Here is a 57671-nt window from a genome sequence, read left to right as displayed (position 1 = left end):
TTTCCGTTGCCGCCGCCGCAAGCAGTCAAAGCCATCATGGCGAGCATGACGCAAAGCGCGAGAATCCATGTCTTATTCTTGTTCATGTTGTAACTCCCTTCTTATTTACCAAACTTGTGATAGTTACCGTAAGAGCTGACCGTTCACAGCGTTGTCCTACGGTTCATGTATGTATTGTAAAGAACAGGAAAGGTGCTGGACTACCAACTTAGTGACCTCTCAGGCTAAGATTGTGACATTACCTCTGACAGGATGGCTCAACTCCAATTTGCCTAACACTAACAGCACGTTCTGTGGTGTTACACTGCTGCTCGAGCGTTATTAGAACGTGTTAAAATCCCGCAAACGCAATAAAGGCTGGGTATAACCAGTGTTCGCCTTCATCACTTGAGAACTATATCTTCTAATTTACAAAAAAGGGGTTGAGCCATGCGGCCTCATAAGACCCCACAGCACAACCCGATTTGTTCATTTCTCTATTAGCGCTGAGGTAAATGCTTCAGCTTATCCGGATTGACCACGATGTAGATTTCTGCGATCCGATCGTTCTCCATGCGAAAAGTAATTACACTTGACGGTTGTTCTCCGATGTAACTCACGATCCCCGGATTTCCGTTAACCATCTGTATTCGGAAAGACATATCAGCAGGCGCCTTGGAGGCAATCCCCATCAAGAACGCGATCACACGATCGGCTCCCAGGATCGGGCGTACTGCTGCCGTAACTTTGCCACCCCCATCGGAATGCATCGACACGTCTGCTTTCAGTAAGTTCATGAGTTGACCGGTGTTGCCGGATGCAACAGCGTGAATAAATTGCTCAATCAACGCTTTCAACGATTCCGATTTCAGCGGCACCGTATCGGCCATCCCACTTAGACCGCTGACAGAACGCTTCGCCCGATGAAAGATTTGTCGGCAGTTGCTGCTGCTTTTGTCGACGATTTCAGCGATTTCATCGTATTCATATTGCAGCACCTCACGCAGGATAAATACCGCCCTCTCTACCCAGGAAAGCTGCTGAAGCAGAAGCAGATATGCGGTGGAGAGGGATTCTTTTTGCAGATAGGCTCCGGAAGGTGAATCGGAATCCAACGCCTCCGTAATCAGAGGTTCAGGCAGCCAAGGTCCCACATAGACCTCTCGTTGCTTGCCGGGTGAACGAAGACGGTCCACACAGCGGTTCGTCACCATTTTGCACAGATAGGCTTTCTCGTTCAGAACGGTTTCCGGCCTTCTTTCGCTCCACGACAGAAAGGCTTCCTGAACGATATCCTCCGCATCCGACACGCTTCCCAACATGCGATACGCCAAAGAGAACAACAGCGGCTTATATAATTGGTATAATTGCTCCGACCGGTCAGAATGAACACGCTCCAAAAATGACACCCTCCCTTTGAAGTTAACCGTCTATCGCGCTGCCAGAACCGCCGGTTCCCGCGTAACAAGGTTCTGCATCATTTCACGAGCCGCTCTTCTGCCGCTGGCAGCAGCCGCATCCGCCAACATTTCTCCATGGCTGACCCAATCTCCTGCTACATACAGCCCTTGGATTTCCGGGACCGACGGGCCGATGGACGGCACCGACCGGCCGAGGTGTACATAATCATGCACAACGGCAATATTGGGCAAATACTGCCGGGCGACGACTTCTTGTTCCCATCCGGGGTGCAGACGCGTCATCGTTTGTTCCAGCAGACTAAGATCCGCCTTCGGGTCGCTTTCTCCAGGACCGTTGTATTTCATTAAATGGATCACGAGCGTCCCGTTGTCGCTAAGCTTCGCCGCTCTGGAATGGTTGGTGAAAAACACCGGCTGATCAATGCCTAAAGCGAAATTCCGGTCGGGCACGGGCAGTCTCCGAAGCCCGAGGTCGAGACAAGCTGCCATAGCCGGCCGTGCTTCGTCCTTCCATCTGCGCAATACGGTATGCTCCGCTCCCCGTGTGAGCCGGAACGTATCGGACGGGGAAAGCGTGCTGATGACATGCGAGATGCTTAATGTAGAGTCGTCAGCAAATCGAAGCCGGCGTACGCAGCCTTCTTCTTGCTGTATTTCCACCACATTTTTGTTAGCGAGAAGGTCCACTCCCAATCGGATGGCTTTCTCACGAAGCTGCTCCACGATCGTCTGCCATCCCCCATCAAGGTACAGCACACCGCTTTTCAACGCTCGCTGCACCTGAAGCAGTACGGGACCTGCCGACTGATAGTCAGGGTCGTGAACATAGGTGGAGGTGCGGCAAAGCGAGTAAAAAACATGCCTCACCATGGGGTCGCGTATTTCCTTCTCCGCCCAATCACGCAGGCTCATGAGGGGCAATTGGTCCGCGTGCGTTTTGTAGATTTTGAGCATCAGTCCCATAAGCTCCATCTTCCCTGACCATGTTAAAAGTGGAGAGCTCAGCATGCCTGCAGCATCGCCCGGCATCGGCATCACTTTATCGCCCCAGATGGCCAAACCTTTTACTGACGGTTTTTTACCGGACAGTTTCAACCCGTAGGAGTGCAAAATCTGATAAGCTTCACCGCCCCGGTACAGCGCGTGCCCGCCCAAGTTAAACAAGGCGCCGTTCTTGTTGACGGTGATTGCACGCCCTCCCATCCGGTCAGACCTTTCCAGGACGGCAACGGACCTCCCTCCTTCAGCCAAATCTATCGCCACGATCAATCCTGCAAGCCCTCCGCCAATGACGGCAGCATCGTAATTTTTCATACTCCTCATCCTCCGTTTATGTTTGTTTACATATGAGTCGAAATGGGAGCCGGTTTTGTGACAAAACGATCCGATCTGAATGAGGAGAAGTCCATTTGGGTCATTCTAACGCTCAGGAGGTGATGGTAGAATGACGCCGCGAAACAATGAACCTGGCAACGACGGAGTGGCAAGCAACCCGGCGCGTCTTGACCAATTCGGAGACAAGCTTGGCTCGGAGAATGAAGAAGAGTTCCGCTCCGCAGCTGCGGAAGTATGCGATGTGAGCGAGGTAACAGAGGACGCTGAAGAGGAACCGCAAAATTTTTAGCGATAAAAATAGGCCGGCTCAGAAGTCATATCAATGACTTTGAACCGGCCCTGTTTTGCAGCAGCGATGAAGCATACATAGCCAAACAACGATGAAAAACATCATACTTGATTACATTTTAAACGCGACCGCGCTAATCCACACTGCGGCGGCGATCCAGATCAGCACGAACAAGACGCCCATAAACCAATTCTTCCGCCTGCCGCCGTCCGACTCTAGTTCAACCTTTTGCCTGCAGTCCGTAATGATTTCTCCAGGAATCATCTTAAGAGCAAGCACAATGCCTAAGGGAACCAGAATAAGGTCATCCAAATAGCCGAGCACAGGGATGAAGTCGGGGATCAGATCGATCGGGCTAAACGCATATGCAACAACACAAACCGCAAACCATTTGGCGTACCATGGAGTCCTCGGATCCCGACACGCCAAATAGAGTACACGTATATTGCTCTTTAATTGTTTTGCCCATTGTTTCCAGTCGCCCAGCCGTTTGCTCTTCGCCATGCTTTCTATTATACGTGATTAACCTTCCAAAAACCTTTCGCAATCCAATGCGGCCATACAACCGGTCCCCGCCGCGCTGATCGCCTGGCGATAGCGGTGATCCTGCACGTCCCCGCACGCGAACACACCTGGAATATTGGTTTCCGTCGTTCCCGGCTTAACCAGCAAATAGCCTGTTTCGTCCGTATCCAGCTGCCCATCCAAAAACCGGGTGTTAGGCGTATGCCCGATAGCCACGAAAATGCCGTCCGTTTCGATCACTTCTTCCAGTCCGGTTTCGTTGTTGTTCACCTTAAGACCGGTTACACCGTTGTCACCGCTTATCACTTCAAGCGGAGTTCGATTCAGGTTCCAGCTTATCTTCGGATTGTTGCGAGCCCGGTCCTGCATGATCTTCGAGGCACGCAGCTCATTCCGGCGGTTAACCAGAACCACTTCAGAAGCAAACTTCGTGAGAAAATGAGCTTCCTCCATCGCCGAATCTCCGCCACCCACTACGACGATTTTTTTGTTGCGGAAGAAAAATCCGTCGCATGTGGCACACGTACTTACTCCGCGTCCGACACTGTCTTTTTCCCCCGGAATACCCAAGTACTTGGCCGATGCGCCGGTGGAGATGATGAGCGTTTCCGCCTGAAGCTCCCCCATGCCCTCTACCGACAAGGTGAAAGGACGTTTCGACATATCCACTTTATTCACCCAGCCTGAGCGGAACTCCGCACCGAAACGCTCGGCTTGCTTGCGCATGTTCGCCATTAATTCCGGGCCCATTATACCTTCAGGGAATCCGGGAAAGTTCTCGACTTCCGTAGTGGTCGTCAATTGTCCGCCCGGTTCGGGGCCTTCGATCACCAACGGATTCAAGTTCGCTCTAGCCAGATAAATCGCCGCGGTCAGTCCCGCAGGGCCTGTGCCTATAATAATCGTTTTATGCATGTTTACTCTCTTCCCCTTTTTTATCTAGGAATAAAAAAATCATACCATCCATGCAGCCGCGCTGCATGAAGATATGATGAAGTTGAAATCAAGGTTTCATGAACGAATCCTAGCCCTTATCTGCTTGCACCGCCGCCTCCGGAAGAACCGCCGCCTCCGCGTCCCCCGCCTCTTCCGCTTCCGTAACCGCCGCCTCCGGATCCTCTCCGTCCGAGCATGTTAAGAATGGAGTAGGTGACTGCGCCTCCCGTAAACTTGAAATCCAGAAAGATCAAAAAAACGACTCCGATTCCAAGCACAACTTTCATATAGCCCGGCATGCCGTCAAAGAAACCGCTGCTCTCCTGATCGGGAAGCGCCGGCATATTTTCAATGCCTGATGTATCAACGCCATACTCAGCCGCGATTTCCTGCAGCACAGCTGCTTGCGTCTGGCTGAAGGCGAGATCCAGTTGACCCGCATCCCGGTTAGGGACGAAGTAGCGGTCGAGAATCTCCCCTGCTTTGCCGTCCGGTATGCGTCCTTCCAAGCCAAATCCGATTTCCAACCGCACATGCTTATCCGCGGCGGAATACAGGAGCAGCACGCCATCGTTCCGTTTTTTGCCGCCGAGTCCCATTTCACGGAACCGGTCTACGGCATACTGCTCAAGCGACCGGTTGTCCAACTCATTTATCGTCACAATTCCGATTTGCGCGGTGCCGGTCTGCTTATGCAGCCAAACTGCCCTGCTGTACAACTCATTCTTGGTTTGCGCGGAGATAATGCCAGCCTCATCTTGGACATAAACACCGTAAGTGGAATCCGGCTGCGCCGCCCATGCATTTCCGCTCGTGAACCCGAGTCCGCATATCAGCAGCCATACAGCGGCGCAGATCTTGAAACAAAAGCGCGCCATTATTAAAAGTTGACTTCAGGGGCGGTTTCCGAACCTGGCGCGGCTTTGAACAGCTCCTTCTTCTCAAAGCCGAACATCGAGGCATAGATCGATGCCGGAAACCTCCTGATCTTCGTATTGTAAGAAGTCACAGCGTTGTTATAATCCCGGCGCTCCACCGATATTCTGTTTTCCGTGCCGGCAAGCTCATCCATCAGACGGGTGAATTGCGTATCCGCTTTGAGGTTCGGGTAATTCTCCACGACTACAAGCAATCTGGACAGCGCGCTCTCCATCTGGTTGTTCGCATCCGCCTTCTCGGCTGCCGTTCCTGCTCCGGCCAGACCTTTGCGCGCAGCGGCAATTGCCTCGAAAACTTCTTTCTCATGAGCCGCATACCCTTTCACAGTATTGACCAAGTTCGGAATCAAAGCATCCCGCCTCTCAAGGACAACGTCAATCTGCGCGAATTGATTGTCCACCGCCGTTTCGGCGGAAACAAGCCGGTTGTACGATCCCACCGCCGAGAAGATCAAAATCAGTACGAGCGCACCCACTACAAGTCCGATAATTGTTGAACGTTTCATATATTTCCTCCATTTATGTTTGTCTTACGCCATCTATCTTTTTTCATTATACGCAATGTTCGGCATTGAATCACCAACTGCGTGATGTGACTGGCTGCCGGTGCATGGTATACTTTTGACATCTGATTTTGCTAAAGGGGTATATTCTGAAATGAGTACAGCAATCAAATGGATCGCAATTGTCGCTATAGGAGGAGCATTCGGTGTCTGGTTCGGGATGAGCGGAATCGAGATACTCTCGGTGCCGGGTATTCTCATACTGGCGGGTGCAATTTTCATCCTTACGTTCACCATTGCTATTGTCCACAATTTGTATGTGTTTCGTGCCGATAAAAATATGCGCGCGGTTGAAGCTCATCTAAACAAAGCCAAACATCCTACTATGCCTTCATGCGTGAAATGATCAACCGGAGGTTTGAAGAAGCCGCCGCCATCATGCCCAAGATCAAGAACCGGGAGATACGGGCGAATGCCGACGCCTATTATTACATCGAAACTAACCGTCTAGCCGAAGCCAAGGAAGTTGTCCCTCAAATTAAAAATCCGGATGCCCGCCATCTGTATAGCGCCATGATTGCTCTGATTGAGAATGACTGGGCTGCTTTCGAGGAGATGAAAAGTAAAATAAGACATAAGGGCGTGAAATACGCTCTTGATGCCGATGCCGCCTATAAAAAAGGGGACTACGAGCAGGCTCGGTCTTTTGGCGATCTGGCCATCTCCCATTCTGCCGGCTTACAGAGATACATTTTTATTAAAGGGCTCGAGCACCAAAAGAACAATCCACATCGTCAATCTTACTTTTAAACCGCAAATCAACCTTGCAAAAAACAGCCGGCTTAGCTGCTTTCTGCAAGGTTTTTTTAAATTCATTGACCGGGCGAACAACAACGCCATCATGCCGGAAACGGCAAACATCGCCGCAGACGTTAGATAAGCCATCCGGACGCCGAACAAATCCGTAATCAGCCCCATAACCAACACGGATACACCAAAAGTGACCGCGATGATCGTGCCCTGTGCGGCGAACACTTTGGGCAGCTCCGATACCGACACATTTTTTTTGAAAAATCGTTCTTTGGGCGATATCTCTCAATTGGTAGGCTGGCCCCATCAGTACGCAAAGTATCAGTGCAACAGCCGGCAGTGAAGTAAGCGCATAGCCGAAGATCATCAAGCTGAAAAGTAAGGAGCCTGCAATCATTGATACAATTAACCGCGGTTCAACCCACTTCGACAATGCCATGACAAGCAAGCCGCCCGTGATCGTACCCACAAAATAGCTGGCATTGATGAAACCGAACCAATCGGCGCCTCTATGCAGTACTTCATTTACATACACCAAAATAATGGCTCCCGCCCATACGCCATTGGCGATACCCTCGATCACATCCATCATCGTGACGATCCGAAGCGTCGGCGTCCTCCAGATCGTGGACCATCCGGTTTTCATAGACTCCCAGCTGGAAACCTTCTTATCATCATCTTTTTCCACAGCCGTGTCATCCCTCACCCACCAGAGCGATACGATAGAGATCAGCATGATCACAAGAGACAGCCAAAAAGTATTCTGCCACCCGAAAAAAGCCACGACAATGCCGCCGACCGCCCATCCGGCCATTTGCACCGTCTGATCCGTCGTAGACATCAAGCCGTTAGCCTTTACCAATAAGTCGGGATTAACGAGTCTCGGAAGCATCGCATTATGAGCCGGCCCCCACCAACCTCTGAAAAATCCGAACCCGAACATGAACACAAACAACAAAACAAGTCCGTGTCCGGACATAAAGATCCCGAATAAAGCCGCCATCAGAAACAGGAACAATGCCTCTCCGGCCTGGCTTGCCATCAAAACCGTCCGCAACGCTAGACGGTCCATAACTAAAGGCGCTAACATGCCGCTTATGAATAACGCCGTGACACGAATAATCGGGATCAGACCGGTAATGAAAGCGGATTGTGTATACTCTTGGACGAAGACGATAACGGCAACGATAAAAAACACATCCGCCAAGCTGGCCAGCGACTGGCCGATTACAAAGTTCCAAAAAGAAGCTTTAAATCGCATATGACCTCACCCTTTTTATCTGCTAAGCCTTAGTTAATTCTCCGCACAGCACCCCGAATCCTCTCATACAATGCCATAGGCGTCACATTCTCACACGGAGGGAAGGAAAACCCGTGATTCTCATCGCCGGTGCGCAAGCGTCGATCGACATCTCCCGCTGGCCTCAGCTAGCCCGGGAAGTATATATACAAAAGAGCAGCAGCCCCGTCATATACAGGTATAATTCCATCGAACAGCTGCAGTTTGAAATGAGGTTAAGAAGCAACATTTTACAAGCCGCTCACGGCTTAAACCGAAGCGGTGCCAGGTTCGCCACCTTTAAAGATACTTATTGTAACGAACGTGTCTGGCATCGCACGCCTGAAGGGGCATTGCAGCTTCGTCCAGGGGTAACTCCCGCTGCCGGTATACGCGATATATTCGTGCACGGAAGAATGTACGGTTTTGAATGTGCGACCGGAATTCTTATTGTGTTATACAAAGGAATTCTGGATTCGATTAAAGAGAGTGAGTTTAACCGGTTGTTCGCTAACTTACGGCTGTATGATTGGCAATTTGACCCCGACCTGAAACTGATCCAGATTCAGGGATAGAAAATTCCTTCATCGGGGATGTGCTGTATTTCCGAAATCCTGATGTAAATCCTGCGACTCCGCAATGGCAAGGCGAAAATGTCATAAAATGCGGCGAAGACCTGTTCTTCGGGCACGGCATGGGCATATTGCCTTCACATATGATCATTGAGATGCTGAATCGGCTGCGGAGACCGTGGGCGATGCAATCCGCGTATTTGACCGATCAAGTGGATTATCCGGATTATATCTATTTATCCCAATTCGCACCCGGGGGCACGCGATTGCACGAATCTGAAGGAACACATACGAATTCTCCTTATATTCAAGCGCAAATCGGCGGACGGCGCTTCATCAAGTATAACTGAGTCAACCCTATATGATCGCCTTAATGGAGCGGAGAAACCCCAAAGCTCCTTTTTTTATTTGAAAGTTTCAATTACTATTGTTAAAGGGTATATATCCCAATGTGCTTTATGCAAAACGGCTAAATTCAAGGAGCTGAATCAGGCTTATGCCGAGTGTACAAATCCCTCCATCGATCTTCGAGCAGCTTTATCTAGGCTCGTCCAACGGTATGGCGCTGCTTACTGCCGATGGTCAGTGGCTGGAAACGAATGATGCGATGTGCCGGATTTTCGGTTTATCCAAGGAAGAATTGATTACATATAAATTTCAGGATCTCGTGAGTCCCGAGAATCCTATGGACAATATGGAGTCCTATCTCATTTCCGGAACTTTTGAAAGTGAGCTTCGGCTTTTTCACAAGGAACGAGGGTATATTGCGGCATGCATCAAATTAACCCGGGTTCAATGTCCGGATAACATTCCTAACTTCTTCCTGCAGGCAACCGATATAACGGAAAGAAAAGCGGCAGAGTTAAAGTATTTGACCTTGGAGCAGCAGTACAGGCTGATCGCTGAATACTCCCACGATATTTTCGGTATCTCTTCAGCAGACGAAATATTCAGGCATTTCTCCCCATCCATTACAAGAACACTTGGCTATTCGCCTGAAGAATTAATCGGAAAGCCTCGCTCGTTCCTGTATCATCCCGATGATTTGCGCAAGCTGCAAATAAGCAGAGGTTTAGGTGAACCTCCTCAGCAAATGAGACTGCGCCATAAAAACGGCAAATTTTTATGGTTCGAACTCATCGTCACATTGATTCAAGACGAGGAGCAAAACGATATTTATTTCGGCATTGCAAGAGAGATTACCGAACGTAAAAAGAGCCAGCACATCATCGCGGAGGCCCACCGCATCGCGTTGATCGGCAGCTGGGAATGGGACATTCTCCATGATGAGGTGTCTTTCTCCGATCAAATTTTTCATCTCACAAATCTGAAATGCGAGAATGATACATCGTATCAGATCACGGATCTGGTAGATCCGTCGAGCCGACCTGAATTTGAGCGGACAATTGAAAAATCGTTGATACAAGGCAACGATTTCGACTTTGAATTCCAAGCGGCCCAAGAAGACAGAAACGTTAAACATCTTCATATCAGGGGTGTTGTGACACGCTCTAATGACGGACATCCTATTAAGGTTAACGGCACGCTGCAAGATATCACCCAGCGCCGATTGGTAGAGCTGAAGCTTCAAGAAACGGTCGAAAGATACACTTCACTTAAAAAATATAATCATGATGCGATCTTCTCGCTCACTTTAGAAGGAAATATCATTAACGCAAACGTGATGGCACAGGAGTTGACCGGTTACTTTATCCATGAGATGGTCGGCATGCATTTCTCCCGGTTTATCGCGCGGAAAGATGTAAAACAGGTTCTTGCGGCTTCTTTGAAAGATTCCTCGGCAGAAAAGCTCATCGATAAAATGGTTCGCAGGGACGGGCATGAGGCGGAAGTATTGACGACAATCGCCCCGATTATTATCAATAACGAGAACGTCGGGTTCTACATTATCGCCAAGGACATTACCGAGCAGAAAAAGCTGATGATCGCCAAGGAAACGGCAGAATCCACCAACAAAGCGAAAAGCGAATTTCTGGCGATGATGAGCCATGAAATCCGCACCCCGATGAACGGTGTGATCGGCATGACCGATCTTCTCATGGAGTCCCCGTCTTTAAGTGCGGAGCAGCGAGAATACTTGGAAATCATTCGTAAAAGCGGAGAAACCCTGCTTAACATCATTAACGATATATTGGACTTCTCCAAAATCGATTCGGGTGTTACAGAGCTTGCGGAGGAGCCTTTGGACGTCCGCGCGTGTATTTTCGAGTCCGTCGACCTGCTTTCGCCGAAAGCACAGACCAAGCAGCTTGAAGTCTCTTTTTCCATGCACCAGGATGTGCCTCCTCTCATTTATGGCGATTCCAAACGGCTAAAGCAGGTTCTCATGAACCTGATCGGAAATGCTATTAAATTTACGGACAAAGGCGGCATCTCCATCTCGGTCAAAAAGCTTGCGCAAGCGGACAACACGGTTCAGCTTATGTTTAAGGTAAAGGATACAGGCATCGGCATCCCTAAAGAGAAAACGGATCAATTGTTCCAGCCGTTCTACCAATTGGATAATTTCATGACCCGGACGTCGGAGGGAACGGGGCTGGGACTTGCGATCAGCAAAAAGCTCGTGAATTTGATGGGCGGCAACATCTGGGTCGACCATGAAGATGTACATGAAGATTCACCGGGTTCCACCTTCGTATTCACTGTTACCTTCAAAACGGCCGGCTACTTCGATGCCGCTACGCAGACAGCAGCTGCAATCGAGCAGGCGGCGCCGGTACGCAACATCAAGATTCTGGTCGCCGAGGATAACAAAATCAATCAACTGGTCTTGGTCAAGATGCTGGAAAATCAAGGCCATACTATTCGGATCGTTGAGGGCGGGAATGAGGTTGTGGACGCCGCGCTGACGGAATCCTTCGACATTATTTTTATGGATGTGCACATGCCGGGTATTAACGGGCTTGAAGCCACGACGATAATTAAGGATAATCTCTCACCGGACCAATGTCCGATCATCGTAGCGGTAACGGCCAATGCGCTCAAGGGCGATCGGGAAAAATGCATCGAGGCCGGGATGGACGATTATATCAGCAAGCCGATTACCAACCAAGCGGTCAATGAAGTGATACGGAAATTTTTTGTTCGGTAAAATGCAAACCCCCGGGGACAACCCGGGGGTTTTCGTTTGTTCCATTGTCTGACACTTTTAATCATCCGTCCGATAGGCGTATGATATAATTTTAGAGTTGCTCACTTAAATACAGGGAATAGGAGACATCATGAGAGAATTATCACGCGCCAAATCGCTGTCACTCATTACCTTCCTGGTTATTGTCTGGGGAGTTTCATGGCCGATCTATAAAATTGCTTTGGATTACACGCCGCCGCTTCTGTTCGCAGGTATGCGCACCTTTTTCGGAGGGCTGCTGCTTGTTGTCCTTTATCTATCAAAGTGGAAGCAAATTCGTTGGAAAGAGAACTGGCCTATCTATCTCATTTCATCCGTGTTTAACGTCATCATATTTTATGGTCTTCAAACCATTGGATTAATGCTGACCCCTTCCGGACTATTCTCAGTCATCGTTTATCTGCAGCCGGTTCTAGTAGGCATATTCGCTTGGTTGTGGCTGGGTGAACCGATGAATGCTTTAAAGCTGTTCGGGTTGATCCTTGGATTTCTTGGCGTAGCTGCGGTTAGTACCGGGGGTTTGTCGGGGCACATTGCGATAATGGGTATCGTTTTTGCGCTGATTACTGCAATAGGCTGGGGAATCGGAACCGTATATGTCAAAAAGGTCAGTCACCGTACGGATTCCATCTGGCTGGTCGCTTTTCAATGTCTCATCGGGGGATTCGTGTTATCGGCCGCAGGATCGGTCACTGAAGGCTGGTCGAACATCGTCTGGAACGGACCCTATTTATTCGGACTGATCTTCGGCACCTTTCTTGGAATCTCCGCTTCCTGGGTTGTTTACTTTACGCTTGTAAACTCCGGCGATGCCGGTAAAGTAGCCTCGTACACTTTTTTGGTACCGCTCGTTTCCGTGATATGCGGCACGCTGTTTTTGCATGAGCCCTTCTCTATGTATCTGTTGCTCGGATTGGCATTAATTGCAGTCAGCATTTATTTGGTGAACCGCAAACCGAAAATGAACAGTCTGGCAAGCTAACAAGTATTAACTGAAAGCTGGTGTTTTTTCGTTGATTAACAGCAAGACTGAAGAGAAATTGTCTGAGAGGTCCATGGCTATGAGCGTTATGCTGGTGTTAGGAATTATGCTCTTAGCCGCCAATCTTCGGGCTTCCATAACCGGATTGGGGCCATTAATCGAAGCTGTTCGCTCTCAGACAAATTTGTCCAACACAATAACCGGTATGCTTAGCTCTCTGCCTTTGATCGCTTTTGCAATTCTCTCACCGCTTGCTCCGAGAATAGCACGGCGATTCGGTTTGGAAATGACATTGTTCGCCAGCATGGCCTTATTGACTGCAGGAATTGTTATACGTTCCGCTCCATCGATACTTACTTTGTTTCTCGGCACGCTTGTGATTGGTCTGGCGATCGCCATAGGCAATGTGCTGCTGCCCAGTCTGATTAAACGCGATTTCCCGAACCAAATCGGGTTAATGACGGGCGCTTATTCGATGTCGATGAATATTTGCGGTGCGCTCGCGTCCGGCATTAGCGTTCCATTGTCCATCGGCTTAGGCTGGCGCGGTTCGCTGGCGAGTTGGGCTGTTCTGGCGGGGTTAGCTTTCTTGTGCTGGCTTCCGCTGCTGCGCAATCGTCAGACGGAGGCAGTTACCGAAGCGGGAAACTCGATATGGCGTTCGCGGCTGGCCTGGCAAGTGACCTTCTTCATGGGGCTGCAATCTTTGCTATTTTACATCAATGCCAATTGGCTGCCCGTGATTTTGCATGAACGGGGAATGAGCATCAGTACAGCCGGCTGGATGTTGTCTGCGATGCAGTTCGTCAGCCTCCCCGTTTCTTTTATCGTTCCTGTTCTCGCGGCCCGCCGTCCTAATCAAAGAGGGATTGTTATCGTTACCGTCATTTTTCATCTGGCGGGTTATATCGGACTGCTGGCCGGCAGTGTGTCGCTGACTTGGCTTTGGATCGTTTTTATCGGCATTGCTGTAGGATCAAGCATCAGTCTTGCGCTGGCTTTTTTTGGGCTTCGTACACATAATGACCGTGCAGCAGCCGAGCTGTCCGGTATGGCGCAGTCCGCCGGTTATTTGCTGGCGGCCGTCGGACCGATCTCCTTTGGGTTATTGCATGACTTAACTCATGGATGGACTTTTCCGCTCATGATCCTCATTGTCACAAGTATATTGCTGCTGCTCGCAGGTCTGGGCGCAGGCCGAAAAGCTTATGTAAGCTGACTTTCCGATCGTGATAAAATAACGACAGCGAAACACAAAGCCCCGATGTTTGCCGGACATCGGGGCTTTGTCGTTCTATAACTCTTTTATAATTGTAATATTCATTTGTTTACTCAAATCCACTTCATAAGGCACGAGTAACTGCGGCGCGTCCTCAGTTTCCGCAATTATTCGAATAATCGGCCGATTGGAAGAGGTCGGATTGATCGCCGCCACAACGCCAATCTGACCTGTATTCAGTAATACGGTAGTCGCCAGCGGATATACGGCAATATGGTTCACAAAAATTTTAATCAATTCCAGATCAAACCACCGGTTTCCATTCGCATACAAGAATTCTATCGCTTCATTGGGCGAATACGCTTTTCTGTAGGGTCTGGCGGAGGTAAGGGCGCAATATACGTCTGCAATAGCCACTATGCGGGCGTACTCGTGAATTTCTTCCCCTTTCAGACCTCTCGGGTAGCCGGTGCCGTCATATCTTTCATGGTGCTGCAGCGCGCAGTGGGCGGACAACAAGGAAATATCGAATTGCTTTCGGAGCAAATTGAAGCCTTCCTCCGTATGTTTGCTTAACCGTTCCCTTTCTTCTTTATTTAATTGCGTCCGTTTCTGCCAGAGCTGATCCGGAAAATAAGTCATGCCGATATCAAATAACAGAGCCCCTACTCCAAGATCCATCAGCTGATTGCGGTTATAGCCTTTGGCGATTCCGACAATTCCCGATAGGATGGCGACATTCACCGAATGGTGAAACAGATAGCCGTCGCTGGCATGGAGATGGGTCAGGTTAAACAGCATATTCTTCTGATTGGCCAAGTCGGACAGAATATCGCTCAATACTTGATGGTAGCTTTGCCCATATTTGAGGAAACGACTTTGCGTTTGATTTCATTCGCCGCAGTGAGCTCCGACATCGTCTGATACACGGTTTCCACTGCCTTCTTGCGCGTGCCGTCCCGGATCACATCTTCCGGTATGATACCCGAAGTATTACGATCCTCAATATACACAGAATCTATACCGAGGGATTTCAACCTCTCAATATAACGGTCGTTCAATACAACCCCGACACCTATGAGGATATTGCCGTTGTCCGTCCAGATCGGCTTGGCCATCGCATCCCCTGGCTTCGCGGAGTTTATATGTACTTTCCTCAAACATAATCCCCCTTAACCTGGGTAGAGCAACCAAGCGTGCAAGCTTATTTTTATAGTTTATTTCATAATCCTCCCGACATCAATCAAAAAAGAGACGCCCATCCTCGATGAGGATAGGGCGTTCAGGATAGAACGATCAAAGCGCAAGCTGCCAGAAATCAATACTGTGGATTAGAGCAGTACCACCATTCGCAAAGAAACGAATGCCTTGACTCGTCTCTTCAGGAAAAATAAATCCGGACATCACATAGTCCCCCTGATTAATAAATAACTCCAGTGCCGAACGATCCAGGAAAATGTGCAGACGCAGCATTCGATTCTGACCGTCCTCAATCGTGCAGCCCCTTACCCCTTTATCTCCCGCTCCGGAATCATTCCGATCAAAAATAACTTGTGCCGTCTCCCTATCATATTTAATAACCGTCTTCTCGCGGCCGTCTTCCGAGCAGCGAACCTGCAGCCCAAACTCTATCGCATCCGTCGTTTGCAGATCATAGGTAACGATCATTTCAACGCATTCGCCGGAGATTCCGGGTATGGGCTGAACCTGGCCGGCCGTGACCCTGTATTCTCCAACAGCATGATGCAATCCCCGCAGCCGTTTCATTTCTTCGACCGGTTCAATTTGCAGCCTGTTTCCACCGCTATATTTAACTTCCCTCGGAATCGTCATCGCGCCGGCCCATTTCTTATTCAAAGCTTTGCCGTCCATCGGCATCCACCCGAATAGAATGCGTCTCCCGCCGGCACCCTGCATCGTCTGGGGAGCGTAAAAATCAAAGCCATAATCCAATCTGCGGAACGCCTCATGCCGGTAATGTCCGGTTTCATAGTCGAACTCGCCAATATAATAGCCTGACAATCTAGGATCCTCTTTTGTTCCGGCACCTTCGGGAGAAAGCAGCAGCACATCTTTACCGCCAACACTGAACAGGTCCGGGCATTCGTGCATATACCCCATGGAACCGTCGCTTTCCGTGACCACATTCAGAAATTCCCAGTGAATCAAGTCGGCAGATTTGTACACGAGCACTTTTCCCCGGTCATATTTCTTTGCTCCCAGTACCATATACCAGTTGTCCTGATGCTTCCACACCTTCGGATCGCGAAAATGATTGGTTTGTCCGATTGGTTCCGGAGGCGCTTTAATTACAGGATTCTCTGAGAGTTTCTTGAAATGGATGCCATCTGCGGACACGGCGGCACATTGCTGTTGAAGCAGATCGTCCGGCAGCCCGGCAGGAGTCGTATACAAATTCGACGTATAGAATACATACATTTTTCCTTCATGTTCCACCGCACTGCCGGAAAAGCATCCGTCGATATCGTATTCCTCGCTCGGCGCGAGAGCGATGGGAAGCTGCTCCCAATGAACCAGATCCTTGCTCTTCATATGCGCCCAGTGAATATCGCCCCACTGCTCCGAATACGGATTGTGCTGATAGAAAAGATGATATTCGCCTTTATAATGGATCAATCCGTTCGGATCGTTCATCCAATATACCGGCGGGCTGGCGTGATACGCCAAGCGGTGAGGATCGTGCGCCGCCTCTTGCAATGCAGCCTCAACCGACTCGTTCGCTCTCTTGATGGCTTCCGGATGAATGATCCGTTCCAAAAACAACACCTTCTTTTTCACTTGATTGAGCCTTGGGTTACCCCTTCGATAATGAAGCGCTGCGCAAAGAGATAGACGATGAGAATAGGCAGAGTGACGAGCAGCACTGCAGGCAGGAACTTCTCATAGTCAGCCGTGTAGGTACCGTTAAACACTTGAATGGCCAGCGGCAAAGTGAAATTTTCTCTTCCTGCATTCTGCAGAATGAGCACCGGCAGCAGGAAGTCGTTCCAAATCCATAAAACATTCAGAATGCCGATCGTTACCGATGTCGGCTTCAGAATCGGGAACACGATCCGGAAGAACGATTGCCGGCGGTTACAGCCGTCTATATAGCTGCCTCCTCCAGTTCCTTCGGAACGCTTTTGATAAACCCGTGATAAATAAATACCGCCAGAGAGCTGCCGAATCCAAGATACATAAACATCAGCGTCAGCTGAGGCTGCGTCTGGATCCATCCCAATTTTTGACCGTAAATGGACACCAGTGGAATCATGATGGCCTGGAAAGGAATGATCATCGCCGCCACCATCATGAAAAACCATAAATTATTCATCTTCGTGTTATTACGAACAAAGTAATGAGCAGCCATCGCTGAAAAAATCACGATAAAGATGAGGCTTACAAAGGTAATGATCAGCGAATTGGCAAAGCTGCCGAAGTAATTCATTTCCTGTGTCGCGATTTTGAAGTTGTCAAAATGAAAGGATGTCGGCAGCGCCAGCGGTGAATCTATGATTTCCGCGTTGGACTTGAATGAATTGAACAGCAGCAGTACAAAGGGAAAAAGAAAAGCGACGACAGCGATGATGAGAACGGTATAGATGAGTGCGCGTTGGATGAGCAGCCGGGATTTCATCAGGCCTCGACCTCCAATTTCTTACTAAGATAGACCTGTAGAAGCGTTGCCGCCGCCACCAGAAAAAACAGAACAAATGCCTCTGCCTGCCCCATTCCGTAATCGTACCTTTTGAAGGCTTTGTCATAGACATGCATGGAAGCCATCACTGTACTGCCGAAGGGGCCACCTTGCGTCAAGGCATAGTTTACGTCGTAAACCATAAACCCTCTTTGTAAAGAGAGGAAGACGGTGACGATAAAAGAGGGAACCATCAAAGGCAGCACCATATGCGTAAGCTTCTTCCAGCTACTGGTGCCGTCGATGGTAGCAGCCTCCAATATATCCTTCGGAACGCTCATTAAGCCGGCGATGAAGATAACCATCATATATCCGACATACTGCCACACCGTTACAATAACCAACGCCCAGAACGCTTTCGTTTCATCTCCCAGCCATGTTTTACTGAATAAGACCCAGCCGTATTTTTGTCCCAGGGTGACGAAAAAAATTGTTGAACAGAAACTGCCACATGAAGCCGAGCACCAGCCGCCGATCAGATTCGGGGTAAATATCGAGGTGCGGAAGAAGTTCTGGCCTCTCACACCTGATGTGACCAAATAGGCTAGAAAAAAACGCGATCACATTGATCAGAATAACGGTAGCAACAACATATTTAACGGTCAGCCAGATAGCCGTCCAGAAGTTTTTATCGTTAAATACGGCAGCATAGTTGTCCGTTCCGACAAAGGGCATAACGGAAGAGATGCCGTCCCACTCAAAGAAAGTCATGTAAATCCCATATAGAAACGGAACAATCATCACTGCGAGAAATGCGAACAGGGTGGGACCGGTGAAAAAAAGCTGGTTTCCCAGCCGCTTGAGTCGATTCTTTTCAGAAATCATATAGCGATCTCCTCCATTTCTAATGCGGGTAAAAAGAGTGAAAGTCGATAGACAAGGTTGATGGTCTTATCTATCGACATTCATCTGATGTATTCAGTTAGCTGTGTTAGAGAATGACTGTGATTACTTTACATTTTTCCAGTAATCTTCAACCTCAGCCGCCAAAGCCGCACGGTCTGACTTGTCTACCAGATATTTTTGCATGGAGGCGCCAAGCACTTTCCAGTGATCGCCCGGCACATCGTTTCCTGCAAAAGGAATGGATTTGCCTGCATTGTTATATTCTACGATCGCTTTGGCAAGCGAGTTGGTAGGCTGCAAAGTGATGTTCTTAAACGCTGGAATGACATTCGCCTTGTTGACAAGGAAATCTTGGCCGGCTTGGTCATAGACGAGCCAGTCCAGGAATTTCTTCGCCGCCGCTTGCTGCTGTTCCGAGCTTTTCTCTTTATCGATGAAAACCTGCTTGGTGGCACCGATAGCGAGCGAGGTGTTTGCTTTATCGCTTGCATTGTTGCTTACAGGAACCGGGATGAAGCCGAACTCGCCGGTCGGATTGGATTTTTGCATCTCCGTAATCAGCCAGTTGCCGTTGAAAGTAATGGCAGCCTCCCCTTTGGCAACGGCGGCGGAGCTTTGCTCGTAAGTAACGGCCATAGGGTCGTTTTTGCCCTTGTTGTATTTCTTCATCACATCAAACGTGTCCATCAAGCCTTTGAATGCCGCATTGTCTGCCAATTTGGCTTCGCCAGATTTCAGGCTTTCTAAGTATTTGTTGACATCGCCCTCCGGTTGAGCGGCGTAAGTGAGGGCCAGGAAGTGATTGCCGAGCGACCAGTCCATGCTTCCGATGATCAGCGGGGCCGAGCCGGAAGTTTCGATTTTTTTGAAAAGGTCTTCCAGCGACGATGTCGAGTTCACCGTTGCAGGATCGAATTTGCCGCCTGCCGCTTTATCGACAACCGCTTTGTTATAAATAAATCCGTAACCTTCAATCGCAAAAGGGAATGCGATCGTTTTCCCGTCGAGTTCGTTAGGCTGGGCCAGATCCTTTACCCATTTTTCACTTGAAAGGTCGGCAGCTTTATCTTTGAATTTCGCGATATCGCCGGCATCCAGCATGGCAAGAGTAGCAGGCGTGCCCGCCGAGTACAATGAAGTCGCCTTCTCGACAGGAGATTGCGATTGAGATGTCGTGATTACCTCAACCTCGATGCCGGGGTTCGCAGCCGTGAATTGCTTAGCGGCATCCGCCAGCTGTTGCTGGATTTCGGATTTGGAATTCAGGAATGTAATTTTGACGGACTTTCCGCCGCTGTCATTAGAGCCTGACGATTCACCTGAGTTTCCTCCGGAATTTCCGCCGCATGCGCTTACAATTACGGTCAAAATAAGAAGCATAATCAGTGCAGTTGTTGAACTGAGTTTTCTCACCGGTATTCCTCCCTTAATATGAACTTCACCTGCTGCAAGTAAACCGAATCATATAAAACGTTTACAAAACGATTATATATCAACCGTTTGACATGTCAAGCGCTTGACATAAGGTCCTTTAAAAAAGCCGTATCAAGTCGATAAGGGCTCTTGACTAGGTTGTCTCACGTTCTACGATCGTTACCGGCAGGATATGCTCTAATGGAACCGTCTCTGCGGCCGCCAGCCTGTCAATGAGATCTACCGCCAGCTTTGCCATCTCTTCAAGAGGCTGTCTGATAGTCGTAATAGACGGATTCATCAAAGCCGCGAACTGGATATCGTCGTACCCGATCAGCTTCAACTGTTCAGGAATTTTGATGCCAAGCGACGAACAGACTTTAATGACATTCATCGCTATAATGTCGCTGCTCGCAAAGAGACCGTCAACATCAGGATGCTCTTGGAGAAGCTTCAGGATCACCCTCTCGTAATCCGAGTGCTCGAACACATCGGTACCGAGCTCAATGACAGCGGGTTCCATGGAGCGGTGCCGCAGCGTTTCAATAAAACCCTCCGAGCGTTTGTTGCCCAGCAGATCCAAGCTCAAGTTTCCGCAAATATGGGCGATCTTCTTACAGCCTTTATTCAACAGCAATTCAGCAGCCAGCACACCGCCTTTATAGTTATCCGAAGATACGTACGGAATGTCGGCAATCCGCCGGTCAAACGTTACGATAGGCTGTTTCAGCTTCACGTACTCCTCAACATCCAGCGTATGACTGCCCATGATGACACCGTCAACCCGGTTGCTCTTCAGCATGTCGATGTATTCTTTTTCCTTCTGTTTGTCCATTCTTGAGTTGCAGATCAGAAGCTTATAACCTAACGAAGATGCGTAATTCTCGATGTAATTCGTCAACTCCCCGAAAAAGGGATGCGCTATGGTCGGAATAATCATCCCCAGCATCATGGATCTTTTCCGTGTGAGAGACCGCGCAATTTCATTCGGCTGATAGTGCATTTCCTTCATGACGCGATGAACCTTTTCCCGGGTGGATTGGCTTATGTAGCCGCGATTGTTGAGCACACGGGATACTGTGGTAACCGTAACACCCGCTCTTATGGCCACATCCTTGATTGTAGGCATTCCAGCGTTCCTCCTCCTTGACGGATTCGTTCAAGATTATATCAGCAAAAAGGATATACATAAAGGCAAAACAAGTCCCGACAGCTCGTCGGGACTTGTTTGTCTAGCCGCTGGGATGCAGCTCGTACAGCTGTGTCACATTACAGCGCAGGGTATCGGCTATTGATATGGCAACCTTGAGCGGCATTATCCGCTTGTTGTCCATGAAGTCGCATAAGCGCTCCGGCTTATATTGGAGTGTTCGACTAAGATCATCCAGGGTGACACCTGACTCCGCCAATCGCTCAGACAGTAAGCAGCGGCCCAGTTCGAATTTCATATGCGAAAGACGGCAAACGGCGCCCCATGCCGGAACGGTAAGCTGAGCCTCTCCAACTCTTCCAGTATTGCCGTGTCGAGCTTCAGCGAGGCTGCAGACAAATTTTCCGTCAACTGCTCGACTCTCGTTGCTCCCACAATAATGGTGGAAACCGCGGGACGTGTCATTAGCCAGGACAGCGACAGCGCAGCCGGTGTGGTATTGAGGTCCTGAGCGATCCGGCTGACCTCGCGGCCGAGCCGCATTCGCTCCGAATCGATCCGTTTGGCGAAATCGGGATTCTTCTCCAGCCGCGAGCCTGGCGGCGGGTTACTGACATCCGTATACTTCCCGCTTAGCAAGCCTCCGGCAAGCGGAAAATAAGGAATAATGCCGACACCTTGATCGAGGCATAACGGCACAAGCTCTTGCTCCGGTGTCCGATCGGCAAGCGAGTAAGAGGGCTGAATGGAGGTGAAACGGTTCAGGCCCAGCCGGTCGCTGATGCCCAGCGCCTTCATCAGTTCCCATGCCGCATAATTGGAAGCGCCGATATAGCGGATTTTACCCGCTCTTATGAGATCGTCGAGTGTTCTCAAAGTCTCTTCCAGAGGTGTATGAGGATCGAATGTATGAATTTGATAAAGATCGATATGGTCTGTGTTCAAACGTTTCAAACTGCCTTCTATCTCTTGTTGAATGTGATAGCGTGAAGATCCTCTGGCATTCGGCCCTTCACCCCGCGGAAGCCCGGCTTTCGTGGCAAGCACCGCTTCGTAGCGGCGGCCGGCAAGAGCTTCTCCGATAATCCGCTCTGATTCGGTGCCGCTGTATGTATTAGCCGTGTCGATGAAGTTGATCCCCGAGTCCAGTGCCTCATGAATAATGCGGATGGAAGCGGCACGGTCTGCGCGTGAGCCGAATGCGTTCGTCCCCAAACCTAGCGCAGATACACGCACACCGCTTTTTCCGAGTTGACGATAATCCATCTGTGTTTCTCCTTCCTATTAAGTCGGTCGTTACAATCTTATCAAAAATAAAGCCGATGTTCCTCATCGGATCACCGGCTGTCTATCTCAATCTCCCTGCAGCAAGCCGGCTTTCTTCAGCCAGTCTTCCGCAACATCGCGCGCTTCCTGCCCCTCCAGATCGACTCTTGCGTTTAATAAGGACATCGTCTTGTCATCAATTTTTCCAGCCAGCAGATTAAGGACTTCTTCCACTTCAGGATGTGCCTTCAGCGTATCCATGCGAATGACGGGAGCCGCATAATAAGGCGGGAAAAAGTGCTTGTCGTCGATCAGCACTTGCAGCTTGAAAGCCGGAATACGGCCATCCGTCGAGAAAGCGTCATTCACGTCCGTCGTCCCTTCCCGTACCGCGCCGTAGGTTAAACCGGGCTCGAGCCCCCTCGTTTCCCTGAAATTCATGCCGTACATCTTTTTCAACCCCTGATAGCCGTCAGGCCGCTCCAGAAACTCATGGGTAGCGCCAAGCACAAAGTTGGGAGACTTCTCCGCAAGTTCCGAGAAGGTCGATATACCCAGCTGTTCGGCATGCTCCCTTCTCATGGCCAAAGTATAGGTATTGTTAAAGCCGATCGGCTTCAGCCAAGTTGCATTAAACTGCTTTTCATAAGCGGTTTTCACCGCCTCATACGTCACTTCGGGTTTTCCTCTGATGGGCTTCTCGTTAAGTACGGCTGTCCATGCCGTTCCCGTGTATTCCGGATAAATGTCGATGTCTCCGTTCAGAAGGGCGCTATGGGTCACTTGAGACCCGCCTAAATAAGGGCTGCGCTTCACCCGTAAATCCGTCTTTTCCTCAATCAAAGAGGCCATCATGTGCACCAATATATCCTGCTCGGTGAAATTTTTACCGCCCACCGCAATCGTATCGGCTCCCGACGGGCTCGCTCTCACAATTAGCGCTGCCACAAACGCAATGACGAATGCCGCCCCCAAAATGAGCTCGATCCTTCTTACAACTTTGGACCTGCCCCTCTCCCTCGGTTTAACCCCCCTTGGGGTTACAGCCTTCTCCATCCGAGCCAGCACAAAGTCAAACACGATTGCCAACACCGCAGCAGGTATCGTTCCAGCCAAAATCAATTCCATATTGACCGTGGATATTCCCCTGAAAATTAAGTCGCCAAGTCCTCCCGCTCCGACCAAAGAAGCAAGTGTCGCCACGCCAATGACCATTACGGTTGCCGTTCGGATTCCCGCCATTATTACACTTAAAGCCAGGGGAAGCTCGACCCTAAACATCACCTGCAGGCTTGTCATGCCCATACCGACGCCGGCTTCCTTTATGGGCTTCGGTACATTCATGATTCCGGTGTAAGTGTTCCTGAGAATTGGCAGCAACGCATACACCGTTAAAGCTACGATCGCCGGAACCATGCCGATGCCGAGCAATGGAATCATGAAGCCCAGCAAGGCTAAACTCGGTATCGTCTGAAACAACGACGTAAACCCGATCACAGGGGCTGCGAATCTCGGAAACCGGGTAAGCGCCAGGCCTGTAGGTATTGATATGACAATCGCAATCAACAGAGCGATAAGCGAAATCTGAATATGCTCAATCGTTGCGCTGATAATGTCCTCTTGTCTGTTTACTATGACTTCCCACAAATTCATGGCGTACCTCCGTTTACATTTGCTTAAGCAGTGCGTCGATCAAGCTTGAGTTGGTGATCAGCCCCGCCAGCTGTCCATTGTGATGAACCACGGGAAGTGTGCTGAAGCCATACTGCTTCATCAAATCCACGGCCTCACCTACATCCGACCCGACGGGGATGGTGCGGATATCGGATTTCATGATCTCCTGCAGAGACAGATCCTCGTTGTGATAGCTTTCCTCAAGCATCTCTTTTGTCACAATTCCCTTTAATATTCGATTCCTATCCGTTACAAGCAAGCTGTTGACCCGGTGCTGCTTCATCAGCTTCGCCCCGTGAGCCAATCCTCTCGTCTGGAAGACGGTGACCGGATTGTGGAGCATAACGTCATCAACCGACAGATTCTCAGACTCGTTCAACCGGTTCTCGCCGATAAAGGTACGAACGAAGTCGTTTATAGGACGCCTTATCATGCGGTCGGGCGTATCCATCTGCACAATTTCCCCGGCCTTCATCAGAACGATACGGTCGGCGATTTTCAGCGCCTCATCCATATCATGGGAAACGAATACAATGGTCTTTTTCACTTCCTCCTGCAGCCGGATCAACTCATCCTGAAGCTGCTCACGGCTGATCGGATCCAGTGCGCTGAACGGCTCGTCCATGAGAATGATCGGCGGCTCCGCCGCCAATGCACGAATAACGCCGATTCTCTGCTGCTGGCCTCCGCTTAGTTCGGAGGGGTATCGATCGGCGTATTGGCTGGGATCAAGCCCGACCATCTCCATCAATTCGTCGATCCTTTTGTCGTATTCCGCGCGGTTCATCTTTTTCAGCTTCGGTACAATCGCAACGTTATCTTTGATCGTCATATGCGGAAACAGACCGATGTGCTGAATCACATAACCGACATTTCTGCGCAGCTCAACGGGATTGATTTTGGATATGTCTTTGCCATCGACAAGTATGCGTCCGCCGCTAGGCTCCACCAAACGGTTGATCATTTTCATCGTCGTCGTTTTTCCGCATCCGCTTGGCCCAATGAGCGTCACCAGCTCGCCCTGCTTGATTTCCAGGTTGATCCCTTTTAATGCGACCGTTCCGTCATGGTATTTTTTCGTTACGTCAATAAACTGTATCAAGGCAGCACCTCATAACTCGTTTGGTAATATATTGCCCAATATCCACAAAAAAGCCCTGCATCGGACTGTCTCCGATACAGGGCAGAAGCTGAATTTATTCTGCGTAATACATAAAACCGATCGCTCCCGGGCCGGTATGCGTTGTAATCACCGGTGTGGCGGGACGAATGCGAACCGGAACATCGGTGAATCGCGCGATTTCCTGCTGCAGCCGTTGCGCCAAAGTCAGGTTATCCGCGTGAGAAATGCCGATGCCGCGTATCATTTTCCCCTTGATGTCTTGTTCGAAACGCTCAATCAAGGTTTTGACGATCTGCGAGTAAGTGCGCACTCTCGCCACCGGCGTGTATACCCCTTTCTCCAGCATGGCGATCGGTTTGATGCTCAGGACAGTTCCGATCCAACCGGCGGCTTTGCCGATACGTCCTCCTTTAATCAGATTGTCGAGCTTTTCAACAACCACATATAAGGAAGTGAAGTCCAGAACCTGTTTAATGCGGCGGATGATGGATTCCACAGAGTGGCCTTCCTCTGCCATTTGTGCGGCTTCAATAACTTGAAAGCCCAGCGCCTGAGAAATCATTTGCGAGTCGATCACCTGCACGTTGCTCGCAGACATCTCCGCCGCCGCGCAAGCGGTGTTGTAGGTACCGCTCATACCGCTCGTCATATGAATTGAAAGAATGGTGTCTCCATTCGCCCCGAGTCGGTCATACGTATCCACGAATACACCTATGGAAGGCTGCGACGTTTTGGGGATATCCTGCGCTTCTCTCATTTTATCAATGAAAGCCAGCGGTGAGATGGTCACGTTATCTTCATAAGTCTCGCCATTCACGTAGACGGTAAGCGGGATGACTTCAATGTTGTATTGGTCCAGTATTTCCTTCGGAAGGTCCGTAGTGGAGTCGGTAACGATTTTTATGCCTGGCATGTAATGGCGTCCCCCTATGCATGTCACTGTTTCTATTTATATACCATAACGGAATTTTTATAAACCTCATACGTATTACCCGCATTCCCGTTTCATCCAATATTGGGCAATCGCCGATCCGGGAAGATTCCCATCAATACAATGCTGTTATATAATACATAATGTTCCTGCTATCGTATAAACAGCTTTTTATAGAAAGATAGGAGAACTGATATGGATATTATTGAAATTCAAACCGGTTTGATTGATGAAGATACAGGTCAACCCAGATATCAATTTGATGAAGACGCGCTGCAGGAGTTAATGAAGAGCATCGAGGAGGTCGGCCTGCTCTCTCCTATTAAAGTAAGAACCACGGAGAACGGCCGATATAAAATTATTTACGGTAACCGAAGATACAAAGCATCCAAAATGCTTGGGCGCCCAACGATCCCTTGTATCGTTTCCACGGTAACGGACGAGCTTGAGATCTATCTGGAGCAAATTGCCGAGAATCTTACGAGGGAAGGCTTTTCGCCGCTTGAGGAAGCGGAGGCGTTTTACAAGCTTTTGAATGATCCGAAGTTCAGCAGCTCGACCAAATATCTGTCCGGCAAGCTGGGTAAGCCGGAAGCTTATATCAAGAACAAATGCGATCTGCTCAAATTCAGCAATGCGGTGAAACAGCTGATTGTCGGCGGGACGGAGATTCGGGAGGGCAAATTAACGGAAGACCAGTTAATGCCGCTTAAAGATCTGCCGATGGAGCACCGGGACTCACTGGCATTGATTATGGCTAGAGATGGAATGCCGGTAAGCGATGTCAAAAAGATCTGCAGCTTATTCAAGGATAAAGACATTTCGGACGGGACGAAAAGCAAGCTTTTATATAAATCCGGTCATGATCTGCTCGAGACTTGGTCCGTATATAAACATAATAAAGCCGAACGGGCAAAAGCTGCGGAGACTGAGGCACCTGCCAAGCAGACAAAGACATCGGTCAAGGAAGCCGTCAAGGTGACCGAGCGAACAATCGTGGAGGAGCTGCATCGTTTATTAAGCGCTGTAACTGTACATACACCCTTGTCTGTGGAATATACGGAGTCTATTGAACGCACGCCTGCAGCGGAAAGAGAGCAGCTTGTGACGGATGTCGACAAGCTCATCGAGAGTTTGGAGAAACAGCTGGCGGATTGGAAAACGTTGAGAGATGCGGCTGCATCGTCATAGATGGCAAAATAAAAAAGGATGGCGAGTGCCATCCTTTTTTTACTTAACGCTTATGTCCGGTCGTAAGTTCCTGCGCCGTACATGGTGTCGTATCTGCTGGAGTTGAGCGAGTTGTTGGTGCGGAACGTATCGAACACTCCACGGTTGCGATTGGCGTCGGCATCTACCATGACAAGGATTTTGCCGTTGTCGACGTAATCGCCGTATTCCCTTGCTTCGTCCTCAGGAATTCCAAGTCCGATCAATCCGCCGACGATTCCGCCGGCGCCTGCGCCCACAGCAGCACCGGTCAACGTTGCCGCGATAGGGCCCGCTGCGAGGATCGGACCGACGCCCGGGATAGCCAGCAAGCCTAATCCTGCAAGCAAGCCTGCCGCGCCGCCAAGCAAACCGCCTGTTGCTGCGCCGGCTGCTGCTGTCTCAGGCGCCTTGGTTCCCGTTTCATCCGTTACTTCGTTGATTTCGTCTGTATTTTTACCTACAACGGATATCTCGTCTGAAGTGAAGCCTTGCCGTTTCAAGTCTTCGATTGCTCTTACCGCGCCTTCTTGCGTGTCAAACACACCGACAATTTTTTTGTTGTCATCCATCCTTATTACCTCCCAAAAGTTTGTGCTGAACCTCGCGGTCCGCTTATTTCATCGGGCCTTACAGGGATGTACAGGCATACGCCTTCGTAATGTGTTGCTACGTTTTCTTACCCTTATGAAGGTTTGATGAACCTTTAACAACGCTAAAAAAGAGGCGCTGGGCGCCTCTGAAATAGGGTGCGGAAGTCGTCATCAACCTTTCGGGGTGCACAACTTGATGGAAATTCTCCCGCTAATTTCCCCCCAACCGGATTATACAAAAGTTTAACTGGAAATCCTCCATGTAATTGGTGATCTCAACACTAAAATGCGATTAATTAACTCTATTTTCGGCAGGTTTTCCAGTTAATTGTTCTGAGCAGGGTCAAGTCAATAAGTTTGCGTAGGATTTTCCCGTTAATCTGTGTTAGCAGCCTTCAATCCGAGCGCCAAAGCACCGCACAGACCGGCATTGTCGCCTAATCCAGGCGGAACGATATAGTCTTCGATATGGTTAACAATCTGTTCTGCGCTGACATATCCGTTTAACTGGGTTTGTACTTCCTTGCGGATCATCGGGAACAGCTGTTTCTGGTGCATAACGCCACCGCCCAGAATGACTTTCTTCGGTGACAGCATCAAGATCGCACCGGTTACAGCCTGTCCGATATAATAAGCCTCCATCTCCCATGCCGGATGATCTGCAGGAAGCTCGCTGCCTTTCAAGTTCCATCGCTTTTCAATTGCAGGACCGGCAGCCATTCCTTCCAGGCAATCCCCGTGGTAAGGACAGGCGCCTGCGAAATGATCATCCTTATGGCGCCGGGTTAACACATGCCCGGCTTCCGGATGCACAAGACCATGAACCAGCCTTCCCTCCGCGTAAACTCCTGCGCCGACTCCGGTACCGATCGTATAATAAATGCAGCTGCCCAAGCCTTGTGCCGCCCCCCATGTGGCTTCGCCCAACGCGGCGGTGTTCACGTCGGTGTCCCATCCGAAGGGAACATCAAACACTTGTTTAAGCGAATCCAAAAAGGGAAACCACGACCAGCCCGCCTTGGGCGTTGTGGTTACGCAGCCGTAGAAGCGGCTCTTAGGATCGACATCGATCGGGCCGAAAGATCCGATCCCCATCGCATCCAGCTGCTTTCCCCGGAAATAATCGATGACGTTACCCAGCGTCCTCTCCGGATGCTCGGTAGGAAAGCTGACCCGTTCTTCAATAACCCCTGTCTCATTGCCCACTCCGCATATAAACTTTGTACCACCCGCTTCGATTGCTCCAATAAGCATGCTTCAGCCTCCTGTGTGATAAAAACATCGAACAGTTATGCAACTATTTCTTCCCGGCGGAATTGCGTCATCCCCTCTTCTGTCCTATCCGGTATTCCTGAGGGGTAGATTTGGCGGTCTTCCTTTTACTAAACATCCATTCCATGCTTCACGGCATAGATCGCAGCCTGCGTGCGGTCGGACAAACCCAGTTTATCAAGCAAATGCGTCACATGAGTTTTGACTGTTGTCTCGGATATGAAGAGCAACTCTCCGATCTCTTTATTGCTCTTTCCGGATGCGATCAACCGAAGCACATCCAGCTCCCTCTTTGTTAACTCCGGCAATGATGAAGCGCCGGGAACGTTCATCGCTTCTTGCTCCGGGTCAGCCATGATACTCATCAGTTGGCTTGCCGCTTCAGGATGCAATTCAACGAGCCCTTGATGCACCCTTCGGATCGCACGAACAAGATCCTCCGGCTCCACGTCCTTCAGCAAATATCCTTTGGCACCTGCACGAATCGCCGGCAGCACATGATCCTGATCGGAAAATGAAGTTAAAACAATGACTTTCACGTCGGGTTGAGAGAGTTTGAGTCTCTTCGTCGCTTCTATGCCATTGAGGATCGGCATATTCAAATCCATCAGTATCACGTCAGGAGATAACTGGGCAGCCTTATCGAGTACTTCCTGCCCGCTTGCTGCTTCACCGACCAGCTCCAAATCCGGTTGTGTCGCAAGAAAAACCTGCAGCCCCTTGCGTACCATTGCATGATCATCAGCGAGCAGCAATCTAATTGTCATTATACGGTCACCTCGAGCTTGGTAGTTGAAGCGGAATTAAAACTTCTACGACTGTGCCATTCCCAAATGTACTGGTCAACGTAAACTTGCCGCCAAGCTTTTCCGTTCGTTCACGCATCGTACTCAGACCAATGGACGACGGTCTCCGGGCAGCTGTGTGCTCTACCAATCCTCTGCCATTATCGGAAATACGCATTACAGCCGCTGTATCGCTGAGCTGAAGTGAAACCGCAGCCTCGCCGGTGCCTGAATGCTTGACTACGTTGTTGAGCGCCTCCTGCCCTATCCGCCACAGAGCCTCCTCAACAGCACGCGGCAGCTCACGGATCCCGTCCATCTTCGGCAGCACACGTAAACCCAGCTTCTCTCCATACGCTTTCAAAGAGGTTACCAGGCCGGCTTCGAGTCCAACCGGCCGAAGCTGCATGATAAGCGAACGCATTTCCTTCAATGCGCTTTGCGATAGTGATTGCATGTCGCGAACAGCTGTAAGGGCCGAGTCCACATCTGTACCTTTGAGCAAAGCTTCCGTACCTTTCGCTGTCATGGAAAGCGAGAATAACATTTGACTGACCGAATCGTGCAAATCGCGCGCAAGCCGGTTACGCTCTTCCCACCTTGCCAGCTCCCGATTATATTCGTCAATCCTTGCGCTCTCGAAAGCAACCGCGACATGCTCTGCGAGCGCCTCGAGCACTTCACAGTCGACCCGGCTTCGCTCGCCTGCCTTCTCGCTGCCAATAACCAGAATACTATTAGATGCTCCACTGAACGGGATCGGCGCCGCGGATGCGGACGCCAAAATAGCCCCAGCCTCCTCCAGCCGGAAATCACCGCCTGTCAAAGCAGAGGCTTCCGACGCGTCCGCCGGAACAACACGTCTTTCGCTAACTGCTTTCTCCAGCCAATGAGCCGAAGAATGTGGAACCGGCGAGTAAGGTGTCGAGGTTTCGCCGGCCGAATACACCGCGCGCGGCTGGAAATCACTTCCGACAGATTCCAGCAGCGCCACGAAAGGCCAATCGAAATTCTCACCTATTAACTCCACTACGCGCTCAGCTAGGTCTGCTTGTTCCATGCTTGTACCCATGTTCGTTCCGAGCAGCCGGCTAAACTCACCGACACGGGCGAACAGATTGGCTCGCCGCTGCTCATCCGCATACAGCCGCATCCTTTCAACAGCGCTGCCGATCTGGAACGCAACTGCCTGAAGCAGCGCAAGCTCTTCCTCCTTGAAATGCTGCTTTCCCGGAGCTGCAACATTTAATATGCCGATCCGCCTGTCACCGGAGCGTAGCGGTACGGTAGCATGATGCGTTATTCCGCGTGTATCGCCCCACCGGTGTTCCACTGCTTCCTCTAACCGCTTGCAGTTCAGTATATTGACCGCATTCTTTAATCGGCCATCCCAATACCTGTCCATGCACCAGCAAGAGCCGCAGCTCATCGGCCGCTTGTTATCGTGCAGAAGCCCCGGCGGAAGACGATGATCCGCTACGCATACATAATCCGGCGGGCCGTCCGTCAAGAAAATCCAACCCGCGGATAGTCCGGTAAGATCAAGAAGCTTCTCAAGCACCGTGTCCAACATCGGGGAAAGCTCATTCGATTGGTTAAGCGTCTCGGCAATTGTTTTGAGAGTAACAAGCTCTTGAATCCGCGGTTCCATGCTCATTTTCCCGATCCCCTTTATACTCTGTTCTTCTATCATACCGGACGAAGAACCATCTAGGTAGTATCTGACCATCAGCTCCGCGAAATCTCATACCAAAGTCGTAGAAGTATTCAGACAAAGGTTGAACATAGTCATTCACAAAAATCATACCGGCCTCCGACGCGCGGATACGGCCGGCAAGTTACGATAGAGTCAATCAAGCACGACAACATGGAGGAATGATTGACATGAACATTACTATCGTAACGGGAAGCAACCACAAAGCGTCGACAAGTACCCAGTTGGCTAAATATGCGGAACGACTCCTCAAACATAAAGGTCACGATGTTAAGTTTTTCGATCTATACCACACACCCTTGCCTTTCTACTGCCCCGATGATTCCTCCGCAGATCATGCAGGTGTTGCCGAACTGAAAAACTCGATGCTGCTGGCGGATGGAATTGTATTAGCAACACCGGAGTACCACGGGGGCATTTCCGGAGTTTTAAAAAATACGCTCGACCATCTTGGACAGCAACATTTCAGCGGCAAGCCGGTGCTTTCGGTCAGTTCGGCCGGAGGTGCGGTCGGAGTAAGCTCCTTACAGCAAATGCAGGCAATAGTCCGCAACCTTCATGGCATCAATTGCCCGGAGTGGTTATCGATCGGGGGTTCGCAGCGGCAGAGGTTTCAGTTGGAGCAGACCGGTTACGAAGGAGGTCATGAGATCGAAGACCGCATCCACTGGGTGCTTAATTCGTTCTTGCAGCTTACTCAGTTGGTCCAGAGAGAGCGGGTGTCTTAAATGAATGTATCTGTGATGGTGAATAAATATCCCCGTCAGTCGTGGTACTTTGTCGGCGCCAGCTTGATCAATTCATTAGGAAGCTCATTCATGTGGCCGCTGACAACGCTTTATGTTCATAATGTATTGGGCCGATCTTATGGCGAAGCAGGACTGGTCCTTCTTTGCCAGTCAGTGGCATCGATAATCGGACAAGTTGCAGGCGGAGCTCTATATTATCGTATCGGAGCAAAGCACTTGATTGTGGGTGCTTTAATGTCAGGAGCCATTGCGCAGATTTCACTCATTGGAGTCTCCGGCTGGTATTGGTATATTGGGACGATGATGGCGATTGGTTTTCTCAATGCCATTTCAATGCCGGCAATTCAAGCATACATGGGTTTTCGTTGGAAAGAACAGCGCCGTGAGCTCTTTAACCTTATCTACGTAGGCAATAACGTCGGCATGGCTATCGGTACATCGATTGCCGGATTACTTGCCGGTTTATTTAGTTTCACGGCAAATTTTCTGGCCAACGGACTCGCCACGCTTGCATTCGCCTGCTTCTGCTGTATTTTTATGACATCCGACTCGCAAGTACAGAAATCCTCTTTACAGGCCATTGCGGGAAAAACCGCTTATGAAAAAAGCGCGTGGCAGCTTCTATTAAACGTAAAGTTATATTTATTTATGGCCATAGGATCGATGCTGATCTGGTTCTCCACCTCGGTGTGGAACTCCGGAATTGCTCCACATCTGGATGAACAGGGATCGGGTATGGCGGCGTACAGCCTACTTTGGACGATTAACGGAATTATTATTTTAGCCGGTCAACCGTTGCTGTCATTAATGAAGAAGTTTATTTCAAAAAGCTTACCTGAGCAGCTCATTGCAAGCTCCATCTGTTATGCTGCGGGTTTTGCGCTTATTCTTCTGTCCCAAAGCTATGGAATGATGGTCGCGGGTATGGTGATCACAACTTTCGGTGAAATGTTGATTGCTCCAACGGTCCCGGCGTTTATTACGGAAAAGGCGGGCAAATATTCCCCCTTTTATCTTGGGATTGTGGGGTCAATAGGCACAGTCGGGCGACTGAGCGGGCCTTTCATGCTGGGCACGTTGTATGATCGCGATGGCGTTCGGAACGTATTGTTAATGGCAGCGGCTGCAGCTTTTATTGCGATACTGCTTTTCGGGATCCATGCCTCATTCCATCGAGATTCCGGTCAAATGCAATCCCACGCCCCCGCAAAAGCAGAAGCCGCAATATAAACTGGTGCAGGCACCAATATAGAAAGCGCCAACTTCCGGATGAGACCGGACGTTGGCGCTTTTTTCGTTGCAACTATGCCGCCACGGAAGACGCCTTCGACGCATCCTTACTTTTCTCGCGCGTGACGAGGCTGTACAGCACCGGCACGATGAGCAGCGTGAGGAATGTCGATGTGGTCAGACCTCCGATGACCACCACTGCAAGTGCCCGCGAGACGAGACCGGCTTCTGTCGACAGCGCCAGCGGCAGAAGAGCGCCGATCGTTGCGATTGCGGTCATGAGAATCGGGCGTACCCGTGTAACGCCGGCTTCGAGCAGTGCGTCGTGCTTCGAAAGGCCGCGGCTCATGTTCGAACGGACGCGTTCGAGCAGCACGATTGCGTTGGTGACGACGATCCCGTTCAGCATCAGCAGGCCGATCATCGCCGGCATGCCGACGGGCTCGCCGACGAGGAACAGCCCGGCTACCGCACCGATGACGGAGAAAGGAATCGCCACTAGTATGACGATCGGCAGCTTCCATTCGCCGAACGCAAGCAGCATCACCATGTAGACGAGAAAAACACTAATACCAAGCGCTATGCCCATGTTGATAAATCCTTCGTTCATTTCCTTGGATGCGCCCTGTGACTCCCAGGTTACCCCGTCCGGCAGCTTCAATGCGCGAAGCGCTTTTTCGGCATCTGCTGTAACTTTACCGGAATTGGTGTCCGTAATCGTGCCCCTTACCTGCAAATACTCCGCCTGGTTATAATGCGAGATCGTGGTCGGGTTGACCACCTGTTTAACAGTGCCAATCTCTTTCAGCGGGACAAGCGTACCGAGCGGGCTTGGGATCGTTTGCTCCTGCAGTGTTTCCAGCGAAGGAGCAGCTCCCATTTGCGTCGATAAAATCATATCCGTTGTCTTACCTTGGATCTGCGCCTTGCCGATCGTGCTGCCTTCAACAATGTTGTGGAGCGCGATCGAGACGCTCGCAGGCGTCAAACCATGGGAAGCCAATTTGGCGTCGTCAAAGTCTACTGCGATCTCAGGCTTCTCACCTTCCGCGGAGTTCCGAACATCGGCTAGACCTTCGATGTTTTTCAGCGCGGCTACCATTTGCGTGCCTGCTTCCTTAATCTTCTCTGCGTTCGGTCCGTTCACGATGATTTCCATTTCATTGCCTACGTGTATTCCGCCTACTCCGGCAAGCGTCACTTCGCGGGGGCCGGCCACTTGTTTGAATTGTTCGCGTAGGTCTTTGGCCAGCGGTTCTGTGTCTTTGTTGCTATCATTCACGGTAAAAGAAAGGTTTGCAGTTTCACCGCCGACGTACGTACCGACCCGGTCGACTTCACTGCGGCTTTTCAGTATCGATTCGATCTGCTTTGCGGATTCGTTCGTTTTGGCAACGGCAGTGCCGATCGGCATTTTCACGGTGATGTTGTAAGTTTTCACCTGTTCCGACGGCAGGAAGTTAAAGCCGAGCGTAGGCACGAGTGCTGCACTGCCGAGGAGCAGCACGACCGCAAGGCCGAGTGTGAGCAAACGGTGGGCCAGCGCCCAGCGGAGTGCTCCTCGGTAAGACCTCTGCAGACGGTTCTCGCGAGGTTCGGTGTGCTTCAGGCGCAGCAAGGAGAGCCGCGACATGAGCGGAACGACAGAAACGGCCACGAGCAGTGAAAACAACAGAGAGATGACGATCGTCCAGGCAAGCGGCACGAAAAACTTACCGACTATACCAGGCACGAAGGCGAGCGGAAGGAATACCGCCACGGTCGTCAGCGTTGAAGAGGTAATCGCCGCAGATACTTCACGGGTTCCCTGCTCTACGAGATCGGAACTCCGATCGTGTGTCATCCGGACCCGCCGGAAAATGTTTTCGATTACGACGATGGAGTCGTCAACAACGCGGCCGATTGCCACGGCGATGCCGGCGAGGGTCATCATGTTCAGCGTGTAGCCGAGGTACTGCAGCACCATGAATGAGGCAAACATGGACAGCGGGATGGAAATGACGGCGATTAGCGTCGAACGCACATTTCGCAAGAACAGCAGTGTCACGACTACCGCCATTAACGCCCCAAGCATCACCTCGCGCAGCATGCTGTTTACCGAATGCTCGATCTCTACCGCCTGATCCAGCATCACTTGGGATTTAAGTCCCGCAGGGAGCGGTGTTTTGCCGATTTCTTGCTTCACCTGCTTGGCGATGGACACGGCATCCTCGCCGGCTTTCGGAACAACGGAGACGAGCAATGCAGGTTCACCGTTCATTCGGGTAAAAGTAGCGGCCGGCGCTTCGTATGCCACATCAGCAATGTCGCCCAGCTTCAGCATTTGACCTGTGGCAGCCCCGCCGTTCGGGCATTCGAGGCGGCAACCTGGGCGAGCAACGGTGTATTTTTCACATCATCTGCCGATTTGAATGTCTTGCCTGCACGGATTGGCAGCGTTTGATCCGCGGTGTCCAAATCGCCGATCGGAATGGATAGGTTGTTCGCAGCGATCAGCTGCTTCACTTGATCGTACGACAACCGGTTCTCCAGCAGCGCCTCCGGGCGCAGCCGTATGTAAAGCTTCCGGTCGGCTTCACCGCGAATGTTGATCTCTTCGATACCCGGCACGCTTCGGATAGCCGGTCTCAACGTCTCGTCGACGTATTGCTGCACTTGCAGCTGTGTACCGCCATAGACGGCTAATTGATAAACTTCCGGATCCATTCGTTCCTTCTGGAACAATGGTTCGCCGGCGGAATCAGGCAGCTCAACCTTGGCCACGGCATCACGCATCAGTTGTTCGGCATCGTCCATATCAACCGACATCCCGAATTGCAGTGTCGACCAAAATACGTTCGGGTTCGCACCGGTATACATATTGATCTTGCCTTTGACATTGGCCAGCTCTTGTTCCAGCGGCTCGCCGATGTCGTTCATGACCTGCTCGGGCGAAGCGCCCGGATAAATGATCCTCATGTGCAGGTAGGGTATATCGACATCAGGGTATTTCTCCATTTTCATCCCATTGATCGCATAGAAGCCCCCTGCAACAAGCAGAGCGACAATCATAAATATCGCTACGGTGTTTCGCATGCTGAAGCGAATAACGGACAGCATAATGGTTTCCCTCTTTCCCATTCCAATTTTTTTATATGTATGTATAAATGTATTTTTGCGGATCAGATGCTGCAGCTATTTGCAATATTCCCATCATACCCCATACATTATGGAATCAAATCGGACCGCAGCCAGAATCCGAACCTAGACCAAAGTAGTATTCACCTTCAGCCTGTGGTTGTGGGGAGTTTCTTTTCATATATGACGGCTTGCTTGCCCTCTATCGACCTCTCCCCTTCCAATGGCTCAAAGCCCTGGTTGTTCCAAAATTGATGAGCCGGTTCGTTGTCCTTAAGAACACCAATACGGAAAGATTCCACGTTTCTCTCTTTCATGATTTCATAGAATCTCTGCAGCGATCGCGCTCCATACCCTTGGGATTGATACGCCTGATCGATTACAAGCAAACCCAGCCAGGTTTTGCCGTCATTCGGATTCGTCATAAGAAATTCAATGATTCCTACATATCGCTCGCCATCCCGGATCAAATATCTTTCTGCTCCAACCTCAGCGGCATTGCGTATCTCTTCCAGAATTTCTTCTGCCGTGAACTCTTCCTTGTCTTTGGATACTTTGTTGAAATAAGGGTTCGAATTATGAATCCGGAGCTCAATAGGCCAGTGTTGTTCGGTACTTTTCTCAAATATCATCGTGCTCCACCACCCTTAATTCGGTACGAATCCCGTGGCCCAAAGTAATGCTCTGAACCGAGATCGGGGAACCGCTGTCTGTAAATGCAATTTTATCATCGTTGATGTCTACGGTACGCGGCTTTAAGCAAATTTTACCTATGCATTAAATAAAACAGCAATAACAGCAACCGTGAGACATGACGAAACTCCCGCGCCGATCCACTCTTTCCTGCTTGCCGTATCATGGACAACCAATCCCCCAAACAACATGGTGAGTAAGGCGGCGATACCTGTAATCATTGCAAGACCTCCTCCCTCGTTGTCATCTTGAGCACTTATACTATACTCCCCTAAGGTATATATATTTTCCAAAAAAGAAGACCACCTGCGAGTGGTCTCCTCGGAACCGCGGATGCACATACAAGGCTCTTATCCGTTTACTCAACTTCGACTACAAACGGAACAGTGAATACTTTCCCGTTTCGTTGAAATTGTCCCCAGATTTTATATACGCCTTTGTCCGGGAAGTTCGTAATAAATTTAGCTTCAGGTCCTTTTGCTTTCTCGTCAATCGGGTGAACATGAAGATAATCCTCGGTATCCTCGCTAAGAACGACCACATGACCTACTGCGCCCAAATACGGTTGCAAATCCGTTAACGGATCTTTTGTTTCAGCATCCGTAAGCTTGAAGCTCAACTCAAAATCCTTACCCGCCTGCGGGTGATCGTTCTGAAGCATTACTTCTACTCCATCAACAATTTTGGAATGCCGCTTATCCGGTGAAAGTGCAGCCTGTTGTGCAGCAGCCCCTTCAATCTGAATCCAGTTGGTTTGAGTCGTCTTGCTTCCTCCAGTCGGAACGTAATCGGCAATCAATTTATATTCGCCGCCCGACGGGAAAGCGTTCGTAATCTCATACTCACCTTGGCCCTTGTATTCGGGATGAATATGGTTGAAATAAGACAAGTCTTTGCTGACCACGATGAGATGCAGCAGCTTTTCATGATTAATATCAAATTCGTCGACCGGCTTACCCTCTTCATCCTGTATGTGAATCCGGATTGTCGTGTCTTTACCGGTTTGGGCATTCTCAGTGGACCAGACCGCTTTGGTCTTGATCGTGTTTGTGCTGTCGCTGTCAGCCCCGCCGTGCCCATGAGGCGCCGCCTCTTCTTGTATTGCTGCCGTGTCTTCGCTGGTTCTCGGAGCATCTTGTCTACCGAATCCGTAACCTGCAAAGAAAGTCATGACAACAAGCAATAAAATCAATACGAATTGCATCCTGCCGTTCATCTGGTTACCTCTTTCCTCAACTTTCCGATCTATATTCTGCAGTCTAAGCGCATTGAGCACGACTGAAACCGAACTCAGAGCCATAGCCGCTCCAGCCAGCCACGGTTCCAGGTAACCCATTGCAGCAATCGGAATTCCAACGACATTGTAAGCAAGCGCCCAGAACAGGTTTTGCTTGATATTGAGCATCGTTTTCTTACTGATGGAGATCGCGTCGGGAATACTGTTCAAGTCCCCGCGCATTAAGGTTACATCCGCGGCTTCCATGGCCACGTCCGTACCCGTACCGATCGCCATTCCGATATCCGCCGTAGCCAAGGCCGGCGCATCGTTAATCCCGTCTCCTACCATGGCCACTTTTTTCCCGGACTCTTGCAGCTTTTTTACTTCAATCGCTTTACCGTCAGGCAGAACTTCGGCCAGCACATGTTCGATGCCTGCCTGACTTGCGATGGCATTCGCCGTACGTTCATTGTCGCCGGTCATCATCACGACTTCGAGGTTAAGCTGCTTCATGCGGGTAACCGCTTCTTTGGAGGTATCTTTGATGGTATCCGCCACAGCAACCATTCCCGCATAAACACCGTCAACGGCGATGAGCATGGCGGTTTTACCTTGAGATTCCAGTCTGTCCATTTCGTCGAATGCTTTGTCGGCCCTGACACTGTACTGAGCCATCAGCTTCCTTGTTCCGATCATGATGCCTCTGCCTTCGACGACAGCCATGATGCCGTATCCGGGAATCGCTTGGAAAGATTCAGACGGCGGTATCGAGATCCCTTTGTTTCGAATGCCGGAAACAATGGCCTCCGCCAATGGATGCTCGGAGTTTTTCTCCGCTGCACCGACCCAGGACAGAAGCTGCGCCTCCTCGAACTCATTTTCCACACGAATATCCGTCAGCTCAGGCTTACCCTTGGTCACCGTACCCGTTTTATCCAGCACAACCGTCGTCACCCGGTGTGTGTTCTCCAGGTGCTCGCCGCCTTTGAACAAAATCCCAAGTTCGGCTGCACGTCCGGATCCGGCCATGATTGAGGTTGGGGTGGCGAGCCCGAGTGCGCAAGGGCAAGCGATGACGAGTACAGCGATGGCTTTCTCCAGAGCCCCGGAGAGATCCCCGGGCTCTACGCCGAAGTACCAGATTAAGAATGTGACTACGGCAATACCGACGACGATCGGTACGAAGATCCCCGATATGACATCCGCAATGCGCTGAATGGGAGCCTTGGAACCTTGCGCTTCTTCGACAACTTTAATGATTTGAGAAAGAGCAGTTTCTTTCCCTACCTTGGTCGCCCGTACCTTCAAGACACCGTTTTTGTTTAGAGTCGCTCCTATTACGTGTTCGCCTGGCTGCTTATCGACAGGAATGCTTTCCCCTGTAAGCATGGATTCATCAACGGCCGATACGCCTTCCAAAACAACGCCGTCCACCGGCACTTTTTCTCCGGGTTTGACCAAGAAGATGTCACCTGCAGCGACGTCTTCCACAGGCACATTCATCTCCACACCGTCGCGAATGACTGTTGCTGTTTTCGCTTGCAGCCCCATTAACGATTTGATCGCTTCCGATGAACGGCCTTTGGCCAGCGCCTCGAACAACTTGCCGAGCAAGATTAACGTGATCAGCACCGCGCTGGTTTCATAGTAGAGAGCCGACGGAACTTCCCAGACGGTTACATATACACTGTAAAAATAGGCTGCAGACGTACCTAGAGCCACGAGCACATCCATATTTGCGCTGCCGTTACGCAGAGCCTTGTATGCCCCGATGTAAAATCTGCCGCCGATAATAAACTGAACCGGAGTCGCCAAAGCAAATTGGAACCAAGGTTGCATGAATAGATCCGGAACCCAAATCCAGGATGTGAAGGAGAAGTGGCCCACCATCGCCCACAATAGGGGCAACGTCAAAATAGCCGATACGATGACCATCCATTGATTGCGGCGAATTTCTTTCTTCCGGTGATCTACAGCGCCGGCTGCCTGGCTTTTGGGTTTAGCTTTATAACCTAGTTGCTCAACCTTTTTTATCATGTCTGCGGTGCTCACCATAGAAGGGAGATATTCGATATGTGCGGTTTCAAGAGCGAGATTGACAGTGGCTTTGACGCCTTCCAGCTTGTTCAGCCCTTTTTCGATTCGGGTTGCGCAAGCTGCACAGGTCATGCCCATGATGTCCAAGTCAACGGCTTCCTTGACCGTGCCATATCCCAGATCTTTGATCTTCTGTTCCAATCGGGGCATGTCAACTTTGGCCGGGTCGAACTGCACGGATGCTTGCTCCAAAGCAAAGTTGACATTCGCTTGGGACACGCCTTCCAGCTTGTTTAAACCCTTCTCAATTCGGTTGGCACACGCTGCACAGGTCATTCCTGTGATTTGAAGCGTTGCCTGCTGATTGCCGGCCGGTGACGGGGACTCGTTCATTTGAATCACCTGGTTTCTTCCGTGTTGGAAAATGTGACGTTAGATTTATTGTAACAGAAGCAAGCAGCAAGCCTAAGGCCGGGCCACGTTACGCAACAACGTCATATCCTTGATCCTCGATGGCTGCTTTGATATCGTCCAAACTGAGCTTGTTATCGTCATATTGCACGTCGACCGCACCGGCGGCAAGATCGACTTTTGCGGCGGCACCAAGTTTCTTTACAGCACCTTCGACCGAGTTGACACAATGGTTGCAGCTCATTCCTTGTACCTTCAATGTTACGTTTTGCATGATGAAATCCTCCTCTATGAATTATATTTTGTTCATTCCTTACTTTATTTATACAATACCCCCCTACCCTATGTCAAGTACATCCAAAATTATGTTTATAGAAAAAAACAAATGTGCGCTCACAGCACATTTGTTTCCATTATTTCATCAGTTTATTTATCGTGGTCAGCAGTTCATTAATAACCCCTAAATCGCCTTCCTGGATCTTTTCGACGACACAGCTCTTCATATGTTCCTCAAGGAGAAGCTTGCCGACTCCATTCAAAGCGGCTTGCACGGAAGCGATCTGATTCAACACATCATCACAATACGCATCTCTTTCAATAAGCCCTTTAATCCCGCGCACTTGCCCTTCGATGCGGTTCAAACGGTTGGTGAGATTGGTCTTTGTTTTCTCCGAATGATGGCTGTGCTGGTGATCGCGCCCATCGTGATTCTGTTCATCTTGATTCGTTTGCTCCGGAGATGCAGCCGGCGTTTCGAGTTCCATGCTTATTCCCCCTTTACAACTATATTTTACCCTAACCCCCTATCCTATGCCAAGTTGCAATAATATCTGCTCTGAAACATTTTCATGATAGAAGAAGTTGATTTGTCTGGGCAAAGATTGTATGGATATCAGCCTAATACCGAGTTGCCGAAGGAACGGGCACCGCTGATGGTTGAGGAACAAAAAATAGGAGAAAAGACCATGGAGCAAGGCGCGGAAATCTATACATATAAAGACTCAAAACATAATCTTATACTCGAATATTGGAGCACTGAAGAAAAAGTTCAAACAATCCGATTAAAAACAGAAATCAAATAACTTTGTTTCTACAACAAAAATGGAGTGCTGCCCATCTGCACTCCATTTTGCATGTTAAGTTTAATTTTTGAACTGATTGTTCAAGTAGAAACCGTTCCGCGTTGAACAAGCGACTTCTTCTTCCAGCCCTTATTTCTCCAACGAACGTAAAGGGACAACCCCCTGGCCCATTCGTCAATAATAAACGCCGCCCATATTCCATATAACCCGTATCCCATATAGATGCCCAAAAAGTAAGTGAGCGGAACGCTGAAGAGCCACATGATCAGTACGGATGAGGCCATCGTGTAGCCGGCGTCACCGGTGGCCTGAAGCGATTTTTCCAGGATGACATTGAAATTTCGTGCCGGCTCCAATAAGAAACCGACCAGAAGCAGCGCCGCACCCATACTGATGATCTCGGAAGAGTCGGTGAACAGGCTGAGCAACGGGACCCGAAAAAAGGTCAAGATCAGTACGCCGAACAGTGTGATCCCGATGCTGTAGAACAGATTGCGGAGCACGCGGGTATAAGCTTCCTCCTGCTCCCCGGCCCCGACCAGATGCCCGACGATGATCTGGGTTCCTCTGGCCAGCGAAATACCGAGTATCATCACGATGAGCATAATGTTTTGCGTGTATATTTTCGTGGTCAGCATAACCGCGCCGAGCGATGAGATGAACATTGTCGTCACGAATTGGTTAGCATTGTAGGACAATGTCACCGCGGCTGAGGGAACACCGACACGCAATACTTTGGCCACATGATCGCGCTGCCAACGGATCATGCTCCGCCATTGCAGGCGCACGCCCACCACTTTGTGCAGGATCATCAGGTTGACCGCGAGTCCGATCAACTGACTAGTCGCGGTGGAGATGGCCACACCGGTAACGCCCAGCTTCGGAACGCCGAACAGGCCGAAGATGAACAGATAATTGCCGATGATGTTCAACACATTCATGCCCAAGGCGACCAGCATCGTATGACGGGTGAAGCCATGAGTTTGAATAATGGCTGCGGTCACGGACAACAAGGCTTGCACCACGAGAGCCGCACACGCGATAGTCAGATAGCTTTGAGCCATCTCGAACAGTCCCGCTCCCAGGTTGAACACTTGCAGCAGGGTGGTGCTGAACAAAACGAGACCGATGCTCACAACCATTCCGAACACAAAATTCAAACCTAACGCAGATCCGACAAGCCTGTCGATTTCATTCGTCTGTTTGGCGCCGAGGTACTGAGATACGACTACCGCGGACCCCATGGCGACGAATTGGAACACCATAACGGCCATCATTACGATCTGGTTAGATACGCCCACCGCAGCTACCGCATCATCAGACACCTGGCTCAGCATGAACACATCCACTGTGCGCATCAGGATGTGCAGGCCGAATTCGATGAAGATCGGCCACGTAACTGCAATGAGCGATAATTCTTTAGATTTCATCAGCCACCGAAACCGTAGTTTTCAAAGCGTCAGACCGAATAATGGCTTCCAGAACCCTCTGATTCTCGTAACCCGCTGCAAAATCCGGCAGTCCGTCACCCGGAGTTCCGGCCAGCAATTGCGCGAAATCTTCCCACTGGGATATCTTTAACCGGCCCGGAACATTTAATTTCTTCTCCACGATTTCGCCCGTCGTCTCATCAACGTGAATCCAGATGACTTGGTCAGGGTTAACCGTGCTGGCGTGGATCGTTCCTTGATCGCCAAAGAGGGAAATTTCGTGCTGATTGCCGGACCCGATCGCGTTCCTTGTCGTCTGAAAGATACCAACGGCGCCATTCTCCATGCGGGCTTGAAAGCTGGCGAAATCGTCCACTTCCACCTTGACGAATTCATCGGAATTCAGACTTTTTCTCTCGGGGATCAAAGTTTCCATCATCGCCGACAGCTCTTTAAAAGGCCCGATCAGATAGTGTGCCAAATCGATCATGTGCGCCCCTAAATCACCGAGTGTTCCGGTGCCCGTCATATCCTTGTCAAATCTCCACAGGAAAGGCGTGTTGTAAACGGCCGAACCCCATCCTTGCAAATATTGGACCGAGAAGCTGCGCACTTTGCCTATTTTCCCTTGCAGCAGCAGCTCCCGTGCAAGCCGGAAAGCCGGCGTGTATCTGTAGCTGAAGCCCACCATCGACGGAACCGGACTTGCATCGAAAGCTGCCTTTACGTCTTCGGCTTCCTGAAGCGTCATCGTAAACGGTTTTTCGGACAAGAACGGTTTGCGGGCTTCTATACAAGCTTTCATAATTTCAGCATGGACAATATTAGGTGTAACGGAGATTACCGCATCCACGTCAGGGTGCTGAATCATTTGACGATAGTCTGAGAATCTCTTCTCATCCGGTACTCCTAATTGCTCGCCGAATTTGACCAGCGCACTTGGCTGCACATCGCAAATCGCGGAAATCGTAATATTGGAGATGCTCTTCAAACCGTTAACATGCGCATTCGCCATACCGCCCAGACCGATTAATCCCACTCGGAAAATTTGCATTTTATCAGTTCCCTTCCGCACTGCGAATTTTCTCTATCGGTTCCACTCTGCCGTAACTCGCTTTGGCGCCTGTCGTCGGAGCTGCCCAGCGAACGCCGTTGGATATGACTTTCAGCACTTCCGGGTGATGATAGATCGGGAACGTCTCATGACCCGGTCTGAAGTAAAACAATTTGCCTTTTCCTCTTCTATAGGTGCATCCGCTTCGGAACACTTCTCCACCCTCGAACCACGAGATAAACACCAGCTCGTCCGGCGCCGGAATCTCGAAACGTTCGCCGTACATTTCTTCTTTCGGGATCTCGATGTACTCGCCTAATCCCTCTACAATCGGGTGCCCATGCTCAATGACCCACAATCTTTCCTTTTCACCGTCATCGCGCCATTTCAACGATCCGGTCTGCGTGCCCAGCAGCCGCTGAAATATTTTGGAACCATGACCCGAGTGAAGAACGATAATTCCCATTCCCTCCAACACCTTGTTCCGGACTTTTTCGACAATATCGTCACGTACCTCATGATGAGCCAAGTGCCCCCACCAAATGAGCACATCCGTGTTATCGAGCGTCTCATCCGTCAACCCGTGATCCGGATCGTCCAGCACCGCCGTCTTTACTTCAAACGTATCGTTCTTTTTCAAATATCCCGCGATCGCATTGTGGATGCCTTCCGGATAAATACCGGCCACATGCTCGTTGTGTCTTTCATGACGATACTCGTTCCATACCGTAACTTTAATAGTTGCCAAAACGTGAGACCTCCCGTTGGTAAAATCAATTATTACACTCTCTCAGTATAGGCTGTGGTAGAATAAACGGGAATGTCGGAAAAAGACTCTTTTTGTACAAAAGCGACTTTTCTGCAGGGAGGCTGAGGTCATGCTGGCAGTGAATATGGAGTATGTTCCAAAAATCAAACTGGTGGGCTTCGTCTCCTATAAAAATCCCTGGCAGCATTTCAAAGGAATACCGATGAATATATTCTATATTTCATCAAAAGCGGTCAACTGGATATTCAAGAGAACGGACACCGTTACACGCTTACGAAAGGCGATATCCTGCTGTTGGAGCCTAACCTGAATCACGAGGGTTTTGAAAAGCATGAATGCGACTATTATTACGTGCACTTCGACCATCCGGAAATCCGCCGGCGGACCAATCTCGATGCAGCTGCCGTCGCCAGGCACTTTCTTTTCGACGACGGATCCGCTCAGTCTGCCGAGGATAACGATACGTGCTATCTTCCTAAATATTCGACGCTCACCAACAAAAGCAGCCTTCATTACGCTTTCCACGCCATGGATGAAATGGTGAATCTATACCGGCGCAAAAATTATAACCGGAGCCTTACGGCATTAAAGATGTCCGAGCTGTTCATTGAAATCTCGCGTGAGTACTTGCTCAATCAGCTCCAGAACGATAGCAGCAAGAACACGAAATCGTTCATGAAAGTACATGCGCTGCTCGATTATATCCATCAAAACTATGCTCAGAAGATCATTGGAAGCGACATTGAACGGGAGTTTGAATGCAACTACGACTATATGAACAGAGTTTTCAGCAAAGTAACCGGCCATACGATTACCCAGTATGTGAATCTTGTACGAATCGATCATGCCAAGGAGCTGATCGAAGCTACCCATTTGAGCATTGGAGAAATCGGCTATTTGACGGGATTAAACGATCCTTACTATTTCAGTAAAGTGTTCAAAAAGTATACCGGGCTTTCTCCGAGTCAGTATTATAAAAAGATCCGGGAACGCGGCTAAAAGGGCTGTCGCCGGCAGCCCTTTCGTTGTAAGAGTGGGTTCCGAGAGAGCTCGCGGCTTCAGCTTTCCCCCTGCGTCCTCGATTCTCTAACTCTATGTACGTAAAATCGGTACACTACGTATACCACGCCTATAAAAACAGCGTACAAGCCGACAATAATGAAGACTTCCCTAAAATCAGCATTCTGAAGAAATCGGTCGCCCAATAACGTGACCATGATGATAAAGGGAACTTTACCAATAGCTGTTGCTATAATGTAGGGTTTCCATGCTATACGGGTGATGGCGGCATAAATATTGACCGCTTGCGCTGGAACAATCGGCAGTAATCGGGCAAACAAAATGGTGAAGAACGGATTTGTTTCGGTAAATTTCGTGAGAAAGCGGATCCCCTTAACGTTCGCAGCCTTTGTTCGCTGTTGTTCTGAGAATGTGCGCCGCACCAGCATAAACAAAATCAAGGCAGCGAGAACAGATATCGTGACATTTAACAGAGATCCGGTGAAAGCTCCGAATTTGGCCCCCATTACAGCGGCCACTATTCCGTAAGGTAACGCGGGTACTATGGCGATTACCAAAGCTAGCAGCACAATCAGAATATTCCGATACCACTCCGTATCCGATTCCATCCAAAGAATAAGAGAGCTGCGGTTTAACCATAGAAGCAATGCCGCAACAGTATAAATTCCGATAACTCCAACCTTTTTGAACAAATCCACTCTGCCCCTCTCAAGCTGTTCAAACCTAAAGGAGCCGGTCTTCACAGTCGGCTCCTTTACGCACCTTTGAATTAAGTTTAACAGCAACATCCGTTCATGAAAACAGTCTGGAATAGCCGGTGGGCTGAGGCTCCCTAGCTGTCTGGCGTAAGAGAAGGATCCAGTGTTTTACCAGACTTAGGATTGAAAGGCTGATCCGGCGTTATACGTTCTAATGCTTCGGTGTTTACCTCAAATGATACATCCGGTTGAGGGTCTGCCGGCCGATCCTCCGAACACCTGAGGATTTAACGATTTCAGAACAAAAGGAGCCGTTGGCTTTCCAACAGCTCCTCGTTAACGTCTTTATTTCTTTAAATGATACGGCACAGTAGTAACAATGACATTTCTCCGATATAGCAAGTGGGCGCGAATCAATAAGCTTGATTGGTTATGCAGTATATTTTGCCAGCCTTTCTTGGGTATGAATTGTGGAATAATGACCGTAACTTGGTGGTTGGATTCAGCTGCTTTACGCTGAATTGTATCTATAAATTTGGCTAACGGATTAATGATACTTCTATAAGGCGAGTGCAGAGTGACCAGTCGTACATCAGGCTGCCACTTCTTCCATTTCTCTTCAAACTTGAGTTCATCTTCTCTTTCAAACGGGACATATACAGCAATAATCTGCTGTGGGGAAATCGATTTGGCGTACGCCAATGAGTTCTCAACTACATGAGTTATACCTGCAACAGGGAGAATAATTACATTGCCCTCAATCGGCACAATCGGTTCACATGTTGTAAGTCTAAGCTGATCACCAACTGCTTCATAATGCTTTCTGATACGATGAAATAGATAAATGATTAAAGGCAAGAAAACTAAGACCGGCCACACTTGCGAGAACTTGGTTAAAAAGAACATCATCGAGACGATAAAGCTAATCACAGCACCTGTGGTGTTAATAATGAGCTTTGAAACCCATCCATGCGGTTTTTCACGGATCCATTTGACCACCATTCCGCTCTGCGACAGAGTAAATGGAATAAATACGCCAACCGCATAAAGCGGAATCAGATGTTCCGTTTTTCCTCCAAAGGCAACGATCAATAGGATCGAAAAAAATCCAAGCGAGATAATTCCGTTTGAGTATCCTAACCGGTCTCCACGAACGGTGAACATTCGGGGTATGAATCGATCTTTGGCAAGATTAACTGCAAGCATAGGGAAAGCGGAATACCCTGTGTTTGCAGCAAGGATTAAGATGAGTGCCGTAGTTCCTTGAATGAAGTAATACATAAAGCTGCGTCCGAATGTCTGCTCCGCAATTTGAGACACAACGGTGACCTCTTCTCGCGGAACTATTCCATAATAATATGCGAGGTATACGATTCCCGAAAATAACAAGGCCAATAATGACCCCATCGCGACTAACGTTTTAGCAGCGTTTTTAGGGGCAGGGTCTTTGAAGTTTGGAATGGCGTTTGAAATGGCTTCAACACCGGTTAACGCGGAGCTGCCCGAAGCAAACGCTCTTAACAGCAGAAATAGACTGATTCCTGCGACCGGCGTACCGATTGGTGTATGCAGATCAGGTGGAATATGACCTGTGATCGAGTTGTATATTCCGGCTCCAATTAATATGAATAACGCCAAAACAAATAAATAAACGGGATAGGCCAAGATGGAAGCAGACTCCGTAACGCCCCGTAAATTCAAAATGGTTATCAAGATCACAAATGTAACGGCAATGCGACGGTATGTTCATGCAAGCTTGGAAAAGCGGAGGTGATCGCATCCGTACCCGCTGACACACTTACCGCCACGGTTAAAATGTAATCGACGAGCAAGGAACCCCCAGCGATTAACCCCGGATACAGGCCCAAATTCTCCTTTGATACCACGTAGGCTCCGCCGCCATGAGGATAGGCGAAGATAATTTGCCTATACGACAAAATCAGAGCCAGCAGCAAAACCAATACGCCGATTGCGATGGGGATCGAATACCAAAATGCTGCTGCACTCACTGTTATGAGGACCAGCAAGATCTGCTCCGGACCGTATGCAACCGACGACAAGGCATCGGAGGAAAGGATAGCGAGTGCCTTTGTCTTATTCAGTTTTTGCTCGCCTAATTCCGTCGATTTCAATGGCCGTCCAATTAATAAACGTTTTAAAGAGAACATTCGTTTCACCGCCAAGTTAAGGAGTATTTTGAATAACAAATAACCACAGAGGTATCCCCCTGCGGCCGCAATCGAACCGTAGTTGTCCCTCTCTAACGACGCTTACGAGGTTAGCTGACGGATTCGGGCGTTTAGAGTCGCCCTACTGTGACGTCCATTACAACGTCACTGATTCACCCCAGGCGACAAACAAATGATTCGTCGTCGCGGTTGGTTCCCCCGTTTTCCACTTGGAAATTCAGCGATCCTTGGCATATATGACTTGACGGAATGATCTTACTCCTCTATTCGAACTGTGTAAAACATGATAATAAGCCGAAAACTCTTAAAAATGTTAAGATACACGCGTGAATGCGGATACAATGATTTAACTCTTGAGCTTTTCATGCTAAAACAATACAATATCTCATTCTCTTATGATTTTTCGGGCTGTTGGTGACCCCAAGCTCAGATGCACCGTATGTTTCCCAATTTTCCAGTTTTCATCAACTAAACAAAAAAGCCAAGGGCAGAACCCCTGGCTTTTCTCATTATTCTTTGATCTTCATTAACCGAAGCCCATTGAGCGTAACAATGAGCGTTGCACCCATATCGGCGAATATCGCCATCCAGAGCGTTAACCAACCAGGCACAATTAGCAGCAGGGCAAGGACCTTTATGGCTAAAGAGAACGTAATGTTTTGCTTAATAATCCGTAACGTTTTACGGCTGAGTTTAATGGTGAAAGGAAGCTTCGATAGATCGTTGCCCATTAAAGCAATATCCGCAGTTTCGAGTGCTGTATCCGTACCCGCACCACCCATTGCAATACCCACGTCCGCAGCAGCGAGAGCCGGTGCGTCGTTGACGCCATCGCCGATCATGGCGACCTTACCGGTCGACTTTAGATTCTTAATCGCTGTCAGTTTATCTTGCGGCATAAGCTCTGCTCGAACTTCGTGAATATTAAGCCGCTGTCCGATGGCATGGGCAGTGGACTTATTGTCACCTGTGAGCATAACCGTTGTGCGAATGCCCAGATCCCTTAGTTTTTGGATCACATTTTTCGATGTTTCTCGGATTTCGTCTGCAACAGCAATCATCGCTTGAGCTTCATCGTTCGTTCCAAGAACCATTACGGTTTTACCTTGGCTTTGCAAGCTCTCGATCTGAATGTTGACCGACTGCGGGAGACCATTGGACAATAATTCTTCAAATAGCTTTGGGCTTCCAATATGGTACAACGCTCCCGTTACGAGTGCCTTCGCACCTTTACCCGTGATGGACTGAAAATCTTCCGCTTTGTAAGCTTCTAAATCCACACCGCGATCTTCTGCGTGACGAACAATAGCCGAAGCCAGCGGATGCTGGGACCAGCGTTCGATGCCTGCTGCGATGCCGAGCAGCTCTTTATCAGATGGACCAGACAGGCGAATAAACTCGGTCACTTCCGGCACACCTTTTGTAAGCGTTCCGGTTTTATCAAATGCAATCACCTTTAGCTTCCCGGTCTCTTCGAGATGAACGCCGCCTTTAATCAGCACACCTTTTCGGGCCGCGTTACCGATGGCTGCTACAATCGATACGGGAGTGGAAATGACAAGCGCACAAGGGCAACCAACAACGAGAAGCGCAAGTCCCCGATATATCCAATCTCCCCAGGCGCCAAGAAAAAGCGGCGGAATAACAGCAATAAATATCGCGACAGCTAAAATGACAGGGGTGTAATATTGTGCAAATCGATCGACAAATGCTTGAGAAGGAGCTTTTTCAGCCTGTGCCTCTTCAACGAGGTGAATGATTCTTGCAATTGTCGTGTCTTCAACTTGTTTTGTAACCTCTACCTCAAGCAATCCTTCTTCATTCAGCGTGCCGGCAAACACTTCATCGCCGGTTGTTTTGCTTACCGGAACCGATTCGCCGGTTATTGAAGCTTGATTAACTGCAGAATTCCCGGAGCGCACTTTCCCGTCCATGGCAATTTTCTGTCCCGGCTTTACAATCATGACATCGCCAATTTGAATTTCATCCACCGTCACTTGCAGCTCTTGACCATGGCGCCGGATCAATGCCTCTTTCGGGGCTAAGTCCATTAAGGAACTAATGGATCTTCGTGCTCTTTCCATAGAGTATTGCTCAAGAGCTTCGCTTATGGCGAAAAGAAACACAACGGTCGCACCTTCGCTCCACTCCCCAATGGCGGCCGCTCCAAAGATGGCAATAGTCATGAGTGTATTCATATTAAAGTTGAAGCGCACAAGGCTTTTTACGCCTTTTATAAACAGTTCGTGCCCGCCAATGATGATGGAAGCGGCGAACATTACAACGGCAGGTAAGCTGTCTTCGGCGTACTGTTCGCCAAACACCCAGCCTAAGATAAGCAGCACAGCGGAGATCAATGTCACAATTGTCGTCTTTCGTTTCCAGAAAAACTCCTTTTTAAATTCGCGTATTTCCGCTTCCGGATATAGCTTTAATCCTTCGAATGCACCGGCTTTTTCTAACTCAGCAATACTGGCTTCGCCATGAACCGTGATTTTCGATGCACCAAAGTTGACCTTCGCGTCTTCCACCGTCGGAATATTTTTTACATTCTTTTCGAATGAAGCCGCACAATTTGTACAAGTAAAGCCCTGTACGCGGTACACACTTTTCTTCTCAAATGTCTCTTCCATTAGCTTTACCCTCCTGTTGATGCAGAAGACCAATTTGAATGAGCAGCTTTACATGCTCGTCATCGAGGGAGTAAAACACTAATTTGCCTTCTTTGCGATGCTTAGCAAGCCCTATATTAGACAGCAGTCTAAGATGATGCGACGCTGTTGCCAACGTCGATCCGATGATGTTAGCCACATCGCAGACGCACAGTTCATCTTCTACGCTCAGTGAATAGGCAATCTTCAGCCGGGTGTCGTCGGCCAAAGCTTTAAAGATCTTAGCTGCTTCAAATGTATTCTGCTCAGCTAATTGTTCTTGGACTTTCTGTACTTTGGCTTCGTCGTAACAATATATTTCACATGTATCCTGCTGTACTGCCGGCTGTGTTTCTTGGTTCATAGTATCCAGCCCCCAAATAATACTCAAACATTGATTTGATTATTATTATAACTAAGTTAACCAAATAATCAAATGTTTATTTGATTGTTTCACTCGACTTGTATTTCACACACGAAAAAACCCGATCGTTTGCGATCGGGCTGACGAAATCCCTTCTTTCATTATGTAATAGAAAGTAAGAATAGGATAAGAGACAGAATGCTGAGCAGTAAAATCGGGAACAGTTGTTTGAACGGATCTTTCACTCGAATATGGGTGAGCACTCCTCCAACGCCCACAATGGTAAGCAGCAACGAACCTGCGGCGATCCAGCTCGGCTCCCAGAACCCGATAATTAAGGCAACTGCCCCCACAGCCTCGACCAGGCCCGTAACAACGCGAAACCATTGCGGCAAGCGCCAGTGTGTGAACCCGTCGACATGCATTTTGGAACCGGCAATCTTCCCCGATCCGGCCATTAGAAAAGCAAGAGCGAAGTCCAGCAGTTCGCCGGCTGCTCCGCAGTCAACGGTACAATCGTGATCAGCGGATCCCGTACTGACAGCTGAATAAATCTCCCCTAACGAAATCTGGTCGGCAGGTTTACGTAAAATATACCCGCCTTCGCGTCCGCCCCTTGATTCCACAATACCTGCCGACGCCAACGCTTGCATCACTCGGCGCATAAAAGTTGCATGGGAAGCGACCTGGTTAGCGATCATTGCGCTTGAAAGAACGCAGCCGCTTTTGGCCAGCCAGACGATAGAATGAACGGCTATTTTAAAACGCGGAGGTCCTATATTAACTCCGCGAGCTGCTGTACTCATGGAATACCACTCCTTTAAATCATGCTGCAGTTTAATCGGGTCCGTAACGCAACTAAGTTAAGCACATCATAAAACAAGTAATTTTTATGTGCAATACTTGCAACTATTTGCGCTGATTGAAAACCTCACATCGGGACTTTTTTTGCAAACAGCCTCATTAAAGCTTTCATTGAGCTATCGTTAACCGTTAGTTAAATAAATTTGTTGTCTGTTTTTATTGAGTGTCTTCATCGCTTTTGTACTCCAAAATATCACCTGGCTGACAATCCAAAGTCTTACATATCGCTTCTAATGTTGAAAAACGAACCGCTTTTGCTTTCCCATTTTTCAGAATGGAAAGATTCGCCATAGTAATTCCAACCCTCTCAGAAAGCTCCGTTACGCTCATTTTTCGTTTTGCTAACATCACATCAATATTAATAATAATTGCCATATGCTCCACCTCAGACCGTTAAATCATTTTCTGATTTTATATTAATAGCTTCTTGTAAAAGTCTTTGGAGAACAGCAGCAAAAACGGTGATCACCATAGAGGCGAAAATAATGACCAATCCCATTGGTATGAAACTTGGAGGGTCAACTCTCTTCCCCATGAGATAGTAGAGTGGCATACCTAGCAGGTACAAGGTACTGATTGTGATGGCACAGTATTTTATATTCTTTAAAGCTTTTACCGATAATTCCGAGAACGCTTGGTTCTTATCAATATAGCTTAAAAGTTTAAAAGCTTGATACAGAGCAAAGTAAAAAGGAAGCGCTGCTGCGTACATATCGATTAAAACGAGAGATTTCATATAAGCCATTTCTGGATACAATTCTCCAGCAAAATTCCCAATCTTAGGCACTAAAAATATGCACAAAGCGAGAATTGGGATTCCAATAAGAATAACAGCCATCTTCAAAAAGTGTGTTGTTCCTCGTTTCATAAAGTGCACCTCACTTATTTAATGTCAGTTTTGAATTTACCACATAGTTTATCGATTAACAATAAAATAATATCGTTTTTTGATTAAAACAAAAAGCATTTCTCATTACAAAGAAATGCTTTTACTTTAAAATGTTAAATTTACAACTTATTCAACAAAAGTATCCGTTAGCGTAATGAAACGTCTTTGATCTGATCCTTTGTTATCCCAATAGATGAGAAAAGGGGTAAAAGAGCCAGTAATCATCAAATACGTTAATGCTAACAATCCAAAGCAATATTCCAACAGCTAAACAAACGACAGTATGTGTAGGCTTCTTAATGAATCGCAGAATGTGAGCCAATGCGAACGTCCATAGAGTGAACGGGAAGACAAGTAGATACAGTCCGATCGACCAGCTTCCCCAAAAGCTGACTACATACCATACCAAGCCTGCTAACCAAGATATCTTTGGATTTAAAATAACCCCTATAACACTGAGAAACACTGCAATGGTAAGTAATCCGTAAAATACAATTGTAATCATTGGCATTATCGTCACCCCATCTCAACTGTAACATGAGTCACAATACTATGAACTCCTTATTTGTATAACTGCCCGTTAGATCAACGGTTCACTTGGTGTTGCCGCTAGACCATAACGTCCAGATGCTGGCGGGATTGCCTGTCCGTGAGTTGCCGAATATAATGACCATATCTCGGTAAAGGAAAAGGATGCCTCCATATCGCGTGGCCTGTTGGTAGCAGGTTCACTGGAGACATCCCCTCAAAATAACTATGGTCATTGTATCAAAGTATGAGCTGGTTGAGAAGATCGCCGGCGTTTTTTGTTAGGTGTGCGGAGATCGTTCCTTCACCCTGCTGTACAGCGAAGTTATTCGTTATCGGCAGTCGGAAAAGAAGGGTCATTGGAGCTGCTGGGGATAAGAGAACGCTAGTCATTCGGAGACTTCGTTGTCAGGAATGTCGCAGGATTCATCATGAGCTGCCGGATTTTTTAGTGCCATACAAGCACTATGAATCAGGTTGTGTAGAGCAAGCTGCAAGCAAGAATGCTACGCTATCGGTCGCCGCAGATGAGTCCACGTTGTTTCGCTGGCGGAGTTGGCTGAAAGAGCGGACAACGTACTGGTTAGGTTGTGTTGCTTCCCTCGCTACTCGCTTTCAACTAGAGCCTGTGCGGCATTCGTCCGTTGCCACACAGACCGCACACCAGAGAATCGGACTTGTTGTAGGCGACGCACCCGGCTGGCTGGCGAGAATTGTCCGCCCCGTCGCCAACGCAAATTTATGGCTACATACCCGCTTTGCATTTTTGTCCGCTTTCCCTTGAGATAGACTGGGCTAGAAGTCTATCAAATGAGGGAGCAGACCAATGAAAGATCAGAAGAAAGCGGAAGAAATCGCATCACTTCGGGTACAACTGTTGTCACCGCTTTTGGCGGAGGGATTAGATTCGGCCAAAGCACAGGCTTTAAAGAGGCAAATCTGCGAGCAGCATGGGTTATCGGAGCGTACGCTGCGCCGTTACTTGGCGAAGTATCGCGAGGAAGGCTTCGGCGGACTACGCCCCAAGGGTAAGGGTCGTAAGGAATCGGACAACATCGCACCTGCCGTTATGGAGCAAGCCATCCTTCTCCGCCGGGAAGTACCAGGGCGCAGCGTTGCACAGATCATTCAGATTCTAGAGTGGGAAAGCCGTATCCAGCCCGGCGAAATCAAGCGGAGTACCTTGCAAGAAAGACTTGCGTCTCGTGGTTACAGCACACGCCACATGCGGATATACGCCGAATCCGGCGTAGCAGCAAGGCGTTTCCAGCAGCGTCATCGCAATCAGCTCTGGCATTCGGATATTAAGTTCGGTCCGTATCTGCCCATCGGACCGGGCGGTTCAAAGAAACAAGTATTTCTCGTCGTCTTCATTGACGACGCCACGCGGTTTGTGCTGCATGGGGAGTTCTATCCGGTCATGGATAAGACTATTATCGAGGATTGCTATCGCAAGGCCATTCAGAAATACGGCTTGCCGGAAGCCGTCTACTTCGACAATGGAAAGCAATATCGTACGAAGTGGATGACCCGAACCTGCTCTAAACTTGGCGTGCGGTTACTATTTGCAAAGCCCTATTCTCCAGAGGCAACAGGTAAGGTCGAGCGTTTTAATCGTGTCGTGGATGCATTCTTAAGTGAAGCCGCGCTCACGAAGCCCCAAACCTTAGAGCGATTAAACGAGCTGTTTCATGTGTGGCTTAGCGAGTGCTATCAAAACAAACCGCACTCGGCGCTCGAAAACAAGCGCAGTCCGGAATCGGTCTATCGCGGCGACAAGAAACCGCTTCGGTTCGTGGACCCGGAAGAGCTCGCGAATGCTTTCCTGCACTGCGAAACGCGCAAAGTAGACAAGTCTGGTTGCATTAGCTTCATGGACCGCAAGTACGAAGTGGGACTGAAATTCATCGGTTGTACCGTCGACGTCGTCTATGACCCGGCGGACACCACCGAGCTTACCATTGAGTACGAAGGACATGCGCCTTGGCCGGTGCGTGAAATGGTGATCGGGGAGCGAGCCGGTAAGCGTCCGTCCTTACCGGAACATCTAGGAAAAGCCCCCGCAGATGCGTCCAGATTACTTACGGCTGCTGAAGAGAGAAACCGAGAGCGGCACGAGCGCCAAGCGCCTGCGGTTTCCTACCGGAAGGTCAGTCAGGAGGAAAGCCATGTTTGAGTCCTTCTATGGCCTTAGCCGTTCGCCGTTCTCAAGAGATATTCCGACAAGCGAGCTGTATCCGTCCGTTACACTGGAGGAGACGCTCGGGCGACTGGAATACGCGGCACAGCGACAGTGGTTCGCGGTTGTCACTGGCGACTGCGGAACGGGGAAAACGACGACGATTCGGCGATTCACAGCGGTGCTGGACCCGGCGAAATATAAGGTGCTGTATCTGTCGGACTCGAAGCTCACGCCGCGTCACTTCTACAAGGGACTGCTGGAGCAGCTGGGATGCGAATCGAAGTTCTACCGGGGAGACGCCAAGCGTCAGTTGCATCGGGAAATTGAGCTCATGCGGGGGATTCACCGACTGCAACCGGTGGTGGTTGTGGATGAGGCGCATCTGCTGGATCGCGAAATGTTGGAGGAGGTTCGCTTCCTGCTGAATTTCAAGATGGACGCGCAAAGCCCCATGGCGCTCATCCTGGTCGGACAGAGCGAGCTATGGGATCGACTTGGGCTGCAAGCCTACGCAGCCATCCGCCAGCGAATCGATTTGCAGTGTAAGCTGCCGCACTATGATCGGGCGGAGACGGGAGCATATATCGAGCGACACATGGTTTATGCCGGGGCGGATCGCGATATTTTCACGGATGGAGCGATCGATGAAATCTATCGCTTCGTGAGCGGCTCCGCACGGATGATAAATAAAGTATGCACTCACGGCTTGTTGTACGGTGCGCAGAACAAACATCGAATTATAGACGATCATATGATCAAACGTGTCATCGGGGGAGAATTGTCATGATTCTCCCCGGTTTTTATCCGGATGCGGACAGCTTATCCGACTAATGCTGGACAACTTATGCCGTCATCTGCTGGGCATTATGCGCTAGCAGTAACA

The 57671-nt window shown here is 49.4% G+C and carries 53 protein-coding genes, 4 pseudogenes and 1 riboswitch (1 of these 58 running past the window's edge); of the genes and pseudogenes, 16 read left to right on the top strand and 41 right to left on the bottom strand.

The genetic code is table 11. From position 1 onward, the window contains the following. From SD71_RS07620 to SD71_RS07610, 3 genes are all read right to left on the bottom strand, one after another. Window positions 1–86: the beginning of an extracellular solute-binding protein gene (locus tag SD71_RS07620; protein ID WP_041061757.1), read on the bottom strand. 1228 nt of this gene lie to the left of the window's left edge; only the first 86 of its 1314 coding nucleotides appear in the window; the start codon lies at window positions 84–86; the stop codon falls past the left edge of the window. Window positions 87–479: 393 nt separating this feature from the next. Further along, on the bottom strand, window positions 480–1379 hold the full coding sequence (locus SD71_RS07615; protein ID WP_041061754.1) for an RNA polymerase sigma-70 factor: 900 nt from the start codon (window positions 1377–1379) through the stop codon (window positions 480–482). A 30-nt stretch (window positions 1380–1409) separates the two neighbouring features. Beyond that, complete coding sequence (locus tag SD71_RS07610; protein ID WP_041061752.1) at window positions 1410–2714, bottom strand: phytoene desaturase family protein; 1305 nt, start codon at window positions 2712–2714, stop codon at window positions 1410–1412. A gap of 130 nt (window positions 2715–2844) precedes the next feature. On the opposite strand from SD71_RS07610, the gene SD71_RS07605 reads away from it, so the two are divergent. Beyond that, window positions 2845–3024, top strand: coding sequence for a hypothetical protein (locus SD71_RS07605; RefSeq protein ID WP_041061747.1), 180 nt, complete (start codon window positions 2845–2847; stop codon window positions 3022–3024). A gap of 111 nt (window positions 3025–3135) precedes the next feature. On the opposite strand, the gene SD71_RS07600 is transcribed toward SD71_RS07605, so the two are convergent. From SD71_RS07600 to SD71_RS07585, 4 genes are all read right to left on the bottom strand, one after another. Next, window positions 3136–3528, bottom strand: a complete 393-nt coding sequence (locus tag SD71_RS07600) for a YkvA family protein (protein ID WP_041061744.1) — start codon at window positions 3526–3528, stop codon at window positions 3136–3138. Window positions 3529–3546: 18 nt separating this feature from the next. Beyond that, window positions 3547–4464: a thioredoxin-disulfide reductase gene (gene trxB / locus SD71_RS07595; RefSeq protein WP_041061741.1), complete on the bottom strand. Its 918-nt coding sequence runs from the start codon at window positions 4462–4464 to the stop codon at window positions 3547–3549. Between the two features lie 116 nt (window positions 4465–4580). Further along, complete coding sequence (locus SD71_RS07590) at window positions 4581–5363, bottom strand: TPM domain-containing protein (RefSeq protein WP_041061738.1); 783 nt, start codon at window positions 5361–5363, stop codon at window positions 4581–4583. A gap of 2 nt (window positions 5364–5365) precedes the next feature. After that, window positions 5366–5929: a LemA family protein gene (locus tag SD71_RS07585; protein WP_041061736.1), complete on the bottom strand. Its 564-nt coding sequence runs from the start codon at window positions 5927–5929 to the stop codon at window positions 5366–5368. Window positions 5930–6080: 151 nt separating this feature from the next. On the opposite strand from SD71_RS07585, the gene SD71_RS07580 reads away from it, so the two are divergent. Continuing rightward, entirely contained in the window at window positions 6081–6332 is a 252-nt protein-coding gene (locus tag SD71_RS07580; RefSeq protein WP_041061734.1) for a hypothetical protein, read from the top strand. A gap of 32 nt (window positions 6333–6364) precedes the next feature. Next, window positions 6365–6736 carry a hypothetical protein gene (locus SD71_RS22075; protein WP_152619378.1) on the top strand — a complete coding sequence of 124 codons (372 nt, stop codon included), beginning with the start codon at window positions 6365–6367 and terminating at the stop codon, window positions 6734–6736. Here the strand turns inward: SD71_RS22075 and SD71_RS07570 are convergent. Beyond that, window positions 6684–7997: an MFS transporter gene (locus tag SD71_RS07570; protein WP_052476061.1), complete on the bottom strand. Its 1314-nt coding sequence runs from the start codon at window positions 7995–7997 to the stop codon at window positions 6684–6686. The two genes, SD71_RS22075 and SD71_RS07570, sit on opposite strands and share 53 nt — an antisense overlap. Window positions 7998–8110: 113 nt before the next feature. Between SD71_RS07570 and SD71_RS25515 the strand changes: the two genes are divergently transcribed. From SD71_RS25515 to SD71_RS07550, 5 genes are all read left to right on the top strand, one after another. Beyond that, window positions 8111–8590 carry a hypothetical protein gene (locus SD71_RS25515; protein ID WP_268747717.1) on the top strand — a complete coding sequence of 160 codons (480 nt, stop codon included), beginning with the start codon at window positions 8111–8113 and terminating at the stop codon, window positions 8588–8590. Between the two features lie 20 nt (window positions 8591–8610). After that, on the top strand, window positions 8611–8937 hold the full coding sequence (locus tag SD71_RS25510) for a hypothetical protein (RefSeq protein ID WP_268747716.1): 327 nt from the start codon (window positions 8611–8613) through the stop codon (window positions 8935–8937). A gap of 146 nt (window positions 8938–9083) precedes the next feature. Then, window positions 9084–11699 (top strand): PAS domain S-box protein, encoded by a 2616-nt coding sequence (locus SD71_RS07560; protein ID WP_041061728.1) that lies wholly within the window; start codon window positions 9084–9086, stop codon window positions 11697–11699. A 130-nt stretch (window positions 11700–11829) separates the two neighbouring features. Beyond that, entirely contained in the window at window positions 11830–12720 is an 891-nt protein-coding gene (locus SD71_RS07555; protein WP_041061725.1) for a DMT family transporter, read from the top strand. Window positions 12721–12754: 34 nt separating this feature from the next. After that, on the top strand, window positions 12755–13939 hold the full coding sequence (locus SD71_RS07550) for a CynX/NimT family MFS transporter (protein ID WP_407637530.1): 1185 nt from the start codon (window positions 12755–12757) through the stop codon (window positions 13937–13939). 75 nt (window positions 13940–14014) lie between these two features. Here SD71_RS07550 and SD71_RS07545 read toward each other — a convergent pair whose 3' ends face one another. The 12 genes and pseudogenes from SD71_RS07545 to SD71_RS07500 form a co-directional block, all read right to left on the bottom strand. Then, window positions 14015–14779: an HD-GYP domain-containing protein gene (locus SD71_RS07545; RefSeq protein WP_326998719.1), complete on the bottom strand. Its 765-nt coding sequence runs from the start codon at window positions 14777–14779 to the stop codon at window positions 14015–14017. Then, window positions 14776–15099, bottom strand: coding sequence for a hypothetical protein (locus SD71_RS25860; protein WP_326998718.1), 324 nt, complete (start codon window positions 15097–15099; stop codon window positions 14776–14778). Before SD71_RS25860 ends, SD71_RS07545 begins: the two co-directional genes overlap by 4 nt. A 136-nt stretch (window positions 15100–15235) precedes the next feature. Next, the gene (locus SD71_RS07540) at window positions 15236–16717 is read right to left on the bottom strand and encodes a glycoside hydrolase family 32 protein (protein ID WP_200889576.1); all 1482 of its coding nucleotides are present in this window, start codon (window positions 16715–16717) and stop codon (window positions 15236–15238) included. 17 nt (window positions 16718–16734) lie between these two features. Then, window positions 16735–17576 (bottom strand): annotated as a pseudogene (locus SD71_RS07535) (carbohydrate ABC transporter permease). After that, window positions 17576–18461: pseudogene (locus tag SD71_RS07530) on the bottom strand (carbohydrate ABC transporter permease). Before SD71_RS07530 ends, SD71_RS07535 begins: the two co-directional pseudogenes overlap by 1 nt. A 123-nt stretch (window positions 18462–18584) precedes the next feature. Further along, window positions 18585–19895: an ABC transporter substrate-binding protein gene (locus SD71_RS07525; protein ID WP_407637529.1), complete on the bottom strand. Its 1311-nt coding sequence runs from the start codon at window positions 19893–19895 to the stop codon at window positions 18585–18587. Window positions 19896–20049: 154 nt separating this feature from the next. Further along, window positions 20050–21024, bottom strand: a complete 975-nt coding sequence (locus tag SD71_RS07520) for a LacI family DNA-binding transcriptional regulator (protein WP_041061723.1) — start codon at window positions 21022–21024, stop codon at window positions 20050–20052. A gap of 103 nt (window positions 21025–21127) precedes the next feature. Beyond that, window positions 21128–21343 (bottom strand): helix-turn-helix domain-containing protein, encoded by a 216-nt coding sequence (locus SD71_RS22955; RefSeq protein WP_082034115.1) that lies wholly within the window; start codon window positions 21341–21343, stop codon window positions 21128–21130. Further along, window positions 21340–22311, bottom strand: coding sequence for an aldo/keto reductase (locus SD71_RS07515; protein WP_041061720.1), 972 nt, complete (start codon window positions 22309–22311; stop codon window positions 21340–21342). Before SD71_RS07515 ends, SD71_RS22955 begins: the two co-directional genes overlap by 4 nt. A gap of 87 nt (window positions 22312–22398) precedes the next feature. After that, on the bottom strand, window positions 22399–23964 hold the full coding sequence (locus SD71_RS25855; protein ID WP_041061718.1) for a glycine betaine ABC transporter substrate-binding protein: 1566 nt from the start codon (window positions 23962–23964) through the stop codon (window positions 22399–22401). A gap of 13 nt (window positions 23965–23977) precedes the next feature. Further along, window positions 23978–25087, bottom strand: a complete 1110-nt coding sequence (locus tag SD71_RS07505) for an ABC transporter ATP-binding protein (protein WP_041061715.1) — start codon at window positions 25085–25087, stop codon at window positions 23978–23980. A 94-nt stretch (window positions 25088–25181) separates the two neighbouring features. Beyond that, entirely contained in the window at window positions 25182–26021 is an 840-nt protein-coding gene (locus tag SD71_RS07500; protein WP_041061713.1) for a DegV family protein, read from the bottom strand. 213 nt (window positions 26022–26234) lie between these two features. On the opposite strand from SD71_RS07500, the gene SD71_RS07495 reads away from it, so the two are divergent. Beyond that, window positions 26235–27230 carry a ParB/RepB/Spo0J family partition protein gene (locus SD71_RS07495; RefSeq protein ID WP_041061711.1) on the top strand — a complete coding sequence of 332 codons (996 nt, stop codon included), beginning with the start codon at window positions 26235–26237 and terminating at the stop codon, window positions 27228–27230. 50 nt (window positions 27231–27280) lie between these two features. Here the strand turns inward: SD71_RS07495 and SD71_RS07490 are convergent, their stop codons facing one another. From SD71_RS07490 to SD71_RS07475, 4 genes are all read right to left on the bottom strand, one after another. Then, window positions 27281–27820, bottom strand: coding sequence for a general stress protein (locus SD71_RS07490; RefSeq protein WP_041061709.1), 540 nt, complete (start codon window positions 27818–27820; stop codon window positions 27281–27283). 396 nt (window positions 27821–28216) lie between these two features. Further along, window positions 28217–29095: an ROK family protein gene (locus SD71_RS07485; protein WP_041061707.1), complete on the bottom strand. Its 879-nt coding sequence runs from the start codon at window positions 29093–29095 to the stop codon at window positions 28217–28219. 128 nt (window positions 29096–29223) lie between these two features. Further along, window positions 29224–29880, bottom strand: a complete 657-nt coding sequence (locus SD71_RS07480; protein WP_041061705.1) for a response regulator — start codon at window positions 29878–29880, stop codon at window positions 29224–29226. Window positions 29881–29887: 7 nt separating this feature from the next. Continuing rightward, the gene (locus SD71_RS07475; protein ID WP_041061702.1) at window positions 29888–31555 is read right to left on the bottom strand and encodes a GAF domain-containing sensor histidine kinase; all 1668 of its coding nucleotides are present in this window, start codon (window positions 31553–31555) and stop codon (window positions 29888–29890) included. A gap of 227 nt (window positions 31556–31782) precedes the next feature. Between SD71_RS07475 and SD71_RS07470 the strand changes: the two genes are divergently transcribed. Continuing rightward, complete coding sequence (locus tag SD71_RS07470; protein WP_041061700.1) at window positions 31783–32340, top strand: NADPH-dependent FMN reductase; 558 nt, start codon at window positions 31783–31785, stop codon at window positions 32338–32340. Continuing rightward, complete coding sequence (locus SD71_RS07465; protein WP_041061698.1) at window positions 32341–33591, top strand: MFS transporter; 1251 nt, start codon at window positions 32341–32343, stop codon at window positions 33589–33591. It abuts the gene before it with no gap. Window positions 33592–33664: 73 nt separating this feature from the next. Here the strand turns inward: SD71_RS07465 and SD71_RS07460 are convergent, their stop codons facing one another. From SD71_RS07460 to SD71_RS07435, 7 genes and pseudogenes are all read right to left on the bottom strand, one after another. Beyond that, window positions 33665–35914, bottom strand: a complete 2250-nt coding sequence (locus tag SD71_RS07460; RefSeq protein ID WP_052476059.1) for an efflux RND transporter permease subunit — start codon at window positions 35912–35914, stop codon at window positions 33665–33667. Continuing rightward, window positions 35908–36690, bottom strand: coding sequence for an efflux RND transporter permease subunit (locus tag SD71_RS25505; protein WP_041061695.1), 783 nt, complete (start codon window positions 36688–36690; stop codon window positions 35908–35910). Before SD71_RS25505 ends, SD71_RS07460 begins: the two co-directional genes overlap by 7 nt. Window positions 36691–36857: 167 nt before the next feature. Then, window positions 36858–37340, bottom strand: coding sequence for a GNAT family N-acetyltransferase (locus tag SD71_RS07450; RefSeq protein ID WP_041061693.1), 483 nt, complete (start codon window positions 37338–37340; stop codon window positions 36858–36860). Window positions 37341–37478: 138 nt separating this feature from the next. Beyond that, a complete protein-coding gene (locus SD71_RS23900) occupies window positions 37479–37622 on the bottom strand; it encodes a hypothetical protein (protein WP_161793354.1) in 144 nt (47 codons plus the stop codon). Window positions 37623–38647: 1025 nt separating this feature from the next. Continuing rightward, window positions 38648–41050: pseudogene (locus SD71_RS07445) on the bottom strand (heavy metal translocating P-type ATPase); the annotation flags it as partial. Between the two features lie 88 nt (window positions 41051–41138). After that, a complete protein-coding gene (gene copZ / locus SD71_RS07440) occupies window positions 41139–41342 on the bottom strand; it encodes a copper chaperone CopZ (RefSeq protein ID WP_041061691.1) in 204 nt (67 codons plus the stop codon). A 139-nt stretch (window positions 41343–41481) separates the two neighbouring features. Further along, window positions 41482–41832 (bottom strand): metal-sensitive transcriptional regulator, encoded by a 351-nt coding sequence (locus tag SD71_RS07435; RefSeq protein WP_082034113.1) that lies wholly within the window; start codon window positions 41830–41832, stop codon window positions 41482–41484. An 84-nt stretch (window positions 41833–41916) separates the two neighbouring features. Here SD71_RS07435 and SD71_RS07430 point away from each other — a divergent pair, with 84 nt between their 5' ends. After that, window positions 41917–42150, top strand: coding sequence for a hypothetical protein (locus SD71_RS07430; RefSeq protein ID WP_152619377.1), 234 nt, complete (start codon window positions 41917–41919; stop codon window positions 42148–42150). An 80-nt stretch (window positions 42151–42230) separates the two neighbouring features. Here the strand turns inward: SD71_RS07430 and SD71_RS07425 are convergent, their stop codons facing one another. The 3 genes from SD71_RS07425 to SD71_RS07415 are packed head-to-tail and all read right to left on the bottom strand — an operon-like array spanning window position 42231 to window position 45382. Further along, window positions 42231–43580: an MATE family efflux transporter gene (locus SD71_RS07425; protein WP_041061684.1), complete on the bottom strand. Its 1350-nt coding sequence runs from the start codon at window positions 43578–43580 to the stop codon at window positions 42231–42233. Then, window positions 43570–44634, bottom strand: coding sequence for a Gfo/Idh/MocA family protein (locus tag SD71_RS07420; protein ID WP_041061682.1), 1065 nt, complete (start codon window positions 44632–44634; stop codon window positions 43570–43572). Before SD71_RS07420 ends, SD71_RS07425 begins: the two co-directional genes overlap by 11 nt. 4 nt (window positions 44635–44638) lie before the next feature. Then, on the bottom strand, window positions 44639–45382 hold the full coding sequence (locus tag SD71_RS07415) for a ThuA domain-containing protein (protein WP_041061680.1): 744 nt from the start codon (window positions 45380–45382) through the stop codon (window positions 44639–44641). A gap of 198 nt (window positions 45383–45580) precedes the next feature. Here SD71_RS07415 and SD71_RS07410 point away from each other — a divergent pair, with 198 nt between their 5' ends. Next, window positions 45581–46402: an AraC family transcriptional regulator gene (locus SD71_RS07410; RefSeq protein WP_326998722.1), complete on the top strand. Its 822-nt coding sequence runs from the start codon at window positions 45581–45583 to the stop codon at window positions 46400–46402. A 59-nt stretch (window positions 46403–46461) separates the two neighbouring features. On the opposite strand, the gene SD71_RS07405 is transcribed toward SD71_RS07410, so the two are convergent. From SD71_RS07405 to SD71_RS07370, 7 genes and pseudogenes are all read right to left on the bottom strand, one after another. After that, entirely contained in the window at window positions 46462–47121 is a 660-nt protein-coding gene (locus SD71_RS07405; RefSeq protein WP_161793353.1) for a TVP38/TMEM64 family protein, read from the bottom strand. Between the two features lie 345 nt (window positions 47122–47466). Further along, window positions 47467–49289 (bottom strand): annotated as a pseudogene (locus SD71_RS07400) (APC family permease). Between the two features lie 83 nt (window positions 49290–49372). Then, window positions 49373–49543: riboswitch (cyclic di-AMP (ydaO/yuaA leader) on the bottom strand. 276 nt (window positions 49544–49819) lie between these two features. Beyond that, on the bottom strand, window positions 49820–51943 hold the full coding sequence (locus SD71_RS07395; RefSeq protein ID WP_041061675.1) for a heavy metal translocating P-type ATPase: 2124 nt from the start codon (window positions 51941–51943) through the stop codon (window positions 49820–49822). Further along, entirely contained in the window at window positions 51927–52325 is a 399-nt protein-coding gene (locus SD71_RS07390; protein ID WP_041061665.1) for an ArsR/SmtB family transcription factor, read from the bottom strand. Before SD71_RS07390 ends, SD71_RS07395 begins: the two co-directional genes overlap by 17 nt. A gap of 161 nt (window positions 52326–52486) precedes the next feature. After that, window positions 52487–53131: an Rrf2 family transcriptional regulator gene (locus SD71_RS22950; RefSeq protein WP_082034111.1), complete on the bottom strand. Its 645-nt coding sequence runs from the start codon at window positions 53129–53131 to the stop codon at window positions 52487–52489. 214 nt (window positions 53132–53345) lie between these two features. After that, on the bottom strand, window positions 53346–53564 hold the full coding sequence (locus SD71_RS07375) for a helix-turn-helix domain-containing protein (RefSeq protein ID WP_004434885.1): 219 nt from the start codon (window positions 53562–53564) through the stop codon (window positions 53346–53348). A gap of 10 nt (window positions 53565–53574) precedes the next feature. After that, on the bottom strand, window positions 53575–54057 hold the full coding sequence (locus tag SD71_RS07370; RefSeq protein WP_041061657.1) for a DUF2975 domain-containing protein: 483 nt from the start codon (window positions 54055–54057) through the stop codon (window positions 53575–53577). 796 nt (window positions 54058–54853) lie between these two features. Here SD71_RS07370 and SD71_RS24780 point away from each other — a divergent pair. From SD71_RS24780 to SD71_RS07355, 3 genes are read left to right on the top strand one after another with little or no spacing between them, the layout of a single operon-like run. Continuing rightward, window positions 54854–55390 carry a DUF6431 domain-containing protein gene (locus tag SD71_RS24780; RefSeq protein WP_082034122.1) on the top strand — a complete coding sequence of 179 codons (537 nt, stop codon included), beginning with the start codon at window positions 54854–54856 and terminating at the stop codon, window positions 55388–55390. Between the two features lie 42 nt (window positions 55391–55432). Next, a complete protein-coding gene (locus SD71_RS07360) occupies window positions 55433–56782 on the top strand; it encodes a DDE-type integrase/transposase/recombinase (RefSeq protein ID WP_041061650.1) in 1350 nt (449 codons plus the stop codon). Continuing rightward, window positions 56775–57575 (top strand): ExeA family protein, encoded by an 801-nt coding sequence (locus SD71_RS07355; RefSeq protein ID WP_041061648.1) that lies wholly within the window; start codon window positions 56775–56777, stop codon window positions 57573–57575. The genes SD71_RS07360 and SD71_RS07355 overlap by 8 nt, the downstream gene beginning before the upstream one ends. Window positions 57576–57671 lie beyond the last annotated feature (96 nt).

Origin of the sequence: Cohnella kolymensis, from assembly GCF_000829465.1 — a bacterium.
GTDB classification, from domain to species: domain Bacteria; phylum Bacillota; class Bacilli; order Paenibacillales; family Paenibacillaceae; genus Cohnella; species Cohnella kolymensis.
Note: the sequence above shows the minus strand (reverse complement) of the source record. Positions and strands in the feature narration are given on the sequence as shown.

Coding starts and splice junctions, on each gene's coding strand:
- SD71_RS07610 (WP_041061752.1), bottom strand. CDS start 2,714: ATGAAAAATTACGATGCTGCCGTCATTGGCGGAGGGCTTGCAGGATTG.
- SD71_RS07605 (WP_041061747.1), top strand. CDS start 2,845: ATGACGCCGCGAAACAATGAACCTGGCAACGACGGAGTGGCAAGCAAC.
- SD71_RS07600 (WP_041061744.1), bottom strand. CDS start 3,528: ATGGCGAAGAGCAAACGGCTGGGCGACTGGAAACAATGGGCAAAACAA.
- trxB (WP_041061741.1), bottom strand. CDS start 4,464: ATGCATAAAACGATTATTATAGGCACAGGCCCTGCGGGACTGACCGCG.
- SD71_RS07590 (WP_041061738.1), bottom strand. CDS start 5,363: ATGGCGCGCTTTTGTTTCAAGATCTGCGCCGCTGTATGGCTGCTGATA.
- SD71_RS07585 (WP_041061736.1), bottom strand. CDS start 5,929: ATGAAACGTTCAACAATTATCGGACTTGTAGTGGGTGCGCTCGTACTG.
- SD71_RS07580 (WP_041061734.1), top strand. CDS start 6,081: ATGAGTACAGCAATCAAATGGATCGCAATTGTCGCTATAGGAGGAGCA.
- SD71_RS22075 (WP_152619378.1), top strand. CDS start 6,365: ATGCCCAAGATCAAGAACCGGGAGATACGGGCGAATGCCGACGCCTAT.
- SD71_RS07570 (WP_052476061.1), bottom strand. CDS start 7,997: ATGCGATTTAAAGCTTCTTTTTGGAACTTTGTAATCGGCCAGTCGCTG.
- SD71_RS07560 (WP_041061728.1), top strand. CDS start 9,084: ATGCCGAGTGTACAAATCCCTCCATCGATCTTCGAGCAGCTTTATCTA.
- SD71_RS07555 (WP_041061725.1), top strand. CDS start 11,830: ATGAGAGAATTATCACGCGCCAAATCGCTGTCACTCATTACCTTCCTG.
- SD71_RS07520 (WP_041061723.1), bottom strand. CDS start 21,024: ATGCCTACAATCAAGGATGTGGCCATAAGAGCGGGTGTTACGGTTACC.
- SD71_RS22955 (WP_082034115.1), bottom strand. CDS start 21,343: ATGAAATTCGAACTGGGCCGCTGCTTACTGTCTGAGCGATTGGCGGAG.
- SD71_RS07515 (WP_041061720.1), bottom strand. CDS start 22,311: ATGGATTATCGTCAACTCGGAAAAAGCGGTGTGCGTGTATCTGCGCTA.
- SD71_RS25855 (WP_041061718.1), bottom strand. CDS start 23,964: ATGAATTTGTGGGAAGTCATAGTAAACAGACAAGAGGACATTATCAGC.
- SD71_RS07500 (WP_041061713.1), bottom strand. CDS start 26,021: ATGCCAGGCATAAAAATCGTTACCGACTCCACTACGGACCTTCCGAAG.
- SD71_RS07495 (WP_041061711.1), top strand. CDS start 26,235: ATGGATATTATTGAAATTCAAACCGGTTTGATTGATGAAGATACAGGT.
- SD71_RS07490 (WP_041061709.1), bottom strand. CDS start 27,820: ATGGATGACAACAAAAAAATTGTCGGTGTGTTTGACACGCAAGAAGGC.
- SD71_RS07485 (WP_041061707.1), bottom strand. CDS start 29,095: ATGCTTATTGGAGCAATCGAAGCGGGTGGTACAAAGTTTATATGCGGA.
- SD71_RS07480 (WP_041061705.1), bottom strand. CDS start 29,880: ATGACAATTAGATTGCTGCTCGCTGATGATCATGCAATGGTACGCAAG.
- SD71_RS07475 (WP_041061702.1), bottom strand. CDS start 31,555: ATGAGCATGGAACCGCGGATTCAAGAGCTTGTTACTCTCAAAACAATT.
- SD71_RS07470 (WP_041061700.1), top strand. CDS start 31,783: ATGAACATTACTATCGTAACGGGAAGCAACCACAAAGCGTCGACAAGT.
- SD71_RS07465 (WP_041061698.1), top strand. CDS start 32,341: ATGAATGTATCTGTGATGGTGAATAAATATCCCCGTCAGTCGTGGTAC.
- SD71_RS07460 (WP_052476059.1), bottom strand. CDS start 35,914: ATGCTGAAGCTGGGCGACATTGCTGATGTGGCATACGAAGCGCCGGCC.
- SD71_RS25505 (WP_041061695.1), bottom strand. CDS start 36,690: ATGCTGTCCGTTATTCGCTTCAGCATGCGAAACACCGTAGCGATATTT.
- SD71_RS07450 (WP_041061693.1), bottom strand. CDS start 37,340: ATGATATTTGAGAAAAGTACCGAACAACACTGGCCTATTGAGCTCCGG.
- SD71_RS23900 (WP_161793354.1), bottom strand. CDS start 37,622: ATGATTACAGGTATCGCCGCCTTACTCACCATGTTGTTTGGGGGATTG.
- copZ (WP_041061691.1), bottom strand. CDS start 41,342: ATGCAAAACGTAACATTGAAGGTACAAGGAATGAGCTGCAACCATTGT.
- SD71_RS07435 (WP_082034113.1), bottom strand. CDS start 41,832: ATGGAACTCGAAACGCCGGCTGCATCTCCGGAGCAAACGAATCAAGAT.
- SD71_RS07430 (WP_152619377.1), top strand. CDS start 41,917: ATGATAGAAGAAGTTGATTTGTCTGGGCAAAGATTGTATGGATATCAG.
- SD71_RS07425 (WP_041061684.1), bottom strand. CDS start 43,580: ATGAAATCTAAAGAATTATCGCTCATTGCAGTTACGTGGCCGATCTTC.
- SD71_RS07420 (WP_041061682.1), bottom strand. CDS start 44,634: ATGCAAATTTTCCGAGTGGGATTAATCGGTCTGGGCGGTATGGCGAAT.
- SD71_RS07395 (WP_041061675.1), bottom strand. CDS start 51,943: ATGGAAGAGACATTTGAGAAGAAAAGTGTGTACCGCGTACAGGGCTTT.
- SD71_RS07390 (WP_041061665.1), bottom strand. CDS start 52,325: ATGAACCAAGAAACACAGCCGGCAGTACAGCAGGATACATGTGAAATA.
- SD71_RS22950 (WP_082034111.1), bottom strand. CDS start 53,131: ATGAGTACAGCAGCTCGCGGAGTTAATATAGGACCTCCGCGTTTTAAA.
- SD71_RS07375 (WP_004434885.1), bottom strand. CDS start 53,564: ATGGCAATTATTATTAATATTGATGTGATGTTAGCAAAACGAAAAATG.
- SD71_RS07370 (WP_041061657.1), bottom strand. CDS start 54,057: ATGAAACGAGGAACAACACACTTTTTGAAGATGGCTGTTATTCTTATT.
- SD71_RS24780 (WP_082034122.1), top strand. CDS start 54,854: ATGAGCTGGTTGAGAAGATCGCCGGCGTTTTTTGTTAGGTGTGCGGAG.
- SD71_RS07360 (WP_041061650.1), top strand. CDS start 55,433: ATGAAAGATCAGAAGAAAGCGGAAGAAATCGCATCACTTCGGGTACAA.
- SD71_RS07355 (WP_041061648.1), top strand. CDS start 56,775: ATGTTTGAGTCCTTCTATGGCCTTAGCCGTTCGCCGTTCTCAAGAGAT.